The sequence below is a fragment of the Roseobacter cerasinus genome (genome assembly GCF_009811755.1).
In the GTDB taxonomy this organism is placed as follows: Bacteria; Pseudomonadota; Alphaproteobacteria; order Rhodobacterales; family Rhodobacteraceae; genus Roseobacter; species Roseobacter cerasinus.
In genome coordinates, this window is sequence record NZ_BLIV01000006.1 from 1 (window position 1) to 56,723 (window position 56,723).

Here is a 56,723-nt window from a genome sequence, read left to right on the forward strand (position 1 = left end):
AGGCGATCAGCTCGATCTCGTCACGCTGACGGCCAAGCTCCCGGGTCACAGCATCGAAGATCTCAGGATCACTCTCAGACAAAGACTGTGTAAAAAAACCAGGGGCACGGTGCGGGGCGTTCATGGGGATCTCCCTCTCGAATGAGCAAATTTTGCGGTTTCCTATCGGAAACCAAACCGCCGGGAAAGGCAGTAAAGCGACGTCTGGGCCAGTCTTAGCGGCATTCATAAGGGCTTGGGCTTTGTCACGCAATCACGCAAGGCGCGCCAATTCCGCGCAACGCTGGTCACCGGGCCGGATATGTGCTTGTTTCGGATCAATAAGTCCTGGATCGGAAACCTCGATGCCCGAAAAAATTGCCTTCGCTGCGGCTCATGCCGAGGTGGCACAAACCGCCAGGGCGGCACTGATCACGCGATATGGCAACGCAACGCCAGAGGAGGCGGATGTGATTGTGGCTCTTGGTGGCGACGGTTTCATGCTCCAGACACTGCATGCAGCTCAACACCTCAGTGCGCCGGTCTACGGCATGAACCGCGGCACCATCGGCTTTCTGATGAACACCTACTCCGAGACGGATCTGCCTGCCCGTCTTGCCGCTGCTGAAGAGGCGGAGTTGAACCCCTTGAGCATGGTCGCCACTGGCGCGGACGGCACCGTGACCCAAGCCCTTGCCATCAACGAAGTATCGCTGCTGCGCGCCGGCCCACAGGCGGCAAAGCTCAAAATCACCGTAGACGGGCGACTGCGGCTTGCTGAACTCGTTTGTGATGGGGCTCTGGTGAGCACGCCTGCCGGTTCCACCGCCTACAATTATTCAGCCCACGGCCCCATTCTGCCCATCGGCTCCGAAGTCCTGGCATTGACCGCCATGAGCGCTTTCCGACCTCGGCGTTGGCGCGGTGCCTTGCTGCCCATGACGGCGGTTGTCGAGATCGACGTGCTGGAACCGGAAAAACGCCCGGTCATGGCCGAGGCGGACGCGAACTCCGTGATGGATGTGTTGCGTGTGAAGATCCAATCCGACCCTACGGTGGTGCACCGCATCCTCTTTGACCCTGGTCACGGGCTTGAGGAGCGGCTTATCAACGAGCAATTCACGTGATCCTGACGCCGGAAATCGGTCCGGCAGCCCCGCGCGGGCTCTGTACCGATTGCGGGGTGTCACGAATGAAAAACGCCAAGGCTTGCGGGCACGCCTGCCAGTTCATCGCGCCCGATTATCCCGCGCTGGAGACACGCGTGCACGCGCGCGCGCGCAGTCATTGTGACGAGCGGTTTTTCGGACCGTTCCAAGCGATGTACCGGGCTGAAATGGTGGTGCCTCGCGCCGGCGCGCAATGGACGGGTATCACAACCTCACTGGGCGCGCGATTGCTGGAGCAAAATGCGGTGCAGGCGGTTTTGACAATGATCCCGGACGCGACGGATCGCTGGCGCCCGCACCCTGCGCTGATTACCGAAGCAGCGGATATGGCGCAGGCGCGGGGGATGCGCATGGGCTATGCGCCGCTTCTTGCTCTGCTGGAACAGGCCCAGGCGCAGGGGTTCACGCGCTTGGCCGTTATCGGCATCCCCTGCCAGATCTACGCGCTGCGCTGCCTGGAGGCAGAGCTGGGGCTGGAGCGGCTCTACGTGATCGGCACACCCTGCTCGGACAATACCACAACCGAGAACTTCCATAAGTTTCTCGGCCTTCTGGATACGGATCCTGACGCGATAGACTACCTTGAGTTTCGAGCGGACTACCGAGTCGAACTGCGCTACACCGACGGGCGCCAGCGTCTCATCCCTTTTCTCAAATTGCCCATTTCCGACTTGCCGCAAGATTTCTTTCCGCTCACCTGTCGGACCTGTGTCGACTATACCAATGCGCTTGCCGATATAACGGTGGGTTATATGGGCGGCGAGGGCCAGCAGTGGCTGCTGGTGCGCAACGACAGAGGGGCCGAGATGCTGGCGGCCCTCGGGCCTGATATCCGGCTGAGCGCCCCGGGCAGCGCGGGCAAGCGGGCGGGCGCCGTGAAAGGCTTTGTCGCCAACACCGAGCGCGCGGCAGGCGGCCTGCCGCTGCGCCGGATGCCAGAGTGGCTCCGCCCCCTCGTCAGCTGGCTGCAGCCGCGCTTTGGCCCCCGCGGGTTGGAGTTTGCCCGCGCCCGGGTCGAGATGAAGGCGGCCGAGACCATCCTGCACCTGCGCCGCGCCGCTCCGGCAAAAATGAAGAACATGATCCCGCAGCACGTGTGGGACATCGCAGCACCCTACGAGCTGAGGCCCGCACCGGAGGAACAGCCCGCTTCTTCTGGCCAAAAATATCTCGGGGGAGACTGAGCCAAAGGCTCAGGCGGGGGCTGGCCCCCACTACCCGCGCGGGGCCAGATAGCCCCGTACGATGTCGGCAGTACGGTCTGCATCCAGAACGGGCGGCAGGAGCGTCAGCATCTCGCCCTCACCATCCAGCAGATGCACAAAGCTGCCATGCGAATAGATCCAGCCGTATTCGGGGTCTTCAAAGAGCGGCTCCACCGCTATTGCAAAGGCGTCATAGGCTATTTGCAAAGCCCGCTGATCTCCGGTCAAGCCAATGAAATCCCGGTGGATTTCCGCAAGCGGCGCGCCCATGGTCTCGATCCGGTCCTGTTCCGGTGCCACGGTGATCATCACCGGGGTGACCGCGATGCCCTCCTCGGCGAGCATATCCACCACCTCGGCCATGAGCGGCAGAGCGGCCGAGCAGATGTTGAGGCAATTGGCGTAGCCGAAGAACAAGAGCTGCGCATGGCCTTGGGGGTCCGCCTGCGTGCGGGTCTCGCCGAACTGGTTGGTCAGCGCGTAGGCGCCCCCCAGATCGAAGGGCAGAGGCGTCTCTGCCGCGGCCCCGCTCGCCGCCAGCACGGCCAGCGCCAACGCGCGCAGCATCAGAAATTCTCTTCCGCGTAAGCCGCGTCTGCCTCAAGCCCAAGCCCGAGGTAGCCTTCCGAGGCGATGATCTCCTTGATGCGCGGATCGCGACGGAACCAGGGCCCCTTGCCCGCCGCCTCCGGGTGCGCCTCGGCCCATTTCTTCGTCCAGGTATTGGCCTTGATCCAGTCGGCGCCCCCCGCTTTGATCCGCTGCACCAGATAGATGTTGCGGGCGTTCAGATCCGCGTCCTCGACCATCAGCCCGTCCACTTCGATCACCTGCCCGCAGAAGGGCGCAAGCTCGGCCACGGCGCCGGTGAAGGCGGGCTGGGAGTTCTTCATCGGCAGCACCATCACGTCGTCCGCTGTACGGATGAGCCCCAGCTGCCGGGTGCCATCGCCGCAGTTCTCGGGGCAATCGCCGCTGAGCTCGCAGAGCACATCGACGACCCTCGCCTCGAAGCGCGCGGGCACTTCGGCGTAGAGGTTCCAGGAGCGCGCCTCGGAGCCTTCGGAAAAATCCTGCGCCGCTAGAGGGCTGGCGATCAGGGCGATGAGAGCTGTCAGTTTGCGCATCATTTAGGCTCCGGGAAAGAGAAGGGCGGCACGGTGCCATAGTCTTCATGGGTGGGGGTCACGATGTCCATGTCGCTGACGACCTCGCTCACCACGATGTAGTTGAGCCCGTCGCGTTCATAGACCATGCCATCGGCGGTCACCGTATGCGCGGCGAGGCTGAGCTGCGTGTCGCCGCTGGCGGAACCGGCATCCTGTGCGATCTTCAGCACCATGTAGACGGTGCCGTCTTCGGCCAGCAGGCCGACCGGAATACCGCCCGCCGAGCACCAGAGCGCGCAGGTGTGATGCGCCGAGCCCACCACAGCATCCGGCCCCCCCATGACACCCGAATAATAGCACCAGGTGTCGATGATCTCACCGGTCACCTGGATCCGCGTGCGCTCGGCCGAGAGGGCGGGGAGGGCGAGGCTGCTGAGCAGCAGCGGCAGGGCGTATCGCATCGGTCGTCTCCTTCATGACGTTGCGGAAAGCCTACGAGGCACGCGGGGTTCGCGCAATGCGCGAAAACCGGCCTGCCGATCACTTTTTTCGGGGAACCAAGTCCGGCGATGTGGCGTTGGCCCGGCAAGAGCATGTGATGCCCATATGCTCGGTTCAACGAGATCAACTGCAAAGGAGAGACCAATGAACTGGGACATTATCAAAGGCAACTGGAAACAGATGAAGGGTCAGGTCCAATCGAAATGGGGTGAGTTGACCGATGACGAGATCGACCAGGCGGAGGGCGACCGCGCGCGCCTCGCCGGGCTCATCCAGGAGCGCTATGGCGTGGCCAGGGATGAGGCAGAGCGCCAGATCGACGCCTTCATCGCACAGCATAAATCAGCCGCGTAATTACCTCGTCGAGGCTGATTTTTTAAAGGGCGGTCCCAAGGGGGCCGTCCTTTTACGTTCAAGGAGCAGGCAGTACGGACGCCAAAGCTGCCTCGAACTGAGCAGGGCCTTCCACCTGAGGGATGTGCCCGAGACCGGGCAGAACACTCAACTTGGCGCCGGGCACCAGCGCGGCGAGTATTTCCCCTTGGTTGAGGGGGGTCACGCTGTCTTTTTCGCCCCATAGGAAGGCCGTCGGCAGGGTTAGAGCGCGATAGGCTTCCGGGTGTGTGGACCGTGCCTCAATGGGCGGCACAAGCAAGGCAGGCAACCACTCGGCAAAGGCGGCGGTGCTGCCCATCCGCACCATGGGGCGCTGCAGAACTGCAACCACCTCATCGCTTGCGGCCTCTTTCACATGGATCAGAGATTTCAGTAGGCGTTTGGTGAGCAACGGGTTGGTGGCCGTGGCGGACAGCGCCATTTCTCGCATGGTTGCGCTGCGCAGGGGCAAGGGCAGGGGCTTGTCCGTCAGGTGGCTATCGAGCCCAAGCGCGCCATCGACCACCACAAGACCGGCGAACGCATCCGGGTCGCGCATGGCCGCTTCAACACCCGCGCCCGCACCAAAAGAATGCGCCACCAGCACAGGGCGGATCTCCATTGTCTGGATCAGGGCCAGCAGGCGATCTGCGCTGCGTGTGCGGCTGTAGTCCCCATCCGCCGCGCGCTCCGAGAAGCCGAAGGGCGGCATGTCAAACCCGATGGCGCGATATCCCAGGGCAGCCATCGTCTCCAATGTCGGTTGCCAGAGGCCGGACCAAGCCGCCGTTCCGTGCAGAAAGAGCAGAACCGTCCCGTCCTTTGGCCCATATTCCAGCACGAAGATCTGGCCTTCGGTCGTGGCGACCAGCCTGCCACTGTCAGGCAGCACAGCGGCAAGTGGTTGGGTCTCGCGCAAGGTGGCTGCCCCCCGAAAGCCCAGAGGAACAGCGATGAGGCCTATCAGAAAGACAAGGATGAGGCGGCCCAGCCAGCGCATGTCAGTTGGCGTAGCCAACGGTTTGCAGCGCCGCCTTGATTTCATCGAGGATCGCCGGGTCGTCGATGGTGGCGGGCATCTTGAACGCCTGGCTGTCGGCGATCTTCACCACCGTGCCGCGCAGGATCTTGCCCGAGCGGGTCTTGGGCAGCCGGTCCACGACGACGGCAGTCTTGAAGGCCGCCACCGGCCCGATCTGATCGCGCACGAGCTTCACGCATTCCTGCGTGATCTCGTCGTGGGGTCGGTTCACGCCCGAGGTCAGGCACAAAAGCCCCAGCGGGGACTGCCCCTTCAGCGCATCGGAGACCCCGACAACGGCGCATTCGGCCACATCCGGGTGCGCGGCGAGCACTTCTTCCATCGCGCCGGTCGAAAGCCGGTGGCCTGCGACATTGATCACGTCATCGGTGCGCGCCATGATGTAGAGATAGCCGTCGTCGTCGATCATGCCCGCATCCCCGGTCTCGTAATAGCCCGGGAAGGTGGTCAGGTAGCTCTTCTGAAACCGCTCGGTCGCGTTCCAGAGTGTGGGCAGTGTGCCCGGCGGCAGCGGCAGCTTGATTGCAATGGCGCCGAGTTCGCCCGGCGCCTGCGGGTGACCCGCTTCATCGAGGATCTGTACGTCATAGCCGGGCATCGCCACGGTGGGCGAACCGATCTTTACGGGCAGCGCCTCGAGCCCGGCGGGATTGCCCGCGATGGTGTAGCCCGTCTCGGTCTGCCACCAGTGGTCATAGACCGGCACCTGCAGCAGGTTCTGGGCCCATTCGATGGTGTCCGGGTCGGCACGCTCTCCTGCAAGGTACAGGGCGCGCAGGCCGGAGAGGTCGTATTTCGCCTTGTAGGTGCCTTTCGGATCCTCCCGCTTCACCGCCCGGATGGCCGTGGGCGCAGTAAAGAAACTGCGCACGTTATGTTCGGAAATCACCCGCCAGAAGGTGCCGGGGTCCGGCGTGCCAACGGGTTTGCCCTCAAAGACGACGGTGGTGTTACCGTGGATGAGCGGCGCGTAGCAGATGTAGCTGTGGCCCACGACCCAGCCCACGTCGGAGGCGGCCCAGAATACATCGCCCGGGTCGCATTGGTAGATGTTCTTCATCGTCCAGTTCAGCGCCACCAGATGCCCGCCGGTGGGGCGCACGACGCCCTTGGGCGCGCCGGTGGTGCCGGAGGTATAAAGGATATAGGCGGGGTGATTGCCCTCGACCGGCACACAGGCGGCGGGTGCGACACCCTCCTGCGCGGCGTGCCAATCCAGATCACGCCCCGGGATCAGGTCCGCCCGTTCCTGTTCGCGTTGCAGGATGAGGCAGACATCCGGGCGATGCTGAGCCTGTGCAATCGCGTCATCAAGCAGCGGCTTGTAGTGGATCACCCGTCCCGGTTCGATCCCGCAAGAGGCTGCCAGGATCGCCTTGGGCGCGCAATCATCAATGCGCACGGCCAACTCATGCGCGGCAAAGCCACCGAACACAACCGAGTGAATGGCACCGATGCGGGCGCAGGCCAGCATCGCTTCCAATGCCTCAGGCACCATTGGCATATAGATGATCACCCGGTCGCCCTTGGTCACGCCCTGCGCAACCAGCGCCCCCGCCAGAGAGGCCACACGGGTTTGCAGCTCCGCGTAGGTCAGCGTCGATTTGCTTCCTGTGATCGGGCTGTCATGGATGATCGCGGGCTGATCTCCGCGCCCTTGCTCCACATGACGGTCCACTGCGTTGTAGCAGCCGTTGGTCAGCCCGTCCGCGAACCACTCATACATATTGTCGCCGCGATCAAAGAGCGCCTTGCTCGGGGGTTTTGTCCAGTGGATGGCCTTTGCGGCCTGCATCCAGAATGCGTCGGGATCTGCCATGCTGGCATCATAGGTGGCACGGTAGGTCATGGACAAAACTCCCCCTCATTGGTCCTCGGCGCCATCGTTATGCGCAAGGTGCGGGGGCGTGCAAGCCTGTGAGGGCTAACGGTGACGCATATTCGCGCCAGACGTGGTCTGCTGCGTACAAGATAGGGCGGCCTTTTGATAGGGACGACCCTGAGTGACGCTGGCCGGGCGACCTGCGTCATCAGCGGTTCAGCGTGCAGATGCCTCCAACATGTGAGATGTGTGCATCAAAAGTGGCGCCCTTGCATCGCAGCGGGGCTGCGAGGTGCACGGTGGGAGCAGTATCGCCTTAGCGGATGAAAAGGCAGCCCAGGGCGTGAGCGACGCATCAGCGCGCCTCCACGCGGGGGCGCAGGGCTTCGAGGGCGGCAGCCTGACAATCACCCGGACTGTCGATCAAGCAGCGTTCAGTCCGACCACGGACGTTGACGCGCGACACATCATAGACCCGCTCGCCCGCTTTCAGTGTTTGCGTTTTGACTGGGTAGGTCTTGCCACGCACCTCGACGGTGCTGGTTCGCTCCGACAACACCTCGGCGCAAGCGGTCAGCATCAACATCGGCAAGATCAGAAGTGCAGGTTTCATCGGGTCATCCTTTCCGGAAGGGGAGCATCTATGTCCCAACAGACGTAATGACCTTCCGTTGCCCTTCAACGCGCGCGCGATCACCTTGGCGCGAGTCAATGTCAGCGGTACCCTTAAGCGGATCAGGTTCCTGCGACGCTCACCCGTAGTGGGCGACAGGTGTGCCAGCGATGGCGGACATATTCAGCAGCCCGCGCGCGGTGATTGAGGGTGACACGATGTGGGCGCGATTCCCCATGCCCATCAGGATCGGTCCGACCTCCAGTCCGCCACCTTTCATCTTCAGGATGTTGCGCACACCCGATGCCGCATCGGCGTGCGCGAAGACCAGCACATTGGCTGCCCCTTCCGGCATGCGGTTGCCGGGCAGGATGCGGGCGCGCAGTTCCGGGTCGAAGGCCGTGTCGATGTTCATCTCACCTTCGTAGCAGAAGTCGTGGCCCTGTGCATCCAGCATGCGGATGGCAGCGCGCAGCCGCCCGCCGGTGCCGTCACCCCGATTGCCGAACTGCGATTGCGAGCAGAAGGCGATGCGCGGCTCGATCCCGAAACGGCGCACATGGCGGGCAGCACCTATGGCGATCTCCGCGATCTGATCCGGGTCGGGGTGCAGGTGGACTTGCGTGTCCGCGACAAAGAGCGGGCCGTCTTCGAGGATCATCATGGAGAGCGCGCCGACGGGGTGCAGATCGTCGCGTCCGAGGATCTGGATGATGTAGTTCAGGTGCCAGCTGAACTCGCCAAAGGTACCGCAGATCAGGCTGTCGGCCTCGCCCCGGTGCACCATCACGGCCCCGATGGCGGTGGTGTTGGTGCGCATGATCGCGCGCGCGATGTCGGGTGTGCCGCCGCGTCGGGCCATAAGCTCGTGATAGGTCTCCCAATAGTCGCGGTAGCGCGCGTCATTTTCCGGGTTCACTAGGTCGAAGTCCTTGTCGAGCGTCAGGGTCAGGCCCGCGCGCGCGATGCGGGTCTCGATCACCTCAGGGCGGCCGATGAGGATCGGGCGTTCGGTGGTTTCCTCCAGCATCGCTTGCGCGCAGCGCAGCACGCGCTCGTCCTCGCCTTCGGCGAAGACGATGCGGCGCGGGGCCTGGCGCGCGGCCTGGAAGACCGGGCGCATGAGCAGCGCGGATTTGAAGACCGAACCGTCGAGCTTCGCCCGGTAGGCCTCGAGGTCCTCGATGGGGCGTGTGGCCACGCCGGTCTCCATAGCCGCTTGCGCCACAGCAGAGGAGACGACGCTGACCAGACGGGGGTCAAAGGGTTTTGGGATCAGATAGTCTGCGCCGAATGTGAGCTGTTCGCCTTGATAGGCGGCGGCGGCCTCGGCGGAAGTGGTGGCGCGGGCCAGTTCCGCGATGCCGTCGATACAAGCCAGCTGCATCTCGTCGTTGATCGTCGTCGCGCCCACGTCCAACGCGCCCCGGAAGATGAAGGGGAAGCAGAGCACGTTGTTGACCTGATTGGGAAAATCGCTGCGGCCTGTGGCGATGATGGCGTCGGGGGCCACCTCGCGGGCCAGCTCGGGCAGGATTTCCGGGGTGGGGTTGGCGAGGGCAAAGATGATCGGGCGGTTGGTCATTTTGCGGACCAACTCGGGGCTGAGCACGCGGGGACCCGAGAGGCCGAGGAACATGTCGGCCTCAGGGATGACGTCCTCAAGCGTGCGCAGATCGGACGCTTGCGCGAACTCGGCTTTCGACGGGTTCATGTCGACTTCGCGGCCCTCATAGACCAGCCCGTGGATGTCGCAGAGCCAGACATTCTCGCGTTTGACGCCCAGCTTCAGCAGCATGTTGAGGCAGGCGATGCCTGCAGCGCCGCCGCCCGTCGAGACGATCTTGATGTCTTCGAAGGATTTGCCCGCCACATGCAGCGCGTTCTTGGCGGCGGCACCCACGACGATGGCGGTGCCGTGCTGGTCGTCATGGAAGACGGGGATGTTCATACGTTCGCGGCAGATGCGCTCGACCGTAAAGCAGTCGGGGGCCTTGATGTCTTCGAGGTTGATGGCGCCGAAGGTGGGGCCGAGGGCGCAGACGATGTCGGCGAGCTTCTCAGGGTCGGCCTCGTCCACTTCGATGTCGAAACAGTCGATGCCGGCGAATTTCTTGAAGAGCACTGCCTTGCCCTCCATCACCGGTTTCGAGGCAAGCGCGCCGATGTTGCCGAGGCCCAGGACGGCGGAGCCGTTGGAGACCACGGCCACGAGATTGCCGCGGGCGGTGTAGCGGGCGGCGGCGGCGGGGTCCTCCTTGATCTCAAGGCAGGCTTCGGCCACGCCGGGCGAGTAGGCGCGCGCCAGATCGCGCCCGTTGGCGAGCGGTTTGGTGGCGCGGATCTCCAGTTTTCCGGGTTTGGGGAATTCGTGGTAGTCGAGCGCGGCCTGCCGCAGGTTCGTGGTGTCGCTCATGGTCGTGCTGTCTCCTGCCCTCGAATAGTTTAGTGTTAAACTAGTTGTGCAGAGTGGCCAAGGTGTTGAATGGGTGAGGGGCATCGTCCATTGTTCTCGAACCAATGGCGAACAAGGATCGATCCCTCACACTCCCCGGGATATTTCTGGCCAGAAGAAGCGGGGGGTGTCTTGCCAAAGCGGGCGGCGGGGCGCAGGGTGCGGCGCAGATCTGAGGGGTGAGAATGGGTGAGATCAGGGCTGAGGTGCTGTTGCCGACGCAGGAGTTGCGCGACGATATTCCGTTTTTCACGAAGGTCTTGGGGATGCGGATGGAGATGATCTACCCCGCCGATGATCCATCTGTGGCGGTGTTTTCTGGTCATGGGGTGCGGGTCCGTGTGGAGAAGGATGCGCAGGCATCGCCTGGGCTGCTGCGGCTGCTGGCGGAGGTTCCGGATGAGGTGGCCGCTGGGCAGCGTGACCTGGTGGCGCCGAATGGCACGCGGGTTGAAGTGCGGTCTTTGCATGAGCCTCTGATCATGCCGGAGACGGTGCACAGTTTTACCGTGCGGCGGCTGGCGGATCAGGCGCCGTGGATCATCGGGCGGGCGGGGATGCAGTATCGCGATCTGATCCCGGATCGGCTGGGCGGGTCGATCATCGCCAGCCACATTCGTATTCCCGATGGCGGGCCGGTGCCCGACATGGTGCACTATCATACGGTCGGGTTTCAGCTGATCTTCTGCTATCGCGGTTGGGTTGATCTGGTCTATGAGGACCAGGGGGAGCCGTTCCGGCTACATGCGGGCAATTGCGTGATCCAGCCGCCACAGATCCGCCATCGGGTGCTTTATGCCTCGGATAACATCGAGGTGATCGAGATCGGGGTGCCTGCGGAGCATGTCACCACCATTGATCATGACATGGAACTGCCCAACGGGCCTGCAAATCCCGACCGGGTGTTTCAGGGCCAGCGCTTTGTGCATCACAGGGCGGATGAGGCGACGTGGGACGCGTTTCGTGTGCCGGGGTTTGTAAGCCGCGACACGACCATTGCTGCGCACACCGGCGATGTGGCGGCTGTGCATGTGGTGCGACCTGACGGGACGGACAGCCCGTGGACGCAGCATGACGGTGACATTCTCTTCACCTTTGTGATGGAGGGGGGCCTGGTGCTGGAAGGTGAAGGGCGCGCGCCGCATGACCTAGCTGCGGGTGATGCTTTTGTGGTCCCGCCGGGCATGCCGGTGCGCTACACACCCACGACAGACAATCTGGAGCTGCTTGAAGTGGCGCTGCCCGGAGCGTTTCAAACGGTGGTTCTGCCTCGTTAGGCGACCCGGATGATGTCTGCCGCTGGCGCGCGGTTTTCAGCTTTGATCTGAACTTTTGGGTCGACCTTGGGACTTGGCGGTGCGACGTGGTAAGCTCAAAGAAAAATGGTGCGATTGGACGGGGTGTCGATGTCTGATGATCTGAGACAAGCGGCGGCAGCGGTGCGCGACAACGCCTACGCGCCGTATTCGAATTTCAAGGTGGGTGCGGCTTTGCGCGGCGCTTCGGGTGCGATCTATGCGGGCTGCAATGTGGAGAATGTGGCCTATCCTGAGGGCACCTGCGCCGAGGCAGGGGCGATTGCCGCGATGGTGGCTGCGGGCGAGTCGCGGCTGACCGAGGCCTATGTGATTGCGGGCTCTCCCACTCCGGTCACGCCCTGCGGGGGCTGCCGACAGAAGCTGGCGGAGTTCGCAGATGGCGGGGCCCGCGTGACCATGGCGACCACCGGTGGGGTGGAGCAGGTGACAACCGTGGGTGACCTGCTGCCGGGCGTTTTCAACGCAGGGCATATGGATCTGTGAGCGAGGTGACGGCCCGGAGCTTGCTGGCGCGGTTGCGCCATGGTGTGGAGCTTGAGGCCGCAGATGTGCAGTGGGCGGCGGCGGGCCTGGCCGATGGGCGCTTGAGCGACGCGCAGGCCGGTGCCTTTGCCATGGGGATTTGTCTGAACGGGCTGACCAAACCGACGCGCGTGGCGCTGACGCTGGCCATGCGGGACAGTGGCCAGGTTTTGTCCTGGGGGGTGGATGGGCCGGTGCTCGATAAGCACTCCACCGGGGGCATCGGGGACTGCGTGTCGCTGGTGCTGGCACCCGCGCTGGCGGCCTGCGGGGCCGTTGTGCCGATGATATCCGGTCGCGGCTTGGGCCATACAGGCGGGACATTGGACAAGCTTGAGGCGATCCCGGGTTTGGCCACCCGGTTGGACGAGAGCCGGTTTCGCGACGTTGTGGGGCAGGCCGGGTGTGCCATCGTCAGCGCCACCTCGGATATCGCCCCTGCGGACAAGCGGCTTTATGCGGTGCGGGATGTAACCTCGACCGTGGACAGCCTCGATCTGATCACCGCCTCCATCCTGTCGAAGAAGCTGGCAGCCGGTCTTCACGGGCTGGTGCTGGACGTGAAAACCGGCAGTGGTGCCTTCATGAAGGATATGGCCTCCGCACGGGCCCTCGCCACGGCGCTGGTGGAGACCGCCAATGCCGCTGGCTGCAAGACCACGGCGGTGATCAGTGATATGAACCAACCGCTTGCGCCGAGCGTCGGCAACGCGCTGGAGGTGGCCGAGGCCATGCGCGTGCTGGCCGGGGAAGCGCAGGGTGCGCTTTTTGACATTTCGGTTGCGCTTGGGGGGCAGCTTTTGGCTGGGTCCGAGCTGGCTACGGATGCGCAGGAGGGATCCCGCAGGATCGAAGCGGCCATCCAGGATGGGCGCGCGGCGGAGCGTTTTGGCCGGATGATTGCAGCGATGGGCGGGCCGGTGCGCTTTGTGGAGAATTGGGGGCGGTTCCTGCCAGAGGCGCCAGTCATTTGCGAAGTGAAAGCAACCGAGGCAGGCTACGTGACGGCCATTGATGGTGAGGCTTTGGGTCTTGCAGTGGTCCGGCTGGGCGGCGGGCGCATGGTCGAGACCGACAAGATAAACCCCGCCGTCGGGCTGGGCGAGGTGGTTCGGCTTGGTGCAAAGGTGGCGGCGGGGCAGCCTCTGGCTGTGGTGCATGCGGCCCGGTCCGATGCGGCGGATCAGGCTGCTGCAATCGTGCGTTCAGCGGTCACTGTCCGGCCGGAGATGGGCGTACAGGTGCCGGACCTGATCTTGGAAAGGGTGGGGTGATGGCGCGCGCATTTCTTGTGGTGATGGATTCGGTTGGTATTGGCGGGGCACCTGACGCTCATATGTACTTCAACGGCGATGTGTCCGATGAGGGCGCAAACACAGTGGCCCATATTGCGCGGGCCTGTGCCCAGGGGCAGGCTGCAGAGGGCCGCGTCGGGCCGCTTCGGCTGCCAACGCTGGATGCGTTGGGGTTGGGGCGTGCGGTGCAGCTTGCCAGCGGTCAGTTCGCGCTGGGTCTAGGGCAGGAACCCTTGGGGGCCTGGGGCGTTGCGACGGAGGTCTCCAAAGGCAAGGACACGCCGTCGGGGCACTGGGAATTGGCGGGCGTGCCCGTCCCTTGGGACTGGCACTACTTTCCCAGGCAAGAGCCTGCGTTCCCGGCGGATCTGACAACGCTGGTGGCCGATCTGGCGGGAACGGATGGTATTCTTGGCAATTGTCATGCCTCCGGGACGAATATCATCGATGCGCTCGGCGCAGAACACATCGTGACAGGCAAACCCATCTGCTACACCTCTGCAGATTCGGTCTTTCAGATCGCCGCGCATGAGCAGACATTCGGGCTTCAGAAATTGATGTCTCTGTGTGAGGCGCTTGCGCCGCGGCTGCACCACATGCGGGTCGGTCGTGTGATCGCGCGGCCCTTTGTCGGCAAACCTGAAAGCAAATTCGAGAGAACATCCAACCGGCGCGATTTTGCCATGTCGCCGCCGCGTCCGATCCTGACCAACTGGGTGCAGGACGCCGGGCAGACTGTCTATGGCGTTGGCAAGATTGGCGATATCTTTTCGATGCAGGGCATCGATCATATCCGCAAGGGGCCGGACAGGATGTTGATGGACCATCTCGCCAATCTCGTTGACACTGCCGAAGATGGCAGTCTGACATTCGCCAATTTCGTCGAGTTCGACAGTCTCTATGGTCACCGGCGGGACGTGTCGGGTTATGCGCGCGCGCTGGAGTGGTTTGATGGGCAGATCGGCAAGCTGATCCGGCGTCTGCGCAGGGACGATATTCTGGTGTTGACAGCGGATCACGGCAATGACCCGACCTGGGTAGGCGCGGATCACACGCGTGAGCGCGTGCCGGTTCTGATTGCGGGGATCGGTCCGCAGGCCCTGGGCCATATGGGGTTTCAGGACGTCGCCGCCATCGTCGCCCGTCATCTGGGCGTTCCGGTTCCTGCTGGATAAGTCGACAGGGCGCGGCATCGCCTCGAGAGCGAGATGCGTGCAAAAAACCACCGGCAGGCATTCCAAAGCGGCTTCAACCGCCCTAAACCGGACCAAAGATCATCAAAAGGTAGCCCATGTCCGACCATCTGACCGTCGTAGATCACCCGCTTGTGCAGCACAAACTGACCATCATGCGCGACAAGGAAACGCCGACAGCCGTTTTTCGCCAGTTGCTGCGCGAGATCAGCCAGCTTCTGGCCTATGAGGTCACGCGCGGCCTGCCGATGACCACCAAGCGTATCGCGACACCGATGCAGTCGATGGATGCACCGACACTCGATGGCAAGAAACTGGCGCTTATCTCGATCCTGCGGGCGGGCAACGGGCTTCTGGACGGTGTGCTGGAGCTTATCCCCTCGGCGCGGGTCGGGTTTGTCGGCCTCTACCGGGATGAAGAGACACTGCAGCCGGTGCAATACTATTTCAAAGTGCCCGAAGGCCTGGATGACCGCCTGGTGATTGCGGTCGATCCCATGCTCGCCACGGGCAATTCCTCGGTCGCGGCCATTGATCTGCTCAAGAAAGCGGGGGCGACGAACATCCGCTTTCTTTGCCTGCTGGCCGCGCCTGAGGGCATTCGCCGCATGGAAGAGGCACATCCCGATGTGCCGATTGTCACGGCGGCTGTTGACGAAAAGCTGAACGACATCGGCTATATCGTTCCGGGCCTCGGGGATGCGGGTGACCGGATGTTCGGCACCAAGTGAGCCTTGGGCCGGGCGCCCGTCCTCCTTGCTTTGTGCATGGTCCTGAGGCAACGTCGCCGGACAGGACCGCAAAGGATGTGATCATCGTGAAATCATATGCCGTTCTTTTGGCCGCGTTTTGCGGTCTTGTGTCCGGGCCAACCTGGGCGCAAGGCACCCTTGGCCCGCGTGAGCGCCCGCCTGAAAGTTTCCAGGGTCTGCAATATGTGGACAGCGCCGGCTGTGCCTTTATCCGGGCCGGTCAGCCGGGTGCGGTGCGCTGGGTGCCGCGCGTCACGCGGGATCGCAGGCTTGTCTGCGGTCTGGAGCCGACGTTTTCTGGGGCTGTTGCACCCGCGCCGGTGCCTCAACCGCGCGATGTGCTGGTGCTCACCCCCGCTGCCAGACCGTTGGTGCCCGATGATGCTGTGGCGCCGCGCAGGGCTGCAACGGCACCGGTGGGCACGGTTGTCACGCAGGGCAATGCGCAGTCGAAGGGCGTGTCTCGGACCACCCGCGTTTTGCCAAAACACCTCTATGAGAGCCGTCGCAACGAGCAGCAGTTTGAAGTGCCCGAAGGCTATCGCAGTGCCTGGCAGGATGACCGGCTAAACCCGCGCCGGGCCGAGCAAACCCTGGGCGGTGCTGCCCGGATGGATGATGTCTGGACGCGGACAACGCCGCGCCGCCCGCAGAACTGAGCCTGTTCGCGCGGCTCTGTGGTCAGGTGCCACCGCAGATTGCCTGCAATCGCAGCCAATCGGCATCATTCAGCAGACGTCGCGGTGGCTGCCCCCGCATCGGGTCCGCTTCGATCAGCGGTAGAACGGTCTCGCCGGTGATATCACGGGCGTAGGCGTAAGGCGTGCTGCGCAGCTCCGCCGCCGCAAAGACGGGCAAGAGCGTGTCCGGATCAGGTGGCGCGGGAGGCTGCGTGAGCAGATGTTCCGCATAGCGGTCCAGGATCTCCGGATCCAGCGTCCCAGTGGTCAGAAGCTGAAAGCTGGCCCAGCTGCCGCTCCTGCGCAGCAAATCTCGCAGCGGGTCATTCTGTCGGGAGAGGCTGTGCTCCACCACCGCAAACCCCGCGACCACGTCTGGCTCCTCGAAATCCTCCACCAGAGCACGGTTCAGCAGGATATGTCCGCCGGGCAGATGCAGGCTGGTCCGGCTCACGCCGGGAAGAATGCTGATGCGGTCCACGCTGAGCCGTGCGCGCAAGGTGCTCAGCGCGCGTTGGCCTGCAGCCTCGTCACAGGCAGGGCCGGTCATGCGCGTGATCCGCTGTAGCAGCGCGTCGCCAATCTCCACGCGCTTGACCTGCGGCACGACGGCAACGCTGTGATCGGTCAGGGCTTTTGGAACCCAGAACAGCGCACCTGCTAAAACAACACAGGCAGAGAGCGCCATGCCCAGCCAACGCAGACGCCCCGGTCGGGGCCGGGTCCGCTCGACGGCGCGGCGCAGCGTCTCGATGGCCTCGATCATCTGCGCCTCATCCTTTGCCAGCTCCAAGGTCTCGCCAAGATCACCGTCGGGGAAATAGATCGCAGGTCGCTCGCCGGGGTTGGCGCGCTGCACGGCTGCCAGTGACCAATGCGTCAGAGGCCGGTCCTGCATGTCGGTGATGACCAAGGTGGCATCTCCAATGGAAACAACCACCTCGCGCCGCTGATCGTCGGGCGTGGGGCGCCACAGACCGCTGGCTTCCAGCCGCGCGTATTTTTTCAGGGCTGTCATGATGGGGCGACGCTGCTCGTTTTGGCTTTGCCCCAACCTATCATTGGCGTGGCAACCCGGGCAACCGGCAGGTGCGGTGGGCTTTCAGGCCACCGCCTTTGGTCATCCCATCTCGCGCGCCCGTTTGCGCAGCTCGAACTTCTGGATCTTGCCCGTCGATGTTTTGGGCAACTCGTCAAAGACCACATGTTTCGGTGTCTTGAACCCTGCAAGCGTCTGGCGCGCAAAGGCGATCAATGCCGGCGCATCAGGCTCCGCGCCCGGCTTCAACTCGACAAAGGCGCAGGGCACTTCCCCCCATTTCTCATCCGGCTTCGCCACCACCGCAGCCAGCAGCACATCCTCATGCCCCATCAGAACGCCCTCCACCTCAACGGATGAGATATTCTCTCCGCCCGAGATGATGATGTCCTTGGCGCGGTCGGCGATCTGCATATAGCCGTCGGGATGCTGCACCGCGATGTCACCGGAATGGAAGTAGCCACCCTCAAAAGCCTCCTGCGTCGCCTGCGGGTTCTTGAAATATCCCTTCATGACGGAATTGCCCCGGATCATGATCTCGCCTTGTGCGCAACCGTCTTTCGGCACCTGCGCCATCTCCGCATCCAGAACGGTGATGTCTTCCATCATCGGGAAGGCCACGCCCTGGCGCGCCTTGATCGCAGCGCGCTCCGGGCCCTGCAGGTCGTCCCACTCCGCGTCGCGCCACAGGCATTCGGTCACATGCCCATAGGTTTCGGTCAGCCCGTAAACCTGCGTGACGTTGAACCCCAACTCCTCAGTCTTGGCAAGCGTGGCAGGGGCTGGAGGGGCCCCGGCAGTGAAGACCTGCACCTCATGATCGAAGTGGCGACGCGCGTCCTCGGGCGCGTTTACCAGCATATTCAGCACGATGGGCGCCCCGCCCATATGTGTCACTTTTTCTTCTGCTACGGCTCCGAAGATCGCGGACGCGCTTATGTCCCGACAGCAGACAAGGGTCCCACCCAATAGCGGCATCATCCAAGTGTGGTTCCAGCCGTTGCAGTGAAACAGTGGCACGATGGTAAGATACACCGGGTGCAGCACCATACGCCAGCTGACCACCGTCCCCATGGTCATCAGGTAGGCCCCGCGATGATGATAGACGACGCCCTTCGGCCGCCCGGTGGTGCCAGATGTGTAGTTCAGCGCGAGGCCCTCCCACTCATCCTGCGGCAGGACCCAGTGAAAACCCGGATCCCCCCCCGCCAACATCTCTTCGTAAGTGTCATGTCGTCCCGATGCCGGATAGTCCGCCAGTACGTCCGGCACCTCGATCAGCTTGGGCGTGGGCCCTTCCATCCGGGCGAAGGCTGCCTCTGCAAGCTCAAGGAACTGGCTGTCCACCAGCACGATCTTCGCCTCACCGTGATCTAAGATGTAGGCCACAGTATCCACATCCAGCCGGGTGTTGATCGTGTTCAGCACCGCACCGCAAGCTGGTACGCCAAAGCTCGCCTCTATCTGCGCGGGCACATTGGGCAGCAGCGTGGCCACCACATCGCCCGGTGCAACGCCCAGCCCGGCGAGTGCAGAGGCGAGACGGGTACAGCGCGCGTGATACTGCGCATAGGTGACCCGATGCCTGCCGTAGATCACGGCCGGGTGCTCGGCAAACACATGCGCCGCGCGCGTCAGATGTGATAGTGGGGTGAGAGGCACATAGTTCGCGGCGCATTTCTCCAGCCCGCTCTCATCGCTCATCCAGCCCATGTATGTCCTCCCCTTTGCCCCTGGCACGCGCCCTGCGGTCCGGCTATCAGGATATTGGTCGTCCCAGATCTGGAAAGTCAATTGTCTTACATTTGCAAACAGCACTTCAAGGCCGGTCTTTCCGGCAGGAGGTGCCGGTGATCATCTCACCTGGACGCCGGTACATTTTCGTACATATCCCGAAAACGGGCGGCACATCGCTGGCTACGGCGCTTGAGGCGCGCGCGATGAAAGAGGACATTTTGATTGGTGACACGCCCAAGGCCCGCCGCCGCAAAGCGCGCCTCGCGCATCTCAACGCCCGAGGGCGTCTGTGGAAACATGCAACTCTGGCGGACATAGATGGGGTGCTGACACCGGAAGATATTGGCGCAATGTTCACCTTTACGCTGATCCGCAATCCGTGGGACCGGGTCGTGAGCTACTATCACTGGCTGAAGGTGCAAAGCTTTGACCACCCGGCGGTCGCTCTGGCGCGAGACTATGACTTCAAGAGGTTTTTGCAGGAGCCCGTTGTGCAACAAAGCTTGCAGGCGAGTCCCGCGCGCAGCTACATGCAGGACATAGAGGGCGTCGAGCGCTGCAACCTCTATATTCGCTTGGAAGCCTTTGAACGTGATGCCGCCCCGCTGTGGGATCACCTCGGCTTCACACTCTCCTTGCCCCATGTGAACCGCTCGGAGCGCCCGCCACAATACGCCAAGGCCTATGATGCACAGAGCCGCGATCTTGTCGCACGGCTCTGCGCGGAGGACATCGCGCGGTTTGGCTATGTATTCGGGCATTAGACCGGACTTCGGACACCGGGCCGAGCGACGAGGGGTGGCCTGAAAGCCCACCCCACCTGCCAGCACAGAGGTCAGGACCGGCAGGTACGGTGGGCCTTTGGGCCACCGCCTTGGCACTGCGTGCCCGCTTCAGGCAGCTTTGGCGGTCTTACTGAATCGGCCGTAGAAGCTCTGCCCCTTCGCTGCCATCTCGCGCAACAACTTCGGGCAGGCAAAGCGGTCTCCAAAGGCGTCTGTCAGCTGGTCACAGCGCTCGGCGGCGTAAGGCGCGCCGATCATGTCGAGCCAGCTGAGCGGGCCGCCGGACCATGGTGCAAAGCCCCAGCCTAGGATCGCGCCCACATCCCCTTCACGGATGTCCATGAGCACGCCCTCTTCCAGCGCGCGCACCGCTTCCAGCGATTGCGCAAAGAGCAGGCGGTGCTGCACATCCGTCAGCTCCGGCTGATCGTCGGCCACGGGGTATTGGGCTGCCAGCCCCTCCCATAGCCCCTGGCGTTTGCCTTTTTCGTCGTAGGCATAGAACCCTGCAGAAGACTTCCGGCCCAACCGGCCTTCGCCTTCCATCCAGAAGATCACGTCATCCACGGCAGCGTCGGGATAGGCGTCACCCATGGCAGCCTTGGTGGCGCGGGCGATCTTGGCGCCGAGGTCGATCGAGGTCTCATCAACCAGTTGCAGCGGACCCAGCGGCATGCCGACCAGACGCGCCGCATTCTCGACCAGCGCAGGCTCAACCCCTTCGGCCACCATGCGGATGCCTTCGTTGATGTAAGGAATGATGCAGCGGTTGGCATAGAAGAAGCGGGCGTCGTTCACCACAATCGGTGTCTTGCGGATCTGGCGCACGTAGTCGAGCGCCTTGGCCACCGCGCGGTCGCCTGTACCCTTGCCCTTGATGATTTCCACCAGCAGCATCTTTTCCACGGGCGAGAAGAAGTGGATGCCGATGAACTGCTCAGGACGGCTTGACGCCTTGGCCAGCTCGGTGATCGGCAGGGTGGAGGTGTTGGAGGCAAAGATGCAATCCTCGGGGATCACCGCCTCGACCCTTTGCGTCATCTCGGCCTTGACCTTCGGGTCCTCAAAGACCGCTTCGATGATCAAGTCACAGCCCTTGAGTGCGTCGAGATCGCTGGTCGCCGTGATGAGGCTGAGAAGCTGCTCTTTCTTCTCCGGCGTGGTTTTCTTGCGCTGAATGCCTTTGTCGGCAAACTTGGCCGTATAGTCTTTGCCGCGGTCTGCCGCCTCCTGAGTCTGGTCGATCAGCACCACCTCGATGCCCGCCTGTGCGGAGACCAGTGCGATCCCCGCGCCCATCATACCGGCACCGAGCACGCCCAGCTTTTTCACACGTTGATCGGCCACCTCCTGCGGGCGCACGGCCCCTTTCTCCAGCGCTTCCTTGTTGATGAAAAGCGATCGGATCATCGCCTCCGACGAGGGGTTCATCAGAACGGAGGTGAACCAGCGCGCCTCGATCTTTAGCGCGGTGTCGAAAGGCACCAGCGCCCCTTCGTAAACTGCTGAAAGCAGCGCCTTGGCCGCCGGATAGACCCCTTGGGTCTTGCCGTTGACCATCGCCGAGGCGCCCACGAAGGTCATGAAACCCGCCGGGTGGTAAGGCGCGCCACCGGGCATCTTATAGCCCTTGGCGTCCCACGGCTTCACCAAATCAGCATCCTTGGCGCTCAGCACCCACGCGCGGGCGTCGGCCGTCGGATCGTCAGAAACCTCGTCGATCAGACCCGCGCCTTTCGCTTTCACCGGATCGACCAGCTTGCCCTCCAGCAGGAAGGGCGAGGCAGCCATGGCGCCCATCTTGCGCACCAGCCGCGTGGTGCCGCCTGCACCGGGGAAGATGCCCACCATGATCTCGGGCAGGCCGATCTTGGCCCTGGGATTGTTGGCGGCAAAGATGCGATGACAGCTGAGCGGCAGCTCCAGCCCGATCCCAAGCGCCGTGCCGGGCAGGACGCAGGCAATCGGCTTGCCACCCTTCTGGGTCTTGGGATCCATCCCGGCCAGCTCGATCTTCCGCAGCAGGCGGTGCATGTCCATCACGCCCTCAAAGAGCCCCTTGGCCGGGGTCTCGCCCGCATCCGCCTTCATCTTGGCGATGAGGTTGAGGTCCATCCCACCCGCGAAAGAGCCCGCCTTGCCCGAGGTCAGGACGATGCCCTTCACCGCCTCATCGGCCAGCGCCTCATCTATCAGCGTATCGATCTGCGCAAGCCCCTCATAAGACATCACATTCATGGATTTGCCCGGTACATCCCAGGTGATCGTGGCAATGCCGTCGCTGTCGGTCTGACTTGTAAACTCGGTCATTTTTCGTCTCCGGGAATTAGGCCCAATTCAATCAGCTTCTTTTCCATATTATCGTCGTGATTTTCTGGGTGAGGCCACGTATCGATGGTGCACCAAAGATTGTCCAAAGTGCCTGGTCCGGGATGGCTGGCAATCGCGTCCCAATACTTGGCTTGAAATTTTGCAAAGTCGGATTCGCTGATGTTTGAGTTCTGCCATGTCCCCGTACTCGAGCCACCTGGACCTGTACGAAAATCATAGTTGTCGGCAATGCCAGCTAGTTTGTTCCTGAGCGTCGAACCGCTGTCACCTGTGATAGAGACTCTGATGATTGCTCTCATCGTGCCGATTCCCGTGATTGCTTAGCAAAGCTTGTGATGCCATCGCTATCGGTTTGACTTGTAAACTCGCTCATGTGCGGGTCCTTTCTTGGATCGTTCTGAGGGTCACCAGAGCCGTCGACGGCTTGGGGACATTGTAGGGAAACCTGGTGTTGGACAGGGAATTCGTGACGGATTTCAGATACCAGGTGGTGCCCTGGCGTTTGAGTATCATACGGGATTTGATCGGGCCGAAGACGCTGACCTCTCCGTTGTAGAAGTCGGTGGCGTGGTAGCCGCAGATGAGATCGCTGGCGATGAACTCCGCCCGTTCCGCGCGCCGCTCCAGCCGGTCGGCGCCGCGATCCTGCATCTCCCGGCGCAGCATGTCGAAAAACGGGCGCACCTCGTTTGGCGCTGAAATGATCGTGTCGAGCGCTTCCGTGTGCGAGCTGTAGGGGAAGAGCAGACAGCTGCAATAGGCGTCAAAATCCTCCTCGGTGGTGGCCTCGGAGAGCTCGTCGATGAAGCTCTGATAGATGATCCGCGGGTCAACGGACTGGCGGCGCGCGTCGTTCTCAGGCGAGGCCAGCGCCTCGGGGCGCGCGCCATCACGGTGCACATGCGGAATGTGGATGGGCCAATGCGGGTTGTCGAGCATGCATTCCACTTCCAGCACCTTCCAAAGCCCCTCCTCGCGCAGAAGCACCATGCGGTTGGCGTAGCTGTCGACCACTGGCACCGCATTGTTCAGCGTGTGGGTCACGTGATGCCCGGTCATGTAGTTCTCGCTCATGAATTCCGCGTCGGTGGCCAACCGTACCAGATGCGTGGCCCCGCGCCCCAGGAGGGCATCGCGGAAGGCCGTGAGGCCGATGATCAGGTCCTCGGCCGTCTCCACGACGATCTCAGTGCTTTGGGTGCGTTGAAGATGCGGCAGTTTGATCCGCGCCTGCGCCACTTCCCAGTCGCCGTCCATCAGGGCGCGGGAGAGCACGTCCAGCGTTTCCTGATAGACGGTAAGGGCGGTGACGCCGGCCATGGCGCTTACACGCGCTCGATGATGGTGGCAGCCCCCATCCCGCTTGCGATGCAGAGCGTGGCGAGACCGGTTTCCTTATCCGCACGCTCCATCTCATCGAGCAGGGTGCCGATGATCATCGCGCCGGTGGCTCCAAGCGGGTGACCCATGGCGATAGAACCGCCGTTCACGTTGACCTTGCCGTGGTCTACATCGAAGGCCTGCATGAAGCGCAAGACGACCGAGGCAAAGGCCTCGTTGACTTCGAAGAGATCGATGTCTTTTATCTCCATGCCGTTGTCGGCAAGAATCTTCTCGGTCACGGGCACAGGGCCTGTCAGCATGATCGTGGGGTCGGTTCCGATCTTGGCAGTGGCTTTGATGCGCGCGCGGGGTTTCAGCCCGTGCGTTTCACCGAACGCCTTCGAGCCGATCAGCAGGGCGGCTGCACCGTCCACGATGCCGCTCGAATTGCCTGCGTGGTGAATGTGGTTGATCTTCTCTAGGTGCGGGTACTTCATCAGCGCGACCTTGTCGAAGCCCGGCATGACCTCGCCCATGGCCTGAAAGGCAGGGTTCAAACCGCCCAAGGACTGCATGTCGGTCTGAGGCCGCATATATTCGTCATGATCAAGGATCGGCAGGCCGTTCTGGTCCGTGATCTCGATGACGGATTTGGCAAAGCGCTTCTCATCCCAGGCCTGTTTTGCCCGGCGCTGAGACTCAACGGCCAGTTGGTCCGCATCATCGCGGGTGAAGCCATATTCTGTCGCGATGATGTCGGCGCTGATCCCCTGCGGCACAAAGTATTGCTCCATGGCAATCGACGGATCGACGGCAACCGCGGCCCCATCTGAGCCCATGGCCACGCGCCCCATCATCTCGACACCACCCGCGATATAGCCGTCGCCCGCACCGCCGCGTACTTGGTTGGCCGCAAGGTTCACCGCCTCCATACCGGACGCACAGAAGCGGTTGATCGCAAGGCCCGGGATGCGCTCATCAAGGTCTGAGGCCAGCACGGCGGAGCGTGCCAGGCAGCCGCCTTGTTCCATCACTTGTGTGACGTTGCCCCAGATCACGTCCTCGACGGCATGGCCTTCCAGGTTGTTGCGCGCCTTCACGGCGTTCAGCGTCTGAGCCGACAGGCGCAGCGCGGTCACCTCATGCAAGGCGCCGTCCTTGCGACCCTTCCCGCGCGGGGTGCGCAGCGCGTCATAGATATAGGCTTCGGTCATTTGTCTCTCCTTGTCGCACAAGAGGCGCGGTTTTCCGGGTCAGGCGCGATCAGCGGGGCTGCCGGGCATGAGGTCATAGGGGGCCTTCCAGCCCGGGGTGTCTGACAGGCGGGTGAGCCACGTGTCGATGTGAGGCCACTCGCTCCGGTCAAACCCGAAGGGCTCGGGGTAGTAAAGGTATCCGCAGCAACTGATGTCGGCATTTGTGACCCCATCGCCAACCACCCAGTCGCGGTTCTGCAGATGCGCGTCGAGCACCGCATAAGCTGCCTTGAGGCGCCCTTGCATGAAGGCGATCACTTCTGCGGGCCGCTTGTCTTCCGGCAGGAAATTCATCAGGAACCGCGTCATGCCCGCCGCCGAGCTGAGCTTGTGGTTGTCCCAAAGCAACCAGCGCAGAACCTCGCGCCGCTCAGCGGCGTCACTGCCTCCCAGCTTGCCGGATTTCTCGGACACATAGTCCTGGATGACGCCCGATTGCGTGAGCCGCAGATCGCCATCCACCAGCACCGGGGCCTCTCCCATCACATTGACGGTCTCGCGGTAGTCTTCTGACCGCGTCTCGCCGCCAAAAAAGTCGACCTTTACAGGCTCCCAATCGAGGCCCGAGAGTTCAAGCGCGAGTGCCGCCTTGTAGGAGTTGCCGCTTTCGCCGAAGCAATAGAGTTGCATGGTCATAAGGGATCGTCTTTCCGTGTTGGGGGAGAGGTCGGGATTTGAGTATTTCTGGAAGGGTGAAGCAGACTTTCGAACTGTCCTGAACGACTTGTTAACCCTGATCGGGTCAGCATGACAGTACGGTACAGGCTGGAGAGCCGATGACCGTGAAGGGTGAAGGCGTTTCGGTCGGGATGGCCAACGCCTAAAGAGCGAAGCGTCTTCGCGTCTTCACCCTTCGCCAAATACTCCCGCCGGAGGCGGCTCAACGGATCACACCACCCTGCCGATTGACTGGTCACAGCGCCCTCGCAATCAGCTCTTTCATGATCTCATTGGTGCCGCCGTAGATGCGCTGTACCCGGGCGTCGGCCCACATCTCGGCCACTGCGTATTCCTGCATGAACCCATAGCCGCCGTGCAGTTGCACACAGTCATCGAGCACCGCGCATTGCGTATCGGTCAGCCAGTACTTCGCCATCGCCGCTCTTTCGACGGTCAGGGCACCGCGCAGGTGCTCTGCGATGCACTGATCGAGAAAGGCGCGCGCGACCGTGGCTCGGGTCTGGGACTCCGCCAGCTTGAACCGTGTGTTCTGGAACTGGGTGAGCGGCCCGCCGAAGGCCTCGCGCTCCTTGCAATAGGCGATGGTGCGCGCCACAGCGCCTTCCATCGCACCGACTGCCCCGCAAGCGATGATCAGCCGCTCCTGCGGCAGCTGCTGCATCATCTGATAAAAGCCCTGACCCTCGGCGCCCCCCAGGATGTTTTCGGGCGGGACCGCGACATCATCGAAGAAGAGCTCTGACGTGTCATTCGCATGCAACCCCACCTTCTCCAGATTGCGCCCGCGGCTGAAGCCCTGTGCGCCGTCGGTCTCCAGCATGACGAGCGACAGACCTTTGGAGCCTTGCGACGGGTCGGTCTTGGCCGCCACGATGATCAGATTGGCATGCTGCCCGTTGGTGATGAAGGTCTTCTGCCCCGACAGCCGATAGACATTCCCGTCGCGCAAGGCCCTGGTCTTGATCGCCTGCACGTCCGAGCCGGTCGAGGGCTCCGTCATCGCCAGCGCACCAACGAGCTCGCCCGAGATCATCTTCGGCAGCCAGCGCTGCTTCTGGTCTTCGGTGCCATAGGCGAGCACATAATGCGCCACGATCCCGGAGTGGATGCCATGCCCCCAACTGGCCAGATTGGCACGGGCCGCTTCGATCAGGATCGCCGCTTCATGGCCAAAATCGCCACCCGGCCCGCCGTAGGCCTCCGGGATGGATGGGCAGAGCAGGCCCAGCTCTCCGGCCTGACCCCAGGTCTCGCGATCCATTTGCCCCTGTTTGCGCCAGCGTTGGACGTGCGGCGCCCACTCGGTTGTGATGAACTGCGCCGTCATCTCCGCGATCATGCGGTGTTCGTCGGTCATCCACCCGGGTGTGATCTCTGTGCCGTCTTTCATGTAGCGTCCTCCCAAACGCGCATGTTCCCTGCAAACGTCAAGTACCGCGCCATGCGCCTGCGGCAAACCAAATCCGCCCGTCGCACCCGCACCCGGCCAAGACAACCGTGGCACATTGCGTCAGGCGGAACGGGTGGGGCATCAGCGGATTCCTCTCAAATGACAGGTGGGGTGGGCTTTCAGGCCACCCCTCCCAGGGCTAGAAGTTGGCGGCATCGAGCGCCATGACAGTGTCCGCCCCGGTCTCGATCCGGCTCAGGTGCAGGGCTGTTGCGGGCAATTGACGCGCCATGTAATAGCGCCCGGTGTGGAGCTTTGTTTCGTAGAAATCGACGTCTGAGGCGCCGCCTGCCAGCGCATCTTTCGCCGCCTTGCCCATCTTCGCCCACATCAGGCCGAGGCAGACATGCCCGAACATATGCATGAAATCATAGGACCCCGAGAGCGCATTGTTGGGATTTTTCATGCCGTTCTGCATGAAGTACATTCCCGCCGCCTGCAGATCCTTGCTCGCGCGCTTCAGCGGCTCCAGGAACTGCGCGTCGAACTCTGCGTCCTGCCCGGCATTCTCCTTGATGAAGCCTTTGACCAGCTCGAAGAACGCCATCACATGCTTGCCGCCGTCCTGTGCCAGTTTACGACCGACGAGGTCGAGCGCCTGCACGCCGTTGGCACCTTCGTAGATCATCGCGATCCGCGCGTCGCGGGCGAACTGCGACATGCCCCACTCCTCGATATAGCCATGCCCGCCATAGACCTGCTGCGCCTTGATGGTCATGTCGTAACCCTGGTCGGTCAGGAAGCCCTTGATCACCGGCGTCAGCAGCGACACCAGACCATCCGCGTCCTTGTCGCTAGACCGGTGCGCGGCATCGATCATCGTCGCACCCCAAAGGATGAAGGCACGCGCGCCCTCGGCAAAGCTCTTCTGGTCCATCAGGGCACGGCGGATGTCCGGGTGCACGATCAGCGGATCGGCTGGGCCTTTGGGGTTCTTCACGCCGGTCACGTCGCGGCCCTGCAGCCGATCCTTAGCGTAGTCTAATGCGTTCTGATAGGCGACTTCCGCCTGGCTCAGCCCCTGCATGCCCACACCCAGACGCGCCTCGTTCATCATGGTGAACATCGCGCGCATGCCCTTGTGTTCTTCGCCCAGCAGATAACCGGTCGCACCGTCGTAGTTCATCACGCAGGTGGAGTTGCCGTGGATGCCCATTTTCTCTTCGATCTTGCCAACGGCCACACCATTGCGCGCACCAAGGCTGCCATCGTCGTTCACGCATATTTTTGGAACAATGAAGAGCGACACGCCCTTGATGCCCTCCGGCGCGCCGGTGATCTTGGCCAGCACAAGGTGGATGATGTTGTCGGACATGTCGTGCTCACCGGCGGAGATGAAAATCTTCTGCCCGGTGATGCGATAGCTGCCATCACCCTGCGGTTCGGCCTTGGTGCGCATCAGGCCCAGATCGGTGCCGCAATGCGGCTCAGTCAGGTTCATCGTGCCGGTCCAGTCGCAGGCGACCATCTTGGGCAGATACATGTCCTTCTGCGCCTCGGTGCCATGGGCCAGTATGGCGGACGCCGCACCATGTGTCAGGCCCTGATACATGGTGAATGCCATATTCGCGCCCGAGAACATCTCACCCACCGCCGTGCCGATGACGCAGGGCATGTTCTGCCCGCCATATTGCTCCGGCATATCAAGGCCGGGCCAGCCGCCCTCCTTGACCTGGTCAAAAGCCGCCTTGAAGCCCGTCGGCGTGCGCACAACACCGTTCTCCAGCGTACAGCCCTCAGTGTCGCCCACAACATTCAGGGGCGCCAGCACGTCTGAGCTCAGCTTGCCCGCTTCTTCCAGAATCGCGGAGGTGAAATCCGCCTCCAGCTCGTCATAGCCGGGAGTGTTCTGCTCAGTGACCTTCAGCACATCATGCAGCACGAATTGCAGATCTTTGGTCGGGGCGGTGTAGCGGGGCATCCTGGTCTCTCTCCCTGAAGGCGTGATGGCGTGTGTTACTCGGCGGCGCTGCGCGGCGTGCGCAAGGAGGTCAGCATCTCTTCACCCCATTTGAGTTGTTCTGTCAGTTCGGCAATGGCCTCGTTCAGCGCGTCGCGTTGGCTGACCAGATCGGCAAGACGGTCGCGTGCAACCTCATAGGTCCGCTGCAACTGGGTCTGTTGCTGGTCACCCATGTCATAGAGGTCCAGCAACTGGCGGATTTCTTCGAGGCTGAAGCCGAATTTCTTGCCCCGCAGGATCAGCTTGAGCCGCGCGCGGTCGCGGCGGGTAAAGAGACGTCTTTGTCCTTCGCGAATGGGGAACAGCAGCTCCTTTGACTCGTAAAAGCGCAAGGTGCGCGGCGTGACGTCGAATGCGTCACACATCTCGCGGATGGTCATAATTTCGTCGGTCATCGTCGCTACTCTTCTCACATCGGAATGCGGCACAAATATGAACTGGGGGGTCAACTACAACGCGAGATAACGTTTACGTAACCCGAACGTCACGTCACTTTGGCAGGTGTCATTGCGGAAGCCCAGAGGCACGTGGCGTCACATCACCAAGCTGCCCGACCAGGCCGCGCGTGGCATGCGAAAATCCGCCCATCTGGGCCGCTTGGGAGAGGATTTCAGCTCTTGCTGATCTCGCCGGCGACAGAATCACGTAGATCCTGCAGCTCTTGCATGGCCTCGTCGAGCTGTTGCCGCTGGTCGGCCAGTTCTTTCAACTGCCCATCCGCGAGATTGACCCAGGCCTCCATTTGCGCCGAGGTGCCTTCGTTTTCATAGATCAGCAGCCATTGCCGGATGTCCTCCAGCTGAAAGCCGAACTTGCGTCCGCGCAGGATCAGCTTCATCCGCGCCCGTTCCCGCGGCCCGTAAAACCGCGCGCGCCCCTCCCGGTCGGGCTGCAGCAATTCGATGTACTCATAGTACCGGAGCGTGCGCGGTGTTACGTCGAACTCGGCGCACATCTCTTTGAACGTCAGGCGCTGGTCTGCCATGCGATGTCTCTCCCTGACCTCCAAGCTAGGCCGCAGGTATCGCGAGTGCAACCGCAGGTCTTGCCCTTGGCGACAGGATGCGTTGATAAAGGGGCAGTGCAGTTCGGGCCGTGCCCGATGGAGACGCTCCCATGGCCACAAAAACCGATATCGCCCGGCAGTTTATCGAAGCCATTCCGCACAGCAAGGCGCTGGGCATGCGCCTGACGGACATGGGTGAGGGCGAAGCGATGATCGAGATGCCCTACGATGAAAAACTGGTGGGCGATCCCGAGACGGGCGTGATTCACGGCGGGGCTGTCTCGGCGCTGATGGACACCTGCTGTGGTGCCGCAGTCATGAGCCATCCGGGCAATCCGGGCGGCACGGCAACCATCGATTTGCGCATTGACTACATGCGGGCCGCAACCCCGGGGCAGGCCATCACGGCGCGCGCGACCTGCTACCACGTAACCCGCACCGTGGCCTTCGTGCGCGCCACAGCCACGGATGAAGATGCCGAGAACCCGGTGGCCGCCGCCACCGGCGCCTTTACGGTGGAGGGCACCCGATGAAGGCGCCACGGCGCAAGCCGGAGCCGGTGCAGGTGATAAAGCAGCGCCGCGATGCCACCTTGCGCGCACTGGTCGAAGGGGTGCCCTATATCCAGTATCTCGGTATGCAATTCGAGCGCAAAGGCGACGAGCTGACGGGTGTTCTGCCATTCGATCAAAAGCTGATCGGCAACCCGATGCTCCCTGCGATCCACGGTGGGGTCACAGCGGCTTTCCTAGAGGTCACCGCGATCATCACGCTGAGCTGGACATACCTCTGGGAAGATGTCGAGTCGGGCGCCATCGACACCGCCACGCTGGAGGCGGGCGGGCTGCCGCGCTTGCCGAAAACAATCGATATTTCAACGGATTATCTGCGCTCCGGCCTGCCGCGGGATGCATATGCGCGGGCCCGGATCAACCGCTCAGGCCGGCGCTATGCGTCGGTGCATGTGGAGGCCTGGCAAGACAATCGCACCCGCCTTTTTGCGCAGGCCACCGGACATTTCCTGATGCCGCAACGCCGTGACTGACACCACATCTGACGCGCAGGCAGCTGTCAGCCACCGCCGCGTCCTGAAAATCGCCCTGCCCATCGTGCTGTCCAATGCGACGGTGCCAATCCTTGGCGCCGTGGATGTGGGCGTCGTGGGGCAACTGGGCGCGGCGGCCCCCATTGGGGCGGTGGGCCTTGGCGCCGTTATCCTGAGCACGGTCTACTGGATCTTCGGGTTTCTGCGCATGGGGACGGTGGGCCTTGTTGGCCAGGCGGCGGGGGCGGGAGATGACGCAGAGGTGTCGGCGTGGTTGACGCGTGCGCTGCTGGTGGCGCTGGCGGGCGGGCTCACGCTCATCGTGCTGCAACCGCTGATCTTCTGGGGTGCACTGACGCTCGCAGACGCCAGCGACGAGGTCACGGGACTTGCGCGGTCGTATCTCACCATCCGCATCTGGACGGCGCCTGCGGCCATCGCCGTATATGCGCTGACCGGTTGGCTGGTCGCGATGGAGCGGACGGGCGGTGTCTTCTGGGTGCAACTGGTGATGAATGGCACCAACATCCTGCTTGATCTGCTGTTTGTGTTGGTTCTGGATTGGGGTGTACCCGGTGTTGCGGTCGCGACGGTCATCGCGGAACTGACGGGGGCGGCGCTGGGGCTCTGGTTCTGCCGGGCGGCGTTTGCCAACCTGGCGTGGCGAGAGTGGCCGCGGATTTTCGAACGCTCCAAACTTGTCCGCATGGCGCTTCTCAACACCGACATTTTGCTGCGCTCGGCCATGTTGATGATCATCTTTTCCTCGCTCGGGTTCATCGGGGCGCGCCTGGGTGATGTGACGCTGGCTGCCAACCAGGTGCTGATCCAGTTCATGTATATTACCGCCTATGCGATGGATGGCTTCGCCTTTGCGGCCGAGACGCTGATCGCGCGGGCCTTTGGGCGGGGCGACCGTGCCTATGTGCGCCGCGCCGCTCTGGTCACCTCGGTGTGGGGGCTGCTCATCTGCGTGTTCATGGCCACCGCCTTCGGATTCGTGGGGGGATGGGGCATTGATCTGATGGCCAAAAACGCCGATGTGCAGCAGACTGCGCGGCAGTTTCTGCCTTATATGGTGGTGGCGCCCTTGCTCGGATGTGCCGCCTGGATGTTTGACGGTATCTTCATTGGTGCCACACGCAGCAAGGACATGCGCAATATGATGGCGCTGAGTTTTCTGATCTATTGGCTGGCGCTTGCGGTGCTTTTGCCCACCCTTGGCAATCACGGGCTCTGGCTCGCGCTGCTGATCTCTTTCATTGCGCGGGGCGTAACCCTGGGCCTGCGCTATCCAGCACTGGAGGCGGCGGCAGGGAAGGCCTAGAGCCAGTCGGCGCGGGCTGTGCCAACGGCCTCCGCTACGCTGGAAAACCCGTCGCGTGCAAGCAGCGCGTCGAGGCCCTTGACGATGTCTGTGACCAGCGACAGCCCGCCAAAGACAAGCGCGGTGTAGAGCTGCACCGCCGAGGCGCCCGCGCGGATCTTGGCATAGGCTTGCTCGGCTGAGCCGACGCCGCCCACGCCGATCAGAGGGATGTCTGTCTGCGCAGAGAGCTGCGCCAATACCCGTGTTGACCGTTCGAACAGGGGTTGACCTGACAAGCCACCGGCTTCCGCTGCATGGCGGCTTTTCAGATTGTCTCGGGCAAGCGTTGTATTGGTGGCGATGATCGCATCGACCTGCGCGTCGCGCGCGACCGTGGCGATATCAGCAATCTCGGCCTCTGTCAGATCCGGCGCGATCTTCAAGAAGACAGGGGTTTTGTCCCGCACCTGCATCACCCCATCGAGCAGGGCCGCGAGCGCTGCTGGGCCTTGCAGGTCGCGCAGCTTTTCAGTGTTGGGAGAAGACACGTTGACGGTTGCGAAATCGACCTCTTTGCAAAGGTGCACCATGACCTTTGCAAAGTCCGCAGCGCGGTCGGGGCTGGTCTTGTTGGCGCCGAGGTTCAGGCCAAGTGGGATGGATGCGGTTGCCGCCGCAAGCCGGGTGCCGATCACCTCCATCCCGTCGTTGTTGAAGCCAAATCGGTTGACGGCCGCCGCATCTTCGCTGAGCCGAAAGAGGCGGGGCCTGGGGTTGCCCGGCTGCGGCAGTGGCGTGGCGGCTCCGACTTCCACAAAGCCAAAGCCTGCGCGGGCCAGTGGGGCGATGGCGTCCGCATTTTTGTCAAACCCGGCGGCGAGTCCAATCGGGTTGGGCATGGTGAGCCCGGCCAGGCTCGTCTTCAGACGGTCGGAGGTGACGGGTCCGGGCGCGGGGGCCAGACCGCTGCGCAGGGCCCTCAGGGCAAGACCATGGGCCGCTTCCGGATCCATGCGGCGCAGAATGGAAAGCCCGAGCCGCTCGAGCGGTCGGCTCATGCGCTGGCCTCGTCCAGCCCGGCGGGAAACTGGTGCATGCCGTCTTGCAGCGGCAGGGGTTGCGCCCAGACCACATCCTCCTGGCGCAGCACCCGGTAGAGATGAGGGAACAGCTGGTCTCCGCGCGAGACCTCCCACTTCAGATCATCGCCGAGCCGGTCTGTGTCAACGGCGAGGAGCATGAGGTCGTCTTCGCCAGCGAAATGCTTGGCGGCCGTCTCTGCCGCCTGATCTGCGGTGGAGAAATGCACATAGCCGTCTGCCACGTCGATGGGCGCGCCAGCGGTTTTGCCATCGGCCCGCAGTGTGGCCCATTCTTCGGCCCGGAAAATCTTGAAGATCAACATGAGGGGGTGATGCCCGCTGTGGTGTGTGGCGTCAAGCGGGGGTGGCCTGAAAGCCCACCCCACCTGCCTGCTGCGCTGTCGCACATTTGAGCGCCGGTGCGCGTTGACGCATGGTCTGGTCTCCGTCAGCGCAAGCAGCCTTTGACACTCCGTCTGAGCAGCGTCACGATGCTGTCATAAACTCATAAGGGGAGACATCATGAACCGATTCCTCACTGCCACAGCCGTGCTTGCTTTGAGCGCCGGCATGGCCTCTGCGGATTATACGCTGCACATCCTGCACACCAACGACATGCACAGCCGCATCGAGTCGATCAACAAATACGATTCGACCTGCAACGCTGAGGGTGAAGCCGAAGGCACATGTTTTGGAGGTGTGGCCCGGGTAAAGACCGCTGTCGATCAGAAACGCGCCGAGCTGGAAGGCCAGAATGTGCTGCTGCTCGACGCTGGTGACCCGTTCCAGGGCTCGCTGTTCTATTCGACCTACAAGGGCGCGGCGGAGGCCGAGTTCATGCAGGCGATCGGCTATGACGCCATGGCCGTGGGCAACCACGAATTCGACGACGGGCCGCAGGGGCTCGCGGATTTCATCGAAAAGGTGAGCTTCCCGGTGGTCTCGGGCAATCTCGACCTCTCGGGTGAGGCGCTGCTCGACGGCAAGGTCGAGAACCACGTCGTGCTGGATGTCGGCGGTCAGAAAATCGGCATTGTCTCGGCGCTGGCCACCGATACAGTCGAGACCTCCAGCCCCGGTGAGGGCGTGGTCTTTCAGGATGAGATCGAAGCCTTGAAGGCTGACGTTGCCACTCTTGAGGCGGAAGGCGTCGACATCATCATTGCGCTCAACCACGTGGGCCTGAACAAGGACCTCGACATTGCAGCGAACGTGCCGGGGATTGATGTGGTCATTGGCGGGCACAGCCACACGCTGATGAGCAATGACGACGACGGTACCCCGGCCTATCCCGAGATGGTCGAGGGCACCCCCGTCGCACAGGCCTATGCCTATACCAAGTACCTCGGGCATCTGACCGTGACCTTCGACGACGCTGGCGCTGTGACCGCGGCGTCGGGCGATCCTATGGTGCTGGATGCGTCTGTGGTGCCTGATGAGGCAATTGCCGCTCGTATTGCAGAGATGGGCGCGCCCATCGAGGAGTTGAAACAGCGGATTGTAGCCGAGACCGCCTCGGAGATCGTTGGTTCGCGCGACGTCTGCCGCGCGCAGGAATGCACGATGGGCAACCTCATCGCCGATGCGATGCTCGACCGGGTGAAGGACCAGGGCGTGGAAATTGCAATCCAGAATGGTGGCGGAATTCGGGCCAGCATCGACGCGGGTGAGGTGACAATGGGCGAAGTTCTGACCGTGCTGCCGTTCCAGAACACGCTGTCGACCTTTCAAGTCACGGGCGCCAGCATTGTCGATGCATTGGAAAACGGTGTGAGCCAGATCGAGGATGGCGCCGGGCGCTTCCCCCAGGTGGCGGGTATGAGCTATGCCTTTGACGTCAGCCAACCGGCGGGCAGCCGGGTCAGCGATGTGATGGTGAGTGGCGCGCCGATTGATCCGGAAAAGGTCTACTCCGTCGTGTCGAACAACTACGTCCGCAATGGCGGGGATGGGTATGCCATGTTCGAAGAAGCGCAGAATGCCTACGACTTCGGCCCTGACCTTGCGGATGTCACGGCGGAGTTCCTGGCCGCCAATGCGCCCTACACCCCGTACACAGATGGGCGCATCACCGCAAAGTAGTTGAAAACTTCAAAGGGGCGTGCGGGAAAGCCTAAACCGTGCGCCCCTTTTGATTGAGATGTGTAAAGTCAATGTCCGCCGGACGGGCACTGGCTTGTGCGCATCGGAGGTCTGGATCTCGACCGGAGTTGTTCAGGTCGTCATCTCCGTCCAAACAATAGCTGCTGTTATGCTGGTCTTCAGCACCTTAGATGGGGCGTAGGAATGCGTCGCCACGCAGCGGCTTTCAAAGCGCTTAGGTCGAGGATGCTTGGCCGGACAGCCACTCGCGAAAGGACACCAGGGACGGCGGTTCCGGTCTGTCTGACGGCCAAACCAGATAGTAGCTGCCAATACTCTGTGATGTTTGTTCAGAGGCCAGCACAAGCGCTCCGCTAGCGAGATAGGGCTCTGCAAAGAACGTGGGCAGTAGCGCAATGCCCAACCCATGGATCGCTGCTTGTGCCATTGTTGCAAACTGGTCGAAGACCATGCCGGGCGGTGGCTCGACATCCTGTCCCAAGGCGCGCAGCCAGCGGGCCCAACCGCGCGGGCGCGTGTCCAGATGCAGCAGATCGTAGTTCAAGACATGGCTTGGGTCGCGCAAGGGCGTTGCGATCACCGAGGGCGCGCAGACTGGGACCACGATTTCAGGCAAGAGCGGCAGGTAGCGCACATGAGGCCAGTCTTCGCGGCCGAAATGGATTGCGGCGTCGAAGGCACTGGTGCGGAAATCGAAAGGGGCCAGCTGGGTGGAGAGGTTCACGGTGACCTCTGGATGGCGCTGCGCAAACCCCTGCAAACGAGGCGCCAGCCAGTGCATCCCGAATGCGGGCAGGATGGCGAGATTGAGCGGCCCGACCCCGGCATCCGTCTGCGCCGAAACCGTCGCTTGCGACAGCCTGTGCAAGGTGTCACGCACCTCCCGCACGTAGGTCTGCCCTTTTGCTGTGAGCATCAGACCACGCCCCTCCCGGGCGAGCAGGGCGACACCAATCTGATCTTCCAAGGCTTTCAACTGACGGCTGACGGCACTTTGGGTCAGTGACAGTTCCGCTGCCGCCTGTGTCGCGCTGCCGAGCCGCGCCACCGCCTCGAAGGCAAGCAGGGCGGAGATGGAGGGCAGCGAGCGGCGCGGCAGCGACATATGATTTTTTCTCATAAGTGGCAGAACAAAGCATCGTTAGTCTTTTGCCATGATCTTTGCAATAATCCCGATGCAACCACATATGCCACAGGAGGAGAGACCATGAACGTCGAGACGCCAATCCTGAAAGCCAAGGACGCCCCTGACCTGGGTGCCTTTGACTGGTCTGACCCTTTTCGGCTGAACGACCAGCTTGCCGAAGATGAGCGCATGATCCGCGACAGCGCCAAGGCCTACGCCCAGGAAAAGCTGCAGCCGCGCATCGTTGAGGCCTTTGAAAAAGAGACGGCGGAGCCGGAGATCTTCCACGAGATGGGAGAGATGGGCCTGCTTGGCGTGACCTGTCCGGAAGCCTATGGCGGCTTGGGTGGATCTTATGTGTCATATGGCGTTGTGGCGCGCGAGATTGAACGGGTCGACAGCGGTTACCGCTCGATGATGTCGGTGCAGTCCAGCCTCGTGATCTATCCGATCTATGCCTACGGCTCAGAGGTTCAACGACAGAAATACCTGCCAAAACTCTGCGCGGGGGAGTGGATCGGCTGTTTTGGCCTGACCGAACCGGATGCAGGGTCTGACCCGGCGGGCATGAAGACCCGGGCGGAGAAGACGGCAACCGGCTATAAGCTGACTGGCGCGAAAATGTGGATCTCCAATGCGCCGATTGCGGATGTCTTTGTGATCTGGGCGAAGTCGGATGCGCATGATGGCAAGATCCGGGGGTTCATTCTTGAGAAAGGTATGGCGGGGCTGTCGGCGCCGAAAGTGGGCAACAAGCTAAGCTTGCGCGCGTCGATCACCGGCGAAATTGTCATGGATGGTGTGGAGGTCAGTGAAGACGCGCTGCTGCCCAACGTGCAGGGTTTGAAAGGACCGTTTGGCTGTCTCAACCGCGCGCGCTATGGCATCGGCTGGGGCACCATGGGGGCCGCTGAGTTCTGCTGGCACGCCGCGCGGCAATACGGGCTTGACCGCAAACAGTTTGGTAAACCGCTGGCGGCAACGCAGCTGTATCAGAAGAAACTGGCGGATATGCAGACCGAGATTGCGCTGGGGCTGCAGGCCTCGTTGCAGGTCGGGCGCCTGATAGATAAGGCCGAAGCGGCCCCCGAGATGATCTCGATCATCAAGCGCAACAACTGTGGCAAAGCGCTAGACATCGCGCGGATGGCTCGCGACATGCACGGGGGCAACGGCATTTCAGGCGAATTCCAGGTGATGCGCCACATGATGAACCTTGAGACGGTGAACACCTACGAGGGCACGCACGATGTGCATGCTTTGATCCTGGGGCGTGCGCAGACGGGTTTGCAGGCGTTTTTCTGAGCGAAGGCAGCCGAGATGCCGCGAGGGTGTTGACCTCATGGGTCCGGCGGATAGGGTCTGCCGGATCAGATCAGGAGTACACATGACCATCAGTCTCAGAAAAGCCCGCACCATCATTCGCAAGACCTTTGAGAAGGGCCGCGAGATGGAGTTGAAACCGCTCTCCATCGTCGTTTTGGATGCCGGCGGCAACGTACAGGCCTTTGAACGTGAGGATGGCGCAGCACCCGGGCGGTTCGAGATTGCCTTTGGCAAAGCCTATGGCACCGTGATGCTGGGCATTCCAGGGTCGGCACAGATGGCACGGGCCGAGAGCCAGGGCTACTTCATGACCTGCGTGAATGGCGCTTATGGCGGCAATGTCATCCCCGTGCCGGGCGGCATCCTGATGCGCGATCGCAAGGGGGCAGTCGTTGGGGCCATTGGTGTCACGGGTGATACATCAGATAATGATGCCATCGCCGGTGTCGTTGGGGTCGAGGCTGCAGGGCTCGTTGCTGAAAGCTGAGGCATTTTGCAATTGTGCACATGTGGATGCGCGCTCATGGACTGTTAACCCGCCCCATGCGAAGCTATATCTTTATGAGTTGTAGCGAAGGGGGTCTTTATGGCGCGGCCTGTCATTGGCATCATCTGTAACCACTATCTCATCAATGATGAGTATCCGGTGCATGCAGGCGGAACGATGAATTCCGACGCGATATCAGCGGTTTCGGGCTGCATCCCCATGATTGTTCCGTCTGATCCTGACTTTGTGACGGTCAATGATCTGATGGACGCCTGCGACGGCTTTCTGCTGACCGGGGGGCGGCCGAATGTGCACCCGGAGGAATATGGCGAGGATGCAACCGAAGCACACGGCGACTTTGATCGTGCGCGGGATGCGATTGCCCTGCCTCTGGTGCGCGCCTGCGTCGAGCGGGGGCAGCCATTCCTGGGCATTTGTCGCGGTTTTCAAGAGGTGAATGTGGCGATGGGCGGGTCGCTGCATCCGGAGATTCGCGATTTGCCGGGGCGCATGAACCACCGGATGCCCCCCGATGGCACGCTTGAAGAAAAGTTCGAGAATCGCCATACAGTGTCTTTCACCGATGGGGGCGTTTTCCATCGTTTGATGGGCGCGCAGGAGGTGGTGACCAATACGCTGCACGGGCAGGGTATCAAGCAGGCGGGCGCGCGGGTTGTGGTCGACGGCGTTGCGCCAGATGGCACGCCCGAAGCGATCTTCATCAAAGATGCGCCAGGTTTCACCTTGGCAGTGCAGTGGCACCCGGAGTATCAGGCGGCGCAAGACCCGGTGTCTCGTCCGCTCTTCGCGGCCTTTGGACGGGCGGCGCAGGCCTGGGCTGATGGTCGGCGGCTCACACCCGCACAGGTGGCTTAGACGCTTTCCGGCGCGACGGTCTTCAATCTCATCGTGCTGAACTTAGGCGCAGGCGCGCGGCTGTGTGCCATCGCCAGGTCGCGGTGCAGTGAGGTCCAACTCCAGTCACTGGCGCGCGTCACAAGCCCTGCCTCTACCGGTGCCGTGTGAATAAGCTTGCGATGCAGCAGCAGATCGTGCGCCGAGCGAATCCGATGCTCCCAGAAGCGCCGCTGCCAGATGCCTTTTTCCTTGCGCAGCATCTCGGTTGCCCTGCGCGTGTCTGGCGCCGGAAGCCCACGAGAGAAGCGCGCTTTCAGGAAACTCCACCTGGTGCTGAAGTCGGCATCCGTCTCCGGTAGCGTCCAGATCGTGTGGATGGCTGCGGGCAGGACCACAATATCATCAATAGTGAAAGGATAGCGATTGACGGTGTCGCGCATGGCGTGGCGCAACAGTTCAATCTCATCGGTTAAGAGCGTGCTGCGCGCATCGGCAAGGCGGGCGGTGAAGAAAAAGGTGCCGCCAGGCGTTTTTGAGCGGATCTGATGTCCCATGACATCACGCTAGTCCCGCCATGGTTAAGAAAGGCTGAATCAAAGAGCCCCCGCCAAAGGGTGGCCTGAAAGCCCACCCCACCTGCCAATCCAGACCGCAGAACAGGCAGGTAAGGTGGGCTTTCAGGCCACCGCTTGGTGCTACATCTGCCCACCCGCGATCTCGATGGCTTGCCCGTTCACGCTCTCCGATCCTTCGGAGACCAGCCAGAGTGCTGCGGCCGCCACCTCTTCGGGCGCGATCAGCCGGTCGTGGCGGTTGGCGGAGACCATCATTGCACGCGCTTTTTCCGCACTGACACCGGCGCGTTCGGAGATTGAGGTGGTGTTGCGTGTCACGATGTCTGTGTCCACATAGGCGGGGCAGAGCGCGTTGAATGTGATCGGTTTGCCCAAGTAATCTTCGCTCAGCGCGCGGATCAGTCCGACCATCCCGTGCTTGGATGCGGTATAGCAGGCGGCCCCTTGCAACCCCCGCAGCCCGGCGATGGAGGACACAGCGATGACACGTCCCCAATCCGTCTGCCGCATGGAGTGCAGTGCTTCGCGAATCGTCAGGAAGGTGCCGTCGAGATTGGTGGCCATCATGTCGCGCCAGAACGCCATGTCCGTCTTGTGCAGGGCGCGCCCTTCGGCGATGCCCGCGTTGGCAACACAGATCTGGATCGGGCCGCGTGCAGCCACCGCCGTGGCCATCGTTTCGACCACCTGTGTTTCATCCCGTACATCCATCGCCAGCCCGGTGATTCGGTCACTTACGACGCTGTTCAGTACCGCCTGCCGCCGCCCGGTGATCGTCACAACGCACCCGTGATCCGCGAGCATACGGGCAATGGCAAGCCCGATGCCGCTTCCACCGCCGGTGATGACTGCGTGTTTCCCGTGGAGTCCCATGGCAGGCCCTTTCTGTTGTTTCTTCCGACCCTAGCGGTGGTTTGCCGCAGCACAAGGCGGTCGGGTTGTCGGCGCGTGTTGCGGGGCGTAGCGTTGCACAGGCAAAAAGGGCAAAAGATGCAGCGGGTAAGTGTGATCGGAGACGTTATCTTCCGGGCTGGTGATCGGGAGGGCAACCGGATTGGGCTGTGGCAGCCTAAACGGAATGGTGATAATCGTGAAACGGATTGATCTGCCGCCCGTCTGGTTGGCCGCGTTCGCCGTCTTGGCCTGGACGCAGGCGCAGCACCTGTCCGTCGATCTGAGCCTCGCACATCCGGTCACGTTCTTCGCCGCGGGGCTGCTGATCGGGGGCGGCATCATCCTTGCGGGGCTCGCGGTGATGGAGTTTCGCAAGCATCAAACCACCATCATTCCCCATGAAACACCCAGTAATCTGATCCAATCGGGCATATTCAAGCGCAGCCGCAACCCCATCTACCTCGCCGATGTGCTGATCCTCGCGGGGCTCTGCCTGTGGTGGGATGCGGTGCTGGCGCTGGCGCTGGTTCCGATCCTCGTCTGGGTGCTGGAGCGGCGGTTCATCGTGCCGGAGGAGAACCGCATGCGGCGGGAATTTCGGGCAGATTACGCAAGATATGAGCAAAAGGTGCGCCGGTGGCTGTGACTTCTTTGCGTTTGTTGCGCGCCGTCTGAGGCGGGGGGATTGTACCTTTGGACCCTGCGGGGTAGTGGACAAGGCGGGTCTGTGCGCCATTTCGGACCAAAACGCATCAAACGGGGGAGTTTCAGTTGAAGATCGGAACACCAAAAGAGATTTTTGAGGGCGAGGCACGCGTCGCGATGACACCTGAGAGTGCCACGCAGCTGCAAAAGCTGGGGCATGAGTGCATCATCGAAACGGGTGCCGGTATGCGTGCCGGTTTCGCGGATGCAGACTACGAAGCGGCAGGTGTCGAGATCGCCAAGACGGCAGCGGCCCTCTGGAAGGCGGCGGATGTGATTGCGAAGGTGCGCGTCCCCGACGAGGCGGAGATGAAGCGGCTGCGCGCGGAACAGACCCTGATATCCTTCTTCAGCCCGGTCGCTGATGAGGCCAAGATGAAGGCGGCGGCCAAGAAAGGCGCCACGGTCATCGCGATGGAGATGATCCCGCGGATTTCCCGCGCCCAGAAGATGGACGCGCTGTCGTCCATGGCGAATATCGCGGGCTACCGCGCCGTGATTGAGGCGGGCAACAACTTCGGGCGGTTCTTCACCGGGCAAATCACTGCCGCCGGTAAAGTTCCGCCCGCAAAGGTGCTGGTTGTGGGCGCGGGTGTGGCTGGTCTAGCGGCAATTGGCACGTCCACGAGCCTCGGCGCGATCACCTATGCCTTTGACGTGCGGCCCGAAGTGGCCGAACAGGTCGAATCCATGGGTGCTGAGTTCGTCTATCTGGACTTCGAGGAAGAGCAGCAGGACGGGTCGTCGTCAGGCGGCTATGCCTCGGTCTCGTCGCCGGAGTTCCGTGAGGCACAGCTGGCCAAGTTCCGCGAACTGGCGCCTGAGGTGGACATTGTGATCACCACGGCACTGATCCCGAACCGCGAAGCCCCGGAGTTGTGGACCGAGGACATGGTGAAATCCATGAAACCTGGCTCGGTTGTGGTCGATCTGGCGGCAGAGAAGGGCGGCAACTGCAAGCTCACGGTCATGGACGAGAAGATTGTGACCGACAACGGTGTCACGATCATCGGCTATACGGATTTCCCCAGCCGGATGGGCACGCAGGCCTCGAACCTCTATGCGACCAACATCCGTCACCTGATGACCGATCTGACGCCAGAGAAAGACGGCGTGATCGTGCATGACATGGAAGATGACGTGATCCGGGGGGCGACAATTGCGCATGCCAAGGAGGTCACCTTCCCGCCGCCACCGCCGAAGGTGGCAGCCATTGCGGCAGCGCCCAAAAAGGAAGCGCCGAAGGAGCTGACGCCCGAAGAGAAGCGGGCCGAGGAAGTGGCGGCCTTCAAGAAGCAGACGCAAACGCAGGTGGGTCTGCTCGCCATCGGCGGGGCGCTGGTGCTGGCCGTGGGGCTGGTGGCGCCTGCGAGCTTCATGCAGCACTTCATTGTCTTTGTACTCTCGGTCTTCATCGGCTTCCAGGTGATCTGGGGTGTGGCGCATTCGCTGCACACGCCGCTGATGGCGGTCACGAATGCGATCTCGTCGATCATCATTCTGGGCGCGCTCATTCAGATCGGGTCAAGTTCGCTGCTGATCACGCTTTTGGCGGCGCTCTCGGTCTTCATGGCCTCGATAAATATCTTTGGTGGCTTCCTTGTCACCCGGCGCATGCTCGCCATGTTCCAGAAATCTTAAGGGGGTGGGAGCAATGGAATTCGGATTTACGATTGCGGCCTATGCGGTCGCGGCAGTGCTCTTCATCCTGAGCCTTGGAGGCCTCTCCGGGCAGGAAAGTGCGAAACGCGCGGTCTGGTATGGCATCGTCGGGATGGCGATTGCGGTGGCGGCGACGCTGATTGGCCCCGGCTGGGGGCTAGGGATCGTTTCGCTGGTGCTGATCGCCCTGGGCGCTGCGGTGGGTTATCAGCTCGCCACCAAGGTGCAGATGACGCAGATGCCCGAGCTCGTGGCGATCATGCACTCGCTCGTGGGTCTCGCGGCGGTCTTTGTGGGCTTTAACGCGGACATCATGATCAACAGCGTCAGTGCGCTCTACGCTGAGAACGGCGGCGTGCTGGGGGCGGTTGGCCCGGATGGGTATAGTGCGGTTGGTTTGCCCAAGGAAATCTATGACGGGCTGTCGTCCTTTGGACAGCTGATCGCCAAGAAAACCAATGTCGAGATCAACATTCTGAAGGTCGAGCTCGTGCTCGGCATCTGGATCGGTGCTGTGACCTTCACCGGCTCGGTCATTGCCTATGGCAAGCTGGCGGGCAAGGTGGATACGTCGGCCAATAAGCTGCCCGGCGGCCACCTGCTGAACGCGGGTGCCGCGGCGCTGTCGTTGCTCTTTGCGATCATGTATCTGGGCGGCTCTGGCAGCTGGACACTGGTGCTGCTGACGCTGCTGGCGCTCTTCATCGGTTACCACCTGATCATGGGGATCGGCGGGGCGGATATGCCTGTGGTCGTGTCCATGCTAAACAGCTATTCTGGCTGGGCTGCGGCGGCGATTGGCTTCTCGCTCGGGAATGATCTGCTGATCGTTGTGGGGGCGCTGGTGGGCTCCTCCGGTGCGATCCTCAGCTACATCATGTGCAAGGCGATGAACCGGTCGTTTGTGAGCGTCATTCTGGGTGGCTTTGGCGGCCCGGCAGGTGAGCAGATGGCCGTGGAAGGTGAGCAAGTCGCGATTGAGGCCGATGGTGTGGCCACGGCGCTCAATGAAGCCGACAGCGTGATCATCATCCCCGGCTACGGCATGGCGGTGGCGCAGGCGCAGCAGGCAGTCAGCGAGCTGGTCAAGAAGCTGCGGGCCAAGGGCAAGAACGTCCGCTTTGCCATCCACCCGGTGGCGGGGCGTTTGCCCGGCCACATGAACGTGCTGCTGGCGGAGGCGAAGGTGCCCTATGACATCGTGATGGAGATGGACGAGATCAACGAGGACTTCCCGGACACGGATGTGGCGATTGTCATTGGCTCCAATGACATCGTGAACCCGGCGGCCCAGGATGATCCGAACTCGCCCATTGCCGGCATGCCGGTGCTGGAGTGCTGGAAGGCCAAGCAGGTGTTTGTCTCCAAGCGGGGGCAGGGCACAGGCTATTCCGGCATCGAGAACCCGCTGTTCTTCAAGGAGAATACGCGGATGTTCTATGGTGATGCGAAGGCCTCGCTGGACAAACTCCTGCCGATGATTGATTAGGGTTTAGGCCTTTGCAGGTGAGATGAAACGCCGCCCCGAGGGGCGGCGTTGCTGTGTCAGGGGTGGCCCAAGGCCCACCCTACCTGCCGGTGGCTGAGGGGTGCTGTGTTGCTCCAGTCGTGATCAGTATGCCGTTGTATCCACTTAACATGTTGATAAGTATTGAAAAATTATTTGACATCACGGGCGGGCGCATTATTCCTCTCCTAAAGCCGGAGCCCGTATCATGCCCCCCATCAGCGATCACCCTTTGCGTTACAAGCTGGCCAACGAGCTGCATGCGCGCCCGTTTCCCTCGATGACGGCGCCCTGCTCGGCGGCCTATGTGGCCATCAAGCAGCCAAATGATGCGGTCAGCCGGGATCGGTCGAAAGACATGGAGCATTTGGTTGCACTGCTTGATCGGCATGGCGCGCCGCACCCGCAGCCGGGGGCCACGCATTACTATGGGCAGATCGGGAAGTATTGGCTGAAGTGGGAGCAGCACACGGAATTTGTGACCTACACGGCGTTTTCCGAAAACGGGGTCGCGCGGGCGTTTGATCCGGCGGAGTTCGAGGTGTTTCCGGCCGATTGGCTGGCGGAGGCGCCGGGGCAGCGGATGACATCGATCTTGCTCAATGTGGTGCCGAAGCCTGCTGAGACCGATGAGATCACCGAACGGTTGAAGGACTGGTTTGTATCCGAAAGTCTCGCGGTGTCGTCGGTTCTGGATGATGCGGCGGTAGTGGCCGGGGATTTTCGGATCGATCTCAATGGGCATTTGCGGTTTGCCGTTTTTGCGGATGCGGCGACGGGTGCGCGGCGGATCGGGCGGATCGTGCAGCGGCTCTGTGAGATCGAAACGTATAAGACCATGTCGATGTTGGGCTTTGCGCGGGTGCGGTCGCTGCAGCCGCAGTTGAATGAGCTGGACACCAAGCTGACCGGTCTGATGGGGGCCATGAGTGAGGAGAGCGCCTCGGCGGAGGAGACGCTGCATGATCTGCTGGCGATCTCTGCGGAGTTGGAGACGCTGTCGGCGCGGTCATCTTTCCGGTTTGGGGCGACGGGGGCGTATGAGGCGCTGGTGGATCAGCGGATCGCCGCTTTGCGGGAGGAGCGGTTTTTGGGACGGCAGCATTTTGGGGAGTTCATGATGCGCCGCTATGCGCCTGCGATGCGCACGGTACATGCGGCAGAAGCGCGGCTGGAGGCGATGTCGAGTCGGTCAATCCGCGCGTCGAACCTGTTGCGCACGCGTGTGGATGTGGAACGGTCTGCTCAGAACCAGACCTTGTTGGAAAGCATGGACAAGCGCTCGGATCTGCAGCTGCGGTTGCAGCGTACGGTCGAAGGGTTGTCGGTGGTGGCGATCAGTTATTACGCGGTGTCACTGGTGGGGTATCTGCTCTATCCGTTGACGCAGACGACTGGCATGAGCAAGGGCATGTTGACGGCGCTTGTGACGGTGCCGGTGGTATTGTTGGTGTGGTGGATGGTGCGGCGGTTGCGCAAGAGCGTGGAGTAAGTAGGTCGATCTTTCCTTCGGCAAGTCGACCAACGGGACAGAGCGCAAATCCGCAGGATTTTTGCGGAGTCCCGACCGTACGTAAGTTTTGTTTTCGGACAGCAGGGCGGCGCTCTTTCTGCTTGCGCGAAAGACGCCCCGCCCGCCGTCCCATGTTGGGTTTTTTGAGATTGCGAAGGGGTGGCACCGCAGGTTTGCTATGCAAACCCACGTGTGCCACTCGGATCAGAGGGCGTTAGCGCCCTCTGATCCGGGGGTCCAACGCATCTCTCAGCCCGTCACCCAAATAGTTTACCGAGAGGACCGTCAGGGAGATCAGAATGCCCGGCAGCATGACTCGTTCGGGGAAGTCCTCCATGCGCGGTACGGCATCTGAGAGCAGCTTGCCCCAGGTTGGGAAATCAGACGGGAAGCCTACGCCGAGGAAGCTCAACGCGCTTTCTGTTATAATCGCCGTTGCGAGGCCAAGGGTGGCCGAGACCATGATGGGTGAGATTACGTTGGGCAGAAGGTGTCGTCGGATAATCTTGGCCGGGGTTGTGCCGATGGAGCGCGCGGCAAGGATGAACTCGCGTTCTTTTAGGGCGAGGATCTCGCCCCGCACGATGCGGGCTGTCTGCATCCAGGAGGTGATGCCGATCACACCGACGATAAGGATGAACATGCCCGTTTCCGGCCCGAAGTTGGCACGAAGAGGTTGGCGAAAGAGCGTCACCGCGACCAGCAGCAATGGCAGGATCGGCAAGGACAGGAAGAGGTCGGTGAAGCGCATCAGCGGTCCGTCGAGCCGCCGGAAGTAGCCTGCGCAGACACCGATCGCGGTTCCGATTGAGAGGGCGAGAAGCATTGCCGTCCACCCAACCGCCATGGAGGCGCGCCCGCCAGCAAGCAGCGTCGCCAAAATGTCTCGCCCGAGATTGTCGGAGCCCAGAGGTTTGACCCAGCTGACCCGTGCGGTGCTGTCCCACAGAGCCGTGTAGATCGGCCGCATGTCCTTATTGCGGATATCCAGCTGTTTGGCGTCGACCGTCCAGATCAGCGGGCCTATGAGGATCGCGAGCGTTATAAAGAGCAGGAACCCACCACCGATCAGCGCGCCTTTGTGCTTGCGGAACTGGTCCCAGACGTCACGCCATTGGCTGCGCGGCTCTTTCGGCGGCTCCTTGTCTTTGAGCGCGCCATAGAGTTCGACCTCGGGGGCCTGCGCGGTTTGATCAGTCATAGCGGATCCTCGGGTCGAGCACGCCGTAGAGGACGTCGGCGATGAGGTTGAAGAGCACAATCAGCACGGCGAAGATGAAAGTTAGCGTCATGACCATGGGCAGATCATTGGCAAAGAGCGCGGTGAGAAGCAGTTGTCCGATGCCGTTCACCTTGAAGAGCGTTTCAGTGATGATGGCGCCACCGAAGACGGACGGCACCCCAAGGGCGATGACGGTGATGATCGGGATCATCGAGTTGCGTAGCACGTGCACAAGGACCACGACGCTCTCCTTCAATCCCTTTGCGCGGGCGGTGCGGACATAGTCCTGGTTGAGGTTGTCAAGCATGGAGGAGCGCATGAAGCGGCTGATCTGCGCGGTGGTTTGCAGGGCGAGCACCATCACCGGCAGGATCATCTGATTGAGTTGGATTTTAAAGCTGGCCCAGTCCGTGACCACATGGGTGGTGTCATAGATTGACGGAAACCAGCCGAGGTTGACGGAGAAGATGACAATCACCAGCACGCCGGAGAAGAAGGGCGGAATGGAGAAACCGATCATCGACACGAATGTGCCCGCCTGATCGAAGAGGGAATACTGCTTGTAGGCGGAGTAGATCCCGATGGGTAGGGCAATGAGAATGCCAACGATGTAGGACATGCCGACAACCCAGAGTGTTTGCGGCATCCGCTGGACGACAATGTCCATAACGGGTGAACGGCTCTGCCAAGAGATCACACGCAGCTTGCCTTCGGACAAAGTAGTGTCGGGCAACCAACCGAAAAGCCAGCTGTCGCGTGTCGCCCAATCGACCAGCACCTGCGGTTCAATCCAGAAGAACTGAACCAGCCACTTCCAGTATTGCACGTGGATTGGTTGGCCGAGACCAAGCGCTTCGCGCATCTTTTGCTTGACCTCGGGCGGAACGGTCAGCGGAACCTGCGCCATCGGGTCGCCCGGGGCAAGTTGCAGTAAAAGAAAAATAACGATGCTGATGAAAAGCAGAGTGGGGATCGACAGAACCAGCCGGCGGATGGTGTATGTCAGCATGTGCTACGCCTTTGTGCGTCAGTCTTGTTGTTGATTTTGGAACGGTGGGGGAGCGGGGGGCGCCGGGCGGCGCGGGCCTTGGCCCGCGCCGCCCGGCGCCCCCCGCGGATCGCATCAATTCTTGATGCGATACCAGTCTGCGATGTTCCACAATTCGCTGTCCCAGTCGGACATTTTGACACCGCCAAGGCTGTTGGCATGGGCCGACGGATTGCCGCGGTGCACCAGCGGGATGATGGAATAGCTCTGCATGATCATATCGTTCATCTGCTTTGCGAGCTCACCACGTTCTTCAAGGTTGGCTGTGACCGACATCTTTTCGACCAGTTCATCATACTCTGGCGTGCAGAAGCGCTGGATGTTCGATCCCTGCCACTGGGTGGCTGGTGTCGGGATGTCCGAGCAGAGCCAATTGGCCATGTAGGCTTCGGGGTCGACGCCGGCGAAGTTGTTCGTATACATCTCGATGTCGGCATAGAATTTCTGGAAGGTGTCGGGCGAACCGGGATCACCGCCGAAGAAGACCGAGGCGTCCACATTGCGCAGCTCGGTTTCAACACCGATCTGGCGCCACCAGTCCTTGATCAAGGCCTGCGTGTCCTGACGTACGGCATTTGTCGACGTCTGGTAGAGCACCGACAGCTCCACGCCGTCCTTGTCGCGGATGCCGTTGCCATTGCTGTCGACCCAACCGGCCTCATCAAGCAGGGCGTTGGCGCCTTCTATATCCTGGACCAGGCAGCCGTCATTTGCGGTCGATGCATAGAGCTCAGGCGCAGGCAGAACGTTGCAGGTGGGTTGGCCACCGGCCCCATAGCCGACATCGACGATCAACTGCCGGTCAATCGCCATGGACAGCGCTTGACCCACCTTGGGGTCAGTTAAAAATGGATGCGCGTTCTCACCGTTCATGAACACCGACCGCATATCCGGCCCCAGCGCCGGGTCGGGGTTGGTCTGGTTGAGGTGCAGACGCTCCACCGAGGTGCCATAGGCGGCCACAACTGTGCCCTTGCCCGCCGCCTCCATACGGTCCAGCACGTCGGGGGCCAGTTGCAAGTTCCAGGCGTAGTCGAACTCGCCAGTTTCCAGAACGGACCGCGCCGCCGCAACTGCGTCACCACCCCCCTTGAAGGTGATGGAGGCGAAGGCGGGTTTGCCCTCCTCGCGGTAGTTCTCATTCGCCACATAGGTGATCACATCGTTGGGGCGGAATTCACTGACAACAAAGGGGCCGGTGCCGATCGGGCCAAAGTTCGCATCCGTGCATTCCGGTGCGCGCGCGCCAAGACATTCCTGGAATTGTGCTTTTTGCAGGATCGGCGCTTCCGCACCCACAAAGGCGGTGTAAGGGAAGGGTTTGGGCGCATCGAAGGTGATCTTGACGCCGCGTTCCCCTTCGGCCTCGACCGAGGTGATCCCGTCAAAATAGCTGACAGACGCGCAGCCGCTTTCCGGGTGGGTGCAATACTCATGGGTGAAAATCAGATCGTCCGCTGTGAATGCAGAGCCGTCTGACCAGACAACGCCCTCTTTCAGGGTCCAGGTGATCGACGTCAGATCCTCGGCCACACCGCCGTTTTCCACGGTCGGAATACTTTCAGCCAGCCAAGGGACCATCTCGCCGTTTTCGTTGAACCGCGCCAGCGATTCCAGAACAAGGCTGGCTGCTTCGTTTTCCTTGGTCCCGCCGGACAGGAACGGGTTCAGCGTCGAGGGCGCCTGCCAATAGATGATGTTGAGCTGGCCGTCTCGGCCGCGTTCACCGGCGTGGCCATCGGCGACGGCCACCGTGGCCACGGCACTGGTCGCGACCGCTCCCATCAAAAGGGTTCTGAGTTTCATGTTGTACTCCATGTTGGACACGTGAATGTCGATGCGCGTCTTTTGGCGACGCTACATATTCTGCGGTTTTTCAGGGAGATGCAGGTGTTTGCAAGACGTCATTTCAGCGCATTATTCCCACCTGTCCCCCAGGTGCATTTGCCCATCGAAGCAGCTTTTGCGGAAAAAGCAACCCTTGTCGTAGGGGACCCCTGCAAAACCAATCCGCTACGGGTTTGACACTGCCGCAAGCTTGGGCATAGCGTCAGGCTGCAATACTAAACAGGAAAAACCATGCTGGATCACATCCCGGAACAGGCAACGGCGGATCCCGTCGCGCGGCTCAATGGCCTGAGGGTTGAATTCCAGACCAAGGATGGCCCCGTGGTTGGTGTCGAGGATGTCTCCTTCGATATCAACGCGGGCGAGACCGTTTGTGTCGTGGGCGAGAGCGGGTCGGGCAAGTCCGTTTCATCCCTGTCACTGATGCGGTTGGTCGAGTTCGGCGGCGGTGAGATCACCGGGGGTCAGCTGTGGTTCGGCCGCGATGGCGGTCAGGATATCGATCTGGCAACGACCAGTGGCGACGACATGCGCCATATCCGTGGCAATGAGATCGGCATGATTTTCCAGGAGCCGATGACCGCGCTCAACCCCGTGTTCACCGTTGGCCGTCAGCTGACCGAAGGGCTGCGTCTGCACAAGCAGATGAACAAGTCCGACGCCTATGCCCGTGCGCTTGAGTTACTGCGTGAGGTCCGCATTCCTGAGCCTGAGCGGCGCCTTGCGCAATATCCGCATGAACTCTCGGGCGGCATGCGCCAGCGGGTCGTGATTGCTATGGCGCTGGCGTGCAAGCCGCGCCTTCTGATCGCGGATGAGCCGACGACCGCGCTCGATGTGACCATTCAGGCGGAGATCCTCGCGCTGATGGACCGGCTCAAGCGCGAGACGGGCACGGCCGTGATGTTCATCACGCACGACATGGCCGTGGTGGCGCAAATGGCCGACCGGGTGGTGGTCATGTTCCGCGGCAACAAGGTCGAGGAAGGCCCCGTGGAGCAGATATTCGAGAGCCCGCAGCACCCATACACCAAGGCTTTGCTGGCTGCGGTCCCGAAACTGGGAGAGATGCGCGGCAAACCCTATCCGGAGCCGATGAAGCTCTTGGGCAAACCGGGGGCCGAGATCAAGCCGATCCCTGGCACTGAGGAGCCCTTGCTGGAGGTGCGCAACCTCACCACGCGTTTCCCTGTCAAGGGCGGCTTCTTCCGCCGCACGGTGGCCAATGTTCACGCCGTGGAAGATGTGTCTTTCACGTTGAACAAGGGCCAGACACTGTCGTTGGTGGGGGAAAGTGGCTGCGGCAAATCCTCTGCCGGGCGTTCGATCCTGCGGCTGGTCGATCCGATGTCGGGCGAGGTGCGGCTGGACGGCACCGACATTATGGCACTGGACCAGGCACAGCTGCGCCGCGCGCGACTGGATATGCAGATGATCTTCCAGGATCCCTTTGCCTCCCTGAACCCGCAGATGCAGCTATCGGATCAGGTGGCTGAGCCGATCCACAACTTCGGCACCCTGAAGGGTAAGGAGGTTCAGGCCCGCGTCGAGATGCTGTTTGATCGAGTGGAACTGCCGCGCAGCTTCATGCGGCGCTATCCGCATGAGCTGTCGGGTGGACAGCGCCAGCGCGTGGCCATCGCGCGGGCACTGGCGCTCAACCCCAAGCTTATCATCGCAGATGAGGCCGTCTCGGCGCTGGATGTTTCCGTGCAGGCGCAGGTGCTGAACCTGATGATGGAGCTTCAGTCAGAGCTGGGCCTCTCGTTCCTCTTCATCAGCCACGATATGGCCGTGGTGGAACGGGTGAGCCACCATGTGGGCGTGATGTATCTGGGCCGCATTGTCGAAATGGGACCGCGTGCACGGGTCTTTGAAAACCCGCAACACCCCTATACCCAGGCTTTGATGAAGGCGGTGCCGATCGCTGACCCGCGCCAGCGCAAAAGCGAGCGGGATCTGAATTTCAAGCCGATCCCATCGCCGATCCACCCTGCGGACCATGTTCCGGAGCCGTCTCGCTATGACGAAGTTGAACCGGGGCATTTCGTGCTTCAGGGGGATTGGGGCGGCTACACGCGCAGTGATGCTGTGGTGCGCACCGAAAACAAGCTGCGCGAAGGCCAGGATGCGCCCGAGGGGCTGAGCGGACGCCGCCTTTATGACTGATCGGCTCAGCCCGCTTGAGCTGATGACCCGGCTGGTGCGCTTCCCGACGGTCAGCCGTGACACCAATCTACCGCTGGTCGACTGGGTCGAAGACTACCTCAGGGGGCATGGCATCACCGCTCATCGATATACCGACCCCGACGAGCCCAAGGCCGCGCTTTTTGCCCATGTGGGTCCATGGGAAGAGGGGGCCATTGTGCTCTCCGGTCATACGGATGTGGTCCCGGTTGATGGCCAGCCCTGGGACAGCGACCCCTTCGACGTTGTCGAGCGGGATGGCAAGTATTTCGGGCGCGGCACCTGTGATATGAAAGGCTTCGACGCGCTGGCCCTCTGGGCGCTGGTGGAAGCACATCATGCAGGCGTGAAGCGCCCGCTGCAAATCGCACTGAGCTTTGATGAAGAGATTGGATGCATCGGCGCGCCGCCTATGATTGCAGCCATGCAGCCGGTTCTGCCCAAGGGCCGCGCGGTGATCGTCGGCGAGCCGTCCGGCCTGTGCGCTGTTTCCGGTCACAAGGGTGGTGCGGGCTTCGATACCCATGTGCAGGGGTTCGAAATCCACAGCTCCCTGATGGACCGTGGGGTCAACGCGGTGATGTTTGGCGCCAAACTGGTGGATTGGGCCAACCAGATGAATGCCGCCAACCGAGACGGTGCCCCGCACGGGATGGCCGCGCTCTTTGATCCGCCCTATAGCACGCTGCATGTGGGCATGATTTCTGGCGGAACAGCCCATAACATCACGGCCAAGGATTGCCACTTTGCCATGGATTTTCGGGTGGTGCCGGGAGAGGACAAGCACGCCTGGGAGGCGCGATACCGCGCGCGCGTGGCGGAAATTGAAGCGGAAATGCAGGCGATTGTGCCTGACACACGGATCGACATCACCCCGCGCTTTGACGTCCCCCCGCTGCAGCCCGAAGAGGGCGGCGCGGCGGAGCAGCTTGCGCGTAGCCTGACGGGGGACAATGGCAGCCATGTGGTCAGCTACGGGACAGAAGCGGGTCAATTCCAGCAGGCCGGGTACTCGGCGGTGATCTGCGGGCCGGGCAACATCGCGCAGGCGCATCAGCCCAACGAATATATCTCGATTGCAGATTTTCAGGCCGGTCATGATTTCATGAAACGCCTCCTGACCCATCTCTGCGGCTGAGACGCCATCATTTGCGTCCGGCAGGTGCGGTGGGCTTTCAGGCCACCGCCTTTGGGCGAGAAACCTCTCCGCCATGGGCGTCGGGTTGAAGCTCCTGCTCCGGTAGCTAAGGTAGTGACAAATGGCGAGAATCAGCGTCCGCCGCCGATTTGGCCCGAGGGACGCCATAGCTATCACCACGACGAGGAGAGACTGCCCATCATGCCCGTGAAAAACCGTTTTGCCGAATTGCACGACGAAATCACCGCCTGGCGCAGGGATTTGCACGAAAACCCGGAGCTGCTGTTCGACACCCATCGCACCTCAGCTCTGGTGGCCGAGAAACTGCACGCGTTCGGCTGCGACGAGGTGGTCACAGGTCTTGGGCGCACCGGCGTTGTGGGGGTCATCAAGGGCCGCGCCGATACATCGGGCAAGGTCATCGGGCTGCGCGCCGATATGGATGCCCTGCCGATCTTAGAACAGACCGGCGTGCCCTATGCCTCCAAGACCCCCGGCGCGATGCATGCCTGTGGCCATGACGGGCATACGGCAATGCTTTTGGGAGCTGCCAAATACCTGGCTGAGACCCGCAATTTCGACGGCACCGCTGTGGTCATCTTCCAGCCCGCCGAAGAGGGCGGCGGCGGTGGCCGCGAGATGTGCGAAGATGGTATGATGGAGCGGTTCGGCATCCAGGAAGTCTACGGCATGCACAACTGGCCCGGCAGCCCGCTGGGCAGTTTCGCGATCCGGCCCGGTGCGTTTTTCGCCGCGACAGACGTCTTTGACATCGAAGTCGAAGGTCTGGGCGGTCATGCTGCCAAGCCGCATGAAACCATCGACACCACGGTTGTGGCCAGCCAGATCGTGATCGCGATCCAGAGCATCGCCAGCCGCAATGCCGACCCCGTCGACCAGATCGTGGTGTCAGTGACCTCTTTCCAGACCTCATCCAATGCGTTCAATGTGATCCCACAACGGGTGGCGCTAAAAGGCACCGTCCGCACCATGACGCCTGAAATGCGCGATCTGGCTGAGAGCCGCCTGACAAAGCTGGCCGAGGGCGTGGCCGAGAGCTTTGGCGCAACAGCAAAGGTCGACTACACGCGGAACTACCCCGTCATGGCCAACCACGACGAACAGACCGCATTTGCCGCCAAGGTGGCAACGGATGTGTCGGGCAGCTGTGAAGAAGCCCCCATTGTCATGGGCGGTGAGGATTTTGCCTTCATGCTGGAGGAGCGCCCCGGCGCCTATATCCTCGTTGGCAACGGAGATAGCGCGGCCGTGCACCACCCCGAATACAACTTCAACGATGATGCCATCCCTGCGGGGTGCAGCTGGTGGGCCGAAATCATCGAGCAGCGGCTGCCTGCGGCTTAGGCCAGCAGGCGCCGATACACATCGACAAGAGCCGTTGCTTCCCGTTCGATAGAAAACCGGCGCTCCACGTGGCGCCGTGCTGCGACCGACCACTGCTGCAATCGCTCCGGGTCAGACAGGATGTGGTCCGCGGCCTGTCTGATGACTTCCGGATCGCCGGTTTCAACGAGCAGACCGGTCTCATCCTGCACCACCAGCGCTTCAAATGCGCCAACGCGGGTTGCCACAACCGGGCAGCCGCAGGCCATGGCCTCAATGGGCGTCAGGCCAAAGCCCTCCCACCGTTGCGGTGCGACGTAAAGGTCCAGAATGCGATACCAATCCGCCATGGCTTCGGGTGGCACCTCGGGCATGAACCGCAGCCGTTCCGACAGCCCCGCCTCTGCAATCTTGCCGCGCAGGTCTTCCTCAAACCCGCGGTGCTCTGCCGTCGCGCGGCCCATCACAAGTGCTGTCGCAGTGGGGTGATCCCGCAGCAGTCCGATCATGGCGTCGACATAGACATCGGTGCCCTTCTGCGCGCGAATGCGACCATAGCAGCCAATCACCGGACCATCGTCCGCCACTCCAAGAGTGTCGCGCAGCGAGCTCCGGTCTGCGCTGGGAGAGAACCCTGCAATATCGATCCCATGCATGATGACTTCGGACGGTATCTCCAGGTAGCTCGCCGTTTTCTCCGAAGTGGCGATCACCGCGTCCATGCGCCGGATCAGCCAGCGCGTGAGACCTGTCTGCTTGCGTTGCGAGGCGGAGGTGAACAGAAGCTTCAGGCGTTTGCCAAGCAGGTAGCGCAGCGCCAGCCCGCCGATCATCTCCACATTGCGCCGCGCGTGCCAGACCCGCCAGCCGTTTGGCCCGCGCCGGGGCATCATTGGCAACGCAGAGAGCGGCACCTGCGGCACGTGGTCGGGCAGCACCGGGCCGGTCGCCGCAATTGCGATTTGCTCGGCCTGAATTGGCACGAGGCGGATCACCGTCGAGGTCACACCCGACAGCCGACGTTTGAAGTTTGGTGCCAGCACCTCGATCCGGCGGATGTCCGGCGCGCTCATCGGATATCCTCGTCCAGTTTCAGCATCCGGATGAGCCGCGATGCAATGCCGCCAAGCACATTGGATTTGTCTTCCAGCATGACATCGCCCGCGCGCAAGGCCTCATCCCGCAGCTCCGCATCATCCAGAAACCGGGCAACTGTTTGCGCGAGCATCGGCGCGTCTTCGACCACAGTTGCGGCACCGCTGGCCTGCATCTCATCATAGGTTTCCGCAAAGCTGGCCACATGTGGGCCGGAGATCACCACGGCGCGGGCTTGCACCACCTCAAAAGGATTGTGGCCCCCAATCGGGTGCAGCGAGCCCCCCAGAAATACAATCTCGCTGAGTGCGTACCAATTGCCCAGCTCGCCCAGCGTATCGGCCAGATAGATCTGCTCACCCGCGCGGGGCAGAACGCCTTCCGACCGGGTTGCGAAGCTCAATCCGGCCTGGCGGATCAGCTCGGCGACCTCTGCGCTGCGGTCCGGGTGGCGGGGGATCAGGATCAGCACAAGCTCGGGATGAGACGCCTGCAGGGTGGCATGGGCGGCCAGAACCGTGGCTTCCTCGCCGGGATGTGTAGAGGCGGCGACCCAGACAGGGCGCCCCTTCAGTGCAGCACGCACCTGCGCCAGCAAGGCCGGGTCCGTGGGCAGAGGAGCAGACAGCGATTTGAGGTTTGTGCCGCGCGCGACACGGTCCGTTGGCGCGTGCATATCCACCATGGCCTGCGCCATCTGGTCGTTCTGCGTGAGGATGAGGTCGAAGACATCCAGCACATAGCGGGCGATACCGGGCTGCCGGGCCCAGGCGGCGCGCGACTTTGCGCTCAGCCGCGCATTCACCAGGGCCATCGCGGTGCCGCGTGCGCGTGTCATGCGCAGCATCTGAGGCCACAGCTCGCTCTCCACGAAGATCGCAGCATCCGGGCGCCAGTGTGACAGGAACCGCGTGAGAGGCCCGCGCGCATCCAGCGGGGCAAACTGATGCACGGTGCGGGGCGGGATCCGGTCGGCCACGAGTTTGGCAGAGGTCGCCGTGCCCGATGTGATCAGGAACTGCGCACGCGGCAGCATCTCTCCCATCT

At 62.1% G+C, this 56,723-nt stretch carries 52 protein-coding genes (1 of these 52 running past the window's edge); 24 read left to right on the top strand and 28 right to left on the bottom strand.

Annotated features, from left to right (window positions below; all coding sequences use genetic code 11):
• Nucleotides 1-344: 344 nt before the first annotated feature.
• On the top strand, nt 345-1,106 hold the full coding sequence (locus So717_RS15055; protein ID WP_159978769.1) for an NAD kinase: 762 nt from the start codon (nt 345-347) through the stop codon (nt 1,104-1,106).
• Between the two features lie 65 nt (nt 1,107-1,171).
• Nucleotides 1,172-2,332, top strand: coding sequence for a Coenzyme F420 hydrogenase/dehydrogenase, beta subunit C-terminal domain (locus tag So717_RS15060; RefSeq protein WP_174239053.1), 1,161 nt, complete (start codon nt 1,172-1,174; stop codon nt 2,330-2,332).
• Between the two features lie 30 nt (nt 2,333-2,362).
• Here the strand turns inward: So717_RS15060 and So717_RS15065 are convergent, their stop codons facing one another.
• From So717_RS15065 to So717_RS15075, 3 genes are read right to left on the bottom strand one after another with little or no spacing between them, the layout of a single operon-like run.
• Nucleotides 2,363-2,920, bottom strand: a complete 558-nt coding sequence (locus tag So717_RS15065; protein WP_238840979.1) for an SCO family protein — start codon at nt 2,918-2,920, stop codon at nt 2,363-2,365.
• On the bottom strand, nt 2,920-3,480 hold the full coding sequence (locus So717_RS15070) for a hypothetical protein (protein ID WP_159978771.1): 561 nt from the start codon (nt 3,478-3,480) through the stop codon (nt 2,920-2,922). The genes So717_RS15065 and So717_RS15070 overlap by 1 nt, the downstream gene beginning before the upstream one ends.
• Nucleotides 3,480-3,923, bottom strand: a complete 444-nt coding sequence (locus So717_RS15075) for a hypothetical protein (protein WP_159978773.1) — start codon at nt 3,921-3,923, stop codon at nt 3,480-3,482. The genes So717_RS15070 and So717_RS15075 overlap by 1 nt, the downstream gene beginning before the upstream one ends.
• A gap of 184 nt (nt 3,924-4,107) precedes the next feature.
• On the opposite strand from So717_RS15075, the gene So717_RS15080 reads away from it, so the two are divergent.
• On the top strand, nt 4,108-4,317 hold the full coding sequence (locus tag So717_RS15080) for a CsbD family protein (protein ID WP_159978775.1): 210 nt from the start codon (nt 4,108-4,110) through the stop codon (nt 4,315-4,317).
• Between the two features lie 58 nt (nt 4,318-4,375).
• Here So717_RS15080 and So717_RS15085 read toward each other — a convergent pair whose 3' ends face one another.
• The 4 genes from So717_RS15085 to So717_RS15100 form a co-directional block, all read right to left on the bottom strand.
• Nucleotides 4,376-5,338 (bottom strand): alpha/beta fold hydrolase, encoded by a 963-nt coding sequence (locus tag So717_RS15085; RefSeq protein WP_159978777.1) that lies wholly within the window; start codon nt 5,336-5,338, stop codon nt 4,376-4,378.
• A 1-nt stretch (nt 5,339) separates the two neighbouring features.
• Nucleotides 5,340-7,229 (bottom strand): propionyl-CoA synthetase, encoded by a 1,890-nt coding sequence (locus tag So717_RS15090; protein ID WP_159978779.1) that lies wholly within the window; start codon nt 7,227-7,229, stop codon nt 5,340-5,342.
• Between the two features lie 328 nt (nt 7,230-7,557).
• Nucleotides 7,558-7,815: a hypothetical protein gene (locus So717_RS15095; RefSeq protein ID WP_159978781.1), complete on the bottom strand. Its 258-nt coding sequence runs from the start codon at nt 7,813-7,815 to the stop codon at nt 7,558-7,560.
• A 139-nt stretch (nt 7,816-7,954) separates the two neighbouring features.
• A complete protein-coding gene (locus So717_RS15100; RefSeq protein ID WP_159978783.1) occupies nt 7,955-10,231 on the bottom strand; it encodes an NADP-dependent malic enzyme in 2,277 nt (758 codons plus the stop codon).
• 224 nt (nt 10,232-10,455) lie between these two features.
• Between So717_RS15100 and So717_RS15105 the strand changes: the two genes are divergently transcribed.
• The 6 genes from So717_RS15105 (at nt 10,456) to So717_RS15130 (ending at nt 16,010) form a co-directional block, all read left to right on the top strand.
• Complete coding sequence (locus tag So717_RS15105; protein WP_159978785.1) at nt 10,456-11,547, top strand: cupin domain-containing protein; 1,092 nt, start codon at nt 10,456-10,458, stop codon at nt 11,545-11,547.
• Nucleotides 11,548-11,676: 129 nt separating this feature from the next.
• Nucleotides 11,677-12,072, top strand: coding sequence for a cytidine deaminase (locus So717_RS15110; RefSeq protein ID WP_159978787.1), 396 nt, complete (start codon nt 11,677-11,679; stop codon nt 12,070-12,072).
• A 5-nt stretch (nt 12,073-12,077) separates the two neighbouring features.
• Nucleotides 12,078-13,385 (top strand): thymidine phosphorylase, encoded by a 1,308-nt coding sequence (locus So717_RS15115; RefSeq protein ID WP_159979406.1) that lies wholly within the window; start codon nt 12,078-12,080, stop codon nt 13,383-13,385.
• A complete protein-coding gene (locus tag So717_RS15120) occupies nt 13,385-14,581 on the top strand; it encodes a phosphopentomutase (RefSeq protein ID WP_159978789.1) in 1,197 nt (398 codons plus the stop codon). Before So717_RS15115 ends, So717_RS15120 begins: the two co-directional genes overlap by 1 nt.
• Nucleotides 14,582-14,697: 116 nt before the next feature.
• Nucleotides 14,698-15,330, top strand: a complete 633-nt coding sequence (gene upp / locus So717_RS15125; RefSeq protein ID WP_159978791.1) for a uracil phosphoribosyltransferase — start codon at nt 14,698-14,700, stop codon at nt 15,328-15,330.
• A gap of 86 nt (nt 15,331-15,416) precedes the next feature.
• Nucleotides 15,417-16,010 carry a hypothetical protein gene (locus So717_RS15130; protein WP_159978793.1) on the top strand — a complete coding sequence of 198 codons (594 nt, stop codon included), beginning with the start codon at nt 15,417-15,419 and terminating at the stop codon, nt 16,008-16,010.
• A 22-nt stretch (nt 16,011-16,032) separates the two neighbouring features.
• On the opposite strand, the gene So717_RS15135 is transcribed toward So717_RS15130, so the two are convergent.
• Together So717_RS15135 and So717_RS15140 are read right to left on the bottom strand one after the other, a co-directional pair.
• Complete coding sequence (locus tag So717_RS15135) at nt 16,033-17,049, bottom strand: M48 family metalloprotease (protein WP_159978795.1); 1,017 nt, start codon at nt 17,047-17,049, stop codon at nt 16,033-16,035.
• A 102-nt stretch (nt 17,050-17,151) separates the two neighbouring features.
• Complete coding sequence (locus So717_RS15140) at nt 17,152-18,783, bottom strand: AMP-binding protein (protein WP_159978797.1); 1,632 nt, start codon at nt 18,781-18,783, stop codon at nt 17,152-17,154.
• Nucleotides 18,784-18,920: 137 nt separating this feature from the next.
• Here So717_RS15140 and So717_RS15145 point away from each other — a divergent pair, with 137 nt between their 5' ends.
• Nucleotides 18,921-19,571 (top strand): sulfotransferase family 2 domain-containing protein, encoded by a 651-nt coding sequence (locus So717_RS15145; RefSeq protein WP_159979408.1) that lies wholly within the window; start codon nt 18,921-18,923, stop codon nt 19,569-19,571.
• 129 nt (nt 19,572-19,700) lie between these two features.
• On the opposite strand, the gene So717_RS15150 is transcribed toward So717_RS15145, so the two are convergent.
• From So717_RS15150 to So717_RS15190, 9 genes are all read right to left on the bottom strand, one after another.
• Nucleotides 19,701-21,902: a 3-hydroxyacyl-CoA dehydrogenase NAD-binding domain-containing protein gene (locus So717_RS15150; RefSeq protein WP_159978799.1), complete on the bottom strand. Its 2,202-nt coding sequence runs from the start codon at nt 21,900-21,902 to the stop codon at nt 19,701-19,703.
• A complete protein-coding gene (locus So717_RS15155) occupies nt 21,899-22,222 on the bottom strand; it encodes a hypothetical protein (protein ID WP_159978801.1) in 324 nt (107 codons plus the stop codon). Before So717_RS15155 ends, So717_RS15150 begins: the two co-directional genes overlap by 4 nt.
• Nucleotides 22,223-22,292: 70 nt before the next feature.
• Nucleotides 22,293-23,243, bottom strand: a complete 951-nt coding sequence (locus So717_RS15160; RefSeq protein WP_159978803.1) for a hypothetical protein — start codon at nt 23,241-23,243, stop codon at nt 22,293-22,295.
• Between the two features lie 5 nt (nt 23,244-23,248).
• Complete coding sequence (locus So717_RS15165) at nt 23,249-24,460, bottom strand: acetyl-CoA C-acetyltransferase (protein WP_159978805.1); 1,212 nt, start codon at nt 24,458-24,460, stop codon at nt 23,249-23,251.
• A gap of 39 nt (nt 24,461-24,499) precedes the next feature.
• Nucleotides 24,500-25,138, bottom strand: coding sequence for a glutathione S-transferase family protein (locus tag So717_RS15170; protein WP_159978807.1), 639 nt, complete (start codon nt 25,136-25,138; stop codon nt 24,500-24,502).
• A 277-nt stretch (nt 25,139-25,415) separates the two neighbouring features.
• A complete protein-coding gene (locus So717_RS15175) occupies nt 25,416-26,573 on the bottom strand; it encodes an acyl-CoA dehydrogenase family protein (RefSeq protein ID WP_159978809.1) in 1,158 nt (385 codons plus the stop codon).
• 199 nt (nt 26,574-26,772) lie between these two features.
• A complete protein-coding gene (locus So717_RS15180) occupies nt 26,773-28,554 on the bottom strand; it encodes an acyl-CoA dehydrogenase C-terminal domain-containing protein (protein WP_159978811.1) in 1,782 nt (593 codons plus the stop codon).
• 35 nt (nt 28,555-28,589) lie between these two features.
• Nucleotides 28,590-28,991 (bottom strand): MerR family transcriptional regulator, encoded by a 402-nt coding sequence (locus tag So717_RS15185; RefSeq protein WP_159978812.1) that lies wholly within the window; start codon nt 28,989-28,991, stop codon nt 28,590-28,592.
• Between the two features lie 215 nt (nt 28,992-29,206).
• Nucleotides 29,207-29,581: a MerR family transcriptional regulator gene (locus So717_RS15190; protein WP_159978814.1), complete on the bottom strand. Its 375-nt coding sequence runs from the start codon at nt 29,579-29,581 to the stop codon at nt 29,207-29,209.
• 131 nt (nt 29,582-29,712) lie between these two features.
• On the opposite strand from So717_RS15190, the gene So717_RS15195 reads away from it, so the two are divergent.
• Genes So717_RS15195 through So717_RS15205 form a run of 3 tightly spaced genes read left to right on the top strand, consistent with a single transcriptional unit; the run spans nt 29,713 to nt 31,974 of the window.
• On the top strand, nt 29,713-30,135 hold the full coding sequence (locus tag So717_RS15195) for a PaaI family thioesterase (RefSeq protein WP_159978816.1): 423 nt from the start codon (nt 29,713-29,715) through the stop codon (nt 30,133-30,135).
• Nucleotides 30,132-30,647, top strand: a complete 516-nt coding sequence (locus tag So717_RS15200; protein ID WP_159978817.1) for a PaaI family thioesterase — start codon at nt 30,132-30,134, stop codon at nt 30,645-30,647. Before So717_RS15195 ends, So717_RS15200 begins: the two co-directional genes overlap by 4 nt.
• Nucleotides 30,640-31,974: an MATE family efflux transporter gene (locus tag So717_RS15205; protein WP_159978819.1), complete on the top strand. Its 1,335-nt coding sequence runs from the start codon at nt 30,640-30,642 to the stop codon at nt 31,972-31,974. Before So717_RS15200 ends, So717_RS15205 begins: the two co-directional genes overlap by 8 nt.
• On the opposite strand, the gene So717_RS15210 is transcribed toward So717_RS15205, so the two are convergent.
• On the bottom strand, nt 31,971-33,014 hold the full coding sequence (locus tag So717_RS15210; protein ID WP_159978821.1) for a quinone-dependent dihydroorotate dehydrogenase: 1,044 nt from the start codon (nt 33,012-33,014) through the stop codon (nt 31,971-31,973). The genes So717_RS15205 and So717_RS15210 overlap by 4 nt on opposite strands.
• A complete protein-coding gene (locus tag So717_RS15215) occupies nt 33,011-33,361 on the bottom strand; it encodes a DUF952 domain-containing protein (protein ID WP_159978823.1) in 351 nt (116 codons plus the stop codon). The genes So717_RS15210 and So717_RS15215 overlap by 4 nt, the downstream gene beginning before the upstream one ends.
• A gap of 199 nt (nt 33,362-33,560) precedes the next feature.
• Here So717_RS15215 and So717_RS15220 point away from each other — a divergent pair, with 199 nt between their 5' ends.
• Nucleotides 33,561-35,120 (top strand): bifunctional metallophosphatase/5'-nucleotidase, encoded by a 1,560-nt coding sequence (locus So717_RS15220; protein ID WP_498049705.1) that lies wholly within the window; start codon nt 33,561-33,563, stop codon nt 35,118-35,120.
• Between the two features lie 235 nt (nt 35,121-35,355).
• Here the strand turns inward: So717_RS15220 and So717_RS15225 are convergent, their stop codons facing one another.
• The gene (locus So717_RS15225) at nt 35,356-36,246 is read right to left on the bottom strand and encodes a LysR substrate-binding domain-containing protein (RefSeq protein ID WP_159979412.1); all 891 of its coding nucleotides are present in this window, start codon (nt 36,244-36,246) and stop codon (nt 35,356-35,358) included.
• Between the two features lie 102 nt (nt 36,247-36,348).
• On the opposite strand from So717_RS15225, the gene So717_RS15230 reads away from it, so the two are divergent.
• The 3 genes from So717_RS15230 to So717_RS15240 all read left to right on the top strand — a co-directional run bounded on the left by So717_RS15230 (nt 36,349) and on the right by So717_RS15240 (nt 38,956).
• A complete protein-coding gene (locus So717_RS15230; RefSeq protein WP_159978825.1) occupies nt 36,349-37,572 on the top strand; it encodes an acyl-CoA dehydrogenase in 1,224 nt (407 codons plus the stop codon).
• A gap of 82 nt (nt 37,573-37,654) precedes the next feature.
• Complete coding sequence (locus So717_RS15235; protein WP_159978827.1) at nt 37,655-38,080, top strand: GlcG/HbpS family heme-binding protein; 426 nt, start codon at nt 37,655-37,657, stop codon at nt 38,078-38,080.
• 99 nt (nt 38,081-38,179) lie between these two features.
• Complete coding sequence (locus tag So717_RS15240) at nt 38,180-38,956, top strand: gamma-glutamyl-gamma-aminobutyrate hydrolase family protein (RefSeq protein WP_159978829.1); 777 nt, start codon at nt 38,180-38,182, stop codon at nt 38,954-38,956.
• Here So717_RS15240 and So717_RS15245 read toward each other — a convergent pair.
• Nucleotides 38,953-39,492: an REP-associated tyrosine transposase gene (locus tag So717_RS15245; RefSeq protein WP_159978831.1), complete on the bottom strand. Its 540-nt coding sequence runs from the start codon at nt 39,490-39,492 to the stop codon at nt 38,953-38,955. The genes So717_RS15240 and So717_RS15245 overlap by 4 nt on opposite strands.
• A 141-nt stretch (nt 39,493-39,633) precedes the next feature.
• Nucleotides 39,634-40,386 carry an SDR family NAD(P)-dependent oxidoreductase gene (locus So717_RS15250; RefSeq protein WP_159978833.1) on the bottom strand — a complete coding sequence of 251 codons (753 nt, stop codon included), beginning with the start codon at nt 40,384-40,386 and terminating at the stop codon, nt 39,634-39,636.
• 217 nt (nt 40,387-40,603) lie between these two features.
• On the opposite strand from So717_RS15250, the gene So717_RS15255 reads away from it, so the two are divergent.
• The 4 genes from So717_RS15255 (at nt 40,604) to So717_RS15270 (ending at nt 45,773) form a co-directional block, all read left to right on the top strand.
• Nucleotides 40,604-41,053, top strand: a complete 450-nt coding sequence (locus So717_RS15255) for a methyltransferase family protein (protein ID WP_159978835.1) — start codon at nt 40,604-40,606, stop codon at nt 41,051-41,053.
• Nucleotides 41,054-41,178: 125 nt separating this feature from the next.
• Nucleotides 41,179-42,753, top strand: coding sequence for a Re/Si-specific NAD(P)(+) transhydrogenase subunit alpha (locus tag So717_RS15260; RefSeq protein WP_159978837.1), 1,575 nt, complete (start codon nt 41,179-41,181; stop codon nt 42,751-42,753).
• Nucleotides 42,754-42,766: 13 nt separating this feature from the next.
• Nucleotides 42,767-44,263, top strand: coding sequence for an NAD(P)(+) transhydrogenase (Re/Si-specific) subunit beta (locus So717_RS15265; protein WP_159978839.1), 1,497 nt, complete (start codon nt 42,767-42,769; stop codon nt 44,261-44,263).
• 226 nt (nt 44,264-44,489) lie between these two features.
• A complete protein-coding gene (locus tag So717_RS15270) occupies nt 44,490-45,773 on the top strand; it encodes a DUF3422 family protein (protein WP_159978841.1) in 1,284 nt (427 codons plus the stop codon).
• A gap of 235 nt (nt 45,774-46,008) precedes the next feature.
• Here So717_RS15270 and So717_RS15275 read toward each other — a convergent pair whose 3' ends face one another.
• The 3 genes from So717_RS15275 to So717_RS15285 all read right to left on the bottom strand — a co-directional run bounded on the left by So717_RS15275 (nt 46,009) and on the right by So717_RS15285 (nt 49,870).
• On the bottom strand, nt 46,009-46,995 hold the full coding sequence (locus So717_RS15275) for an ABC transporter permease (protein ID WP_159978843.1): 987 nt from the start codon (nt 46,993-46,995) through the stop codon (nt 46,009-46,011).
• Nucleotides 46,988-48,025, bottom strand: a complete 1,038-nt coding sequence (locus tag So717_RS15280) for an ABC transporter permease (RefSeq protein ID WP_159978845.1) — start codon at nt 48,023-48,025, stop codon at nt 46,988-46,990. Before So717_RS15280 ends, So717_RS15275 begins: the two co-directional genes overlap by 8 nt.
• A gap of 114 nt (nt 48,026-48,139) precedes the next feature.
• Nucleotides 48,140-49,870 (bottom strand): peptide ABC transporter substrate-binding protein, encoded by a 1,731-nt coding sequence (locus So717_RS15285; protein WP_159978847.1) that lies wholly within the window; start codon nt 49,868-49,870, stop codon nt 48,140-48,142.
• Between the two features lie 273 nt (nt 49,871-50,143).
• Between So717_RS15285 and So717_RS15290 the strand changes: the two genes are divergently transcribed.
• From So717_RS15290 to So717_RS15300, 3 genes are all read left to right on the top strand, one after another.
• On the top strand, nt 50,144-52,081 hold the full coding sequence (locus So717_RS15290) for an ABC transporter ATP-binding protein (protein WP_159978849.1): 1,938 nt from the start codon (nt 50,144-50,146) through the stop codon (nt 52,079-52,081).
• Nucleotides 52,074-53,237, top strand: coding sequence for an acetylornithine deacetylase (gene argE, locus So717_RS15295; protein WP_159978851.1), 1,164 nt, complete (start codon nt 52,074-52,076; stop codon nt 53,235-53,237). Before So717_RS15290 ends, argE begins: the two co-directional genes overlap by 8 nt.
• A gap of 201 nt (nt 53,238-53,438) precedes the next feature.
• Nucleotides 53,439-54,602 (top strand): M20 aminoacylase family protein, encoded by a 1,164-nt coding sequence (locus So717_RS15300; protein WP_159978853.1) that lies wholly within the window; start codon nt 53,439-53,441, stop codon nt 54,600-54,602.
• Here the strand turns inward: So717_RS15300 and So717_RS15305 are convergent.
• Both So717_RS15305 and So717_RS15310 read right to left on the bottom strand, forming a co-directional pair.
• Nucleotides 54,599-55,654 (bottom strand): glycosyltransferase family 4 protein, encoded by a 1,056-nt coding sequence (locus tag So717_RS15305; RefSeq protein WP_159978855.1) that lies wholly within the window; start codon nt 55,652-55,654, stop codon nt 54,599-54,601. The two genes, So717_RS15300 and So717_RS15305, sit on opposite strands and share 4 nt — an antisense overlap.
• On the bottom strand, nt 55,651-56,723 hold the 3' portion of the coding sequence (locus So717_RS15310) for a 3-deoxy-D-manno-octulosonic acid transferase (protein WP_159978857.1). It continues 226 nt past the right edge of the window; only the last 1,073 of its 1,299 coding nucleotides appear in the window; the start codon falls outside the window, past its right edge; the stop codon is at nt 55,651-55,653. The genes So717_RS15305 and So717_RS15310 overlap by 4 nt, the downstream gene beginning before the upstream one ends.

What these genes read in the sequence shown, in the direction of transcription:
- So717_RS15055 (WP_159978769.1), top strand. Translation starts at nt 345, where the DNA reads ATGCCCGAAAAAATTGCCTTCGCTGCGGCTCATGCCGAGGTGGCACAA.
- So717_RS15060 (WP_174239053.1), top strand. Translation starts at nt 1,172, where the DNA reads ATGAAAAACGCCAAGGCTTGCGGGCACGCCTGCCAGTTCATCGCGCCC.
- So717_RS15065 (WP_238840979.1), bottom strand. Translation starts at nt 2,920, where the DNA reads ATGCTGCGCGCGTTGGCGCTGGCCGTGCTGGCGGCGAGCGGGGCCGCG.
- So717_RS15070 (WP_159978771.1), bottom strand. Translation starts at nt 3,480, where the DNA reads ATGCGCAAACTGACAGCTCTCATCGCCCTGATCGCCAGCCCTCTAGCG.
- So717_RS15075 (WP_159978773.1), bottom strand. Translation starts at nt 3,923, where the DNA reads ATGCGATACGCCCTGCCGCTGCTGCTCAGCAGCCTCGCCCTCCCCGCC.
- So717_RS15080 (WP_159978775.1), top strand. Translation starts at nt 4,108, where the DNA reads ATGAACTGGGACATTATCAAAGGCAACTGGAAACAGATGAAGGGTCAG.
- So717_RS15085 (WP_159978777.1), bottom strand. Translation starts at nt 5,338, where the DNA reads ATGCGCTGGCTGGGCCGCCTCATCCTTGTCTTTCTGATAGGCCTCATC.
- So717_RS15090 (WP_159978779.1), bottom strand. Translation starts at nt 7,229, where the DNA reads ATGACCTACCGTGCCACCTATGATGCCAGCATGGCAGATCCCGACGCA.
- So717_RS15095 (WP_159978781.1), bottom strand. Translation starts at nt 7,815, where the DNA reads ATGAAACCTGCACTTCTGATCTTGCCGATGTTGATGCTGACCGCTTGC.
- So717_RS15100 (WP_159978783.1), bottom strand. Translation starts at nt 10,231, where the DNA reads ATGAGCGACACCACGAACCTGCGGCAGGCCGCGCTCGACTACCACGAA.
- So717_RS15105 (WP_159978785.1), top strand. Translation starts at nt 10,456, where the DNA reads ATGGGTGAGATCAGGGCTGAGGTGCTGTTGCCGACGCAGGAGTTGCGC.
- So717_RS15110 (WP_159978787.1), top strand. Translation starts at nt 11,677, where the DNA reads ATGTCTGATGATCTGAGACAAGCGGCGGCAGCGGTGCGCGACAACGCC.
- So717_RS15120 (WP_159978789.1), top strand. Translation starts at nt 13,385, where the DNA reads ATGGCGCGCGCATTTCTTGTGGTGATGGATTCGGTTGGTATTGGCGGG.
- upp (WP_159978791.1), top strand. Translation starts at nt 14,698, where the DNA reads ATGTCCGACCATCTGACCGTCGTAGATCACCCGCTTGTGCAGCACAAA.
- So717_RS15135 (WP_159978795.1), bottom strand. Translation starts at nt 17,049, where the DNA reads ATGACAGCCCTGAAAAAATACGCGCGGCTGGAAGCCAGCGGTCTGTGG.
- So717_RS15140 (WP_159978797.1), bottom strand. Translation starts at nt 18,783, where the DNA reads ATGGGCTGGATGAGCGATGAGAGCGGGCTGGAGAAATGCGCCGCGAAC.
- So717_RS15150 (WP_159978799.1), bottom strand. Translation starts at nt 21,902, where the DNA reads ATGACCGAGTTTACAAGTCAGACCGACAGCGACGGCATTGCCACGATC.
- So717_RS15155 (WP_159978801.1), bottom strand. Translation starts at nt 22,222, where the DNA reads ATGAGAGCAATCATCAGAGTCTCTATCACAGGTGACAGCGGTTCGACG.
- So717_RS15160 (WP_159978803.1), bottom strand. Translation starts at nt 23,243, where the DNA reads ATGGCCGGCGTCACCGCCCTTACCGTCTATCAGGAAACGCTGGACGTG.
- So717_RS15165 (WP_159978805.1), bottom strand. Translation starts at nt 24,460, where the DNA reads ATGACCGAAGCCTATATCTATGACGCGCTGCGCACCCCGCGCGGGAAG.
- So717_RS15170 (WP_159978807.1), bottom strand. Translation starts at nt 25,138, where the DNA reads ATGACCATGCAACTCTATTGCTTCGGCGAAAGCGGCAACTCCTACAAG.
- So717_RS15175 (WP_159978809.1), bottom strand. Translation starts at nt 26,573, where the DNA reads ATGAAAGACGGCACAGAGATCACACCCGGGTGGATGACCGACGAACAC.
- So717_RS15180 (WP_159978811.1), bottom strand. Translation starts at nt 28,554, where the DNA reads ATGCCCCGCTACACCGCCCCGACCAAAGATCTGCAATTCGTGCTGCAT.
- So717_RS15185 (WP_159978812.1), bottom strand. Translation starts at nt 28,991, where the DNA reads ATGACCGACGAAATTATGACCATCCGCGAGATGTGTGACGCATTCGAC.
- So717_RS15190 (WP_159978814.1), bottom strand. Translation starts at nt 29,581, where the DNA reads ATGGCAGACCAGCGCCTGACGTTCAAAGAGATGTGCGCCGAGTTCGAC.
- So717_RS15195 (WP_159978816.1), top strand. Translation starts at nt 29,713, where the DNA reads ATGGCCACAAAAACCGATATCGCCCGGCAGTTTATCGAAGCCATTCCG.
- So717_RS15200 (WP_159978817.1), top strand. Translation starts at nt 30,132, where the DNA reads ATGAAGGCGCCACGGCGCAAGCCGGAGCCGGTGCAGGTGATAAAGCAG.
- So717_RS15210 (WP_159978821.1), bottom strand. Translation starts at nt 33,014, where the DNA reads ATGAGCCGACCGCTCGAGCGGCTCGGGCTTTCCATTCTGCGCCGCATG.
- So717_RS15215 (WP_159978823.1), bottom strand. Translation starts at nt 33,361, where the DNA reads ATGTTGATCTTCAAGATTTTCCGGGCCGAAGAATGGGCCACACTGCGG.
- So717_RS15220 (WP_498049705.1), top strand. Translation starts at nt 33,561, where the DNA reads ATGAACCGATTCCTCACTGCCACAGCCGTGCTTGCTTTGAGCGCCGGC.
- So717_RS15225 (WP_159979412.1), bottom strand. Translation starts at nt 36,246, where the DNA reads ATGTCGCTGCCGCGCCGCTCGCTGCCCTCCATCTCCGCCCTGCTTGCC.
- So717_RS15230 (WP_159978825.1), top strand. Translation starts at nt 36,349, where the DNA reads ATGAACGTCGAGACGCCAATCCTGAAAGCCAAGGACGCCCCTGACCTG.
- So717_RS15235 (WP_159978827.1), top strand. Translation starts at nt 37,655, where the DNA reads ATGACCATCAGTCTCAGAAAAGCCCGCACCATCATTCGCAAGACCTTT.
- So717_RS15240 (WP_159978829.1), top strand. Translation starts at nt 38,180, where the DNA reads ATGGCGCGGCCTGTCATTGGCATCATCTGTAACCACTATCTCATCAAT.
- So717_RS15245 (WP_159978831.1), bottom strand. Translation starts at nt 39,492, where the DNA reads ATGGGACATCAGATCCGCTCAAAAACGCCTGGCGGCACCTTTTTCTTC.
- So717_RS15250 (WP_159978833.1), bottom strand. Translation starts at nt 40,386, where the DNA reads ATGGGACTCCACGGGAAACACGCAGTCATCACCGGCGGTGGAAGCGGC.
- So717_RS15265 (WP_159978839.1), top strand. Translation starts at nt 42,767, where the DNA reads ATGGAATTCGGATTTACGATTGCGGCCTATGCGGTCGCGGCAGTGCTC.
- So717_RS15270 (WP_159978841.1), top strand. Translation starts at nt 44,490, where the DNA reads ATGCCCCCCATCAGCGATCACCCTTTGCGTTACAAGCTGGCCAACGAG.
- So717_RS15275 (WP_159978843.1), bottom strand. Translation starts at nt 46,995, where the DNA reads ATGACTGATCAAACCGCGCAGGCCCCCGAGGTCGAACTCTATGGCGCG.
- So717_RS15280 (WP_159978845.1), bottom strand. Translation starts at nt 48,025, where the DNA reads ATGCTGACATACACCATCCGCCGGCTGGTTCTGTCGATCCCCACTCTG.
- So717_RS15285 (WP_159978847.1), bottom strand. Translation starts at nt 49,870, where the DNA reads ATGAAACTCAGAACCCTTTTGATGGGAGCGGTCGCGACCAGTGCCGTG.
- So717_RS15290 (WP_159978849.1), top strand. Translation starts at nt 50,144, where the DNA reads ATGCTGGATCACATCCCGGAACAGGCAACGGCGGATCCCGTCGCGCGG.
- argE (WP_159978851.1), top strand. Translation starts at nt 52,074, where the DNA reads ATGACTGATCGGCTCAGCCCGCTTGAGCTGATGACCCGGCTGGTGCGC.
- So717_RS15300 (WP_159978853.1), top strand. Translation starts at nt 53,439, where the DNA reads ATGCCCGTGAAAAACCGTTTTGCCGAATTGCACGACGAAATCACCGCC.
- So717_RS15305 (WP_159978855.1), bottom strand. Translation starts at nt 55,654, where the DNA reads ATGAGCGCGCCGGACATCCGCCGGATCGAGGTGCTGGCACCAAACTTC.